We start from the raw sequence: 57671 nt of genomic DNA, 5'->3' as shown, positions 1-57671 counted from the left end.
AGACGATTGCCGAGTTGAAGCGCAAAGCGGTGATCTGATCGAGAAGGCGGCGAGACTCAGCGCATCGCCGTTAGCGAAGCCAGCCAGCCCCGCCCCTCGTCCCAATCGTCGAGACCGCTGTCGGCGTTGATGTGGCCGCGCGCGCCGATCCCGATCCAGCGGCTGCCCCACGCGTTCGCGCAGGTTTGTGAAAACGGCACGCCGCCATAAGGATCGTCGCTGCTCGCCACCACGATCGTCGCAAACGGCAGGCGGGTGAGCGGCACCGGCGCAAAGCCGCCCGCGTCCCTCGGGAAGTGCGCTTCGTCCGGATCGGGCACGGCGACCAGCAGCGCGCCGGCCACCTTCGCGAGCTGCGCCGCGCTTGCGTACTGCGAGGCCCAGAACGCCGTGGTCAGACAGCCGAGGCTGTGAGCGGCGAACACGACCGGCGCGTCCACGGCGTCAAGCGCGGCGGCCAGCGTACGGCACCAGGCGTCGCGTGAAGGGTGGTCCCAGTCCGGCATCTGCACGCGGACGACCGCGGGATCGAGCGCTTCCCAGCGCGTTTGCCAGTGGCCTGGGCCGGAGTCCAGATAGCCCGGCAGAACGAGTGTGGTTGGTTGGTGTTCGCTCATCGTGCTTCCCCGTGTTCGGCTTATCGCCCGCTCGCGGGATAGCGCGGCGGGCCGTCTACCGTATCACGCGTGCCACGCCGCCACCACGGGGATCGCTCGCGGGCTCGGGTGTCGTGCCGTCCACGCGGATCATCTGCACGTCGCCGTTGAACGCCTGCTGCTCGACCGTAAAGCCGAGCGCCTTCAATTGCGTGGCAAGCTCATCCGGCGCGGGACGGTACGGCTCGAAGTAGATCGTCTTTGGCGGCAGCAGCTGATGATGGAAACGCATCGCGGCGAGCGCGTCCGTCGGTGACATGTCGAAGTCGTACAGATTCGTCATCACCTGGAAGATCGTCGTCAGGATGCGAGAGCCGCCGGGCGTGCCGATCGCTAGCGCGATCTTGCCGTCCTTCAGCAGCAGCGTGGGCGTCATCGACGAAATCGGGCGGCGGCCCGGCGCGATCGCATCCGGCTCGGCATCGGCGGCGCCGGGTGTCGACGCCGCGCCCGTCGCGCCAGCGCCGGCTGGCTTGATCACGAAATCGTCCATCGCATCGTTCAGCAGGAACCCGCCGCCGTCCACCACGACGCCCGAGCCGAAATCGCCGTTCAGCGTGTAGGTGTTCGACACCGCGTTGCCCCATTTGTCGACCACCGAGAAATGCGTGGTTTGCGCCTTCTCCGTCGCCGCGCCGCCGTCGACACCGGGTTTCACCGTCGCGGCGGCCGGCGCTTCGTCGGCTTTGACTTCGGCCGCGCGCTGCGCGAGGTAGGCGTCGTCGATCAGCTTCGCGACCGGCACCGGCGATGCGTCCGGGTCGCCGATATGGCGCTGCCGGTCCGCGAACACGCGATCCTCGATCTGCGCGATCAGATGGATGTACGGCGCTGAATTCAACGCAAGGCCGTCGAACGCCGGCTGCAGATCGGCCCGCATCTTCAGCATCTGGATCAGCCCGAGGCCGCCCGAGCTCGGCGGCGGCGCGGTGATCACGCGGTAGCCGTGCCAGTCGGCCGCGAGCGGCTCGCGCCACAGAGCCTTGTACTGGCTCAGATCCTGGCTCGTGATCAGGCCGTGGCCGTACATCTGCGCGGCGATCATTTGAGCGGTGCGGCCCTCGTAAAACTCGCGGCCGCCGTCGCTCGCGATCCGCCCCAGCGTCTGCGCGAGTTCCGGTTGGCGCAGCATCGCGCCCGCCTTCAGGTTCGCGAAGTAGGCGTCGAAATTGGTTTTGCCGGCGAAACTCCTGGCGGCCGCGTCGCGTCGCTGCTGCAGCCGCGGGTCGACCTGAAAGCCGTCGGTCGCGTAATGGATCGCGGGCGCGAGCACCTGCTTCCATTTGAGCTTGCCGAAGCGCCGCTGCGCTTCCCACATGCCATCGACAGTGCCCGGCACGGCCGCCGCGCGATGCCCGACCGTGCTCATGCCCGGCGCCACGTTGCCCTTGTCGTCGAGGTACATGTCGCGGGTCGCCTGCTGCGGCGCGCGCTCGCGATAGTCGAGAAAATACGGCTTGCCGTCGACCAGCAGCGTCATGAAACCGCCGCCGCCGAGGTTGCCCGCATCGGGCCGCGTGACGGCGAGCGTGAAGGCCATCGCAACCGCGGCATCGACCGCATTGCCGCCTGCGGCGAAGATCTGCTGCGCGGTGTCAGCGCTGTAGCTATCCGGCGCGGCGACTGCCGACGCATCGAGCGCCGGCTTCGGCGCCGGTGTTTTCGCGGCGGCGGACAGCGGCGCGGCCACGTTCACGGCAAGCGCGGCAAACCAGGCCGAAGCGAGCACACGACGGTTACGGCAAGAAAATCGGGCGCTAGCCAAAGCGCGGGCAAAGGGCGCGCGAAACGCGCCGTGCGTCGGGACAGACATCCGAGAAAACTCCGGCAACGAGGCGAGCATGGCGCACGAGCAGCGGAGCCTCGTGCAGGAAGATGAAGGACAGCGTGGACGGCTCGGGCAAGCCCGCCCCGCGCGAAGGCCCAGCACAGGCGCGCGGGCCGCGCGCAGCAGCGCATCCTAAGTCGGCGCGTCGCGCGTCGCCAACCCGTTTTACCTCCTGTTACAGCCCCGCGCGCCGGCTTCCCTGACTCCGGCAGCCGCGCCAAACCCACTGCGCCGTTGGCTGCGCGCCGCAACCACCTGCCGCGAACGGGCTCGTCAGGTAGAATTGACGGCTACACGGGCGCATTGCGCGCCCCCACGGACTCTCATCTTCTCGCATGAATATCGAACGCAACGACGCGCCCGCGGCATCCAATTTCATCCGCAACATCATCGACGACGACAACCGCACCGGCAAATGGAGCCAGCGCGTCGAAACGCGCTTCCCGCCGGAGCCGAACGGCTATCTGCACATCGGTCACGCAAAGAGCATCTGCCTGAACTTCGGCGTCGCGCGCAGCTACGGCGGCGTGTGCCATCTGCGCTTCGACGACACCAATCCGGAGAAGGAAAGCGTCGAGTACGTCGAGTCGATCATCGACTCGGTGCGCTGGCTCGGCTTCGAATGGGAAAAGGACCGCACCGAGCATCTGTACTTCGCGAGCGACTACTACGACAAGCTGTACGAGTTCGCGGAGCTGCTGATCCAGCGCGGCAAGGCTTACGTGGATAGCCAGTCGGCCGAGGAAATCCGCGCGAACCGCGGCTCGGCCACCGAAGTCGGCACGCCGTCGCGCTTCCGCGAGCGTTCGGTCGCGGAAAACCTCGACCTGTTCCGCCGCATGAAGGCGGGCGAGTTCAAGGAAGGCGAGCACGTGCTGCGCGCGAAGATCGACATGTCGTCGCCGAACTTCAACATGCGCGACCCGGTCATCTACCGCATCCGCTTCGCGCATCACTACCGTACCGGCGACACCTGGTGCGTGTACCCGATGTACGACTACACGCACTGCATCTCGGACGCGCTCGAAAACATCACGCATTCGCTGTGCACGCTCGAGTTCGAAGATCACCGCCCACTGTACGACTGGATCCTGAACGAACTCGCCGAGGCCGGTGTCTTCGGGCGTCCGCTGCCGCAGCAAATCGAGTTTTCGCGCCTGAACCTGACCTATGCGATCACCAGCAAGCGCAAGCTGCTGCAACTCGTCAACGAAGGCCATGTGGAAGGCTGGGACGACCCACGCATGCCGACCATCGTCGGCGTGCGCCGGCGTGGCTTCACGCCCGAGTCGATCCAGCTGTTCTGCGAGCGCATCGGCGTGACCAAGGTCGACTCGTGGATCGACATGAGCGTGTTCGAAGGCGCGCTGCGCGACGATCTCGACGAGAAGGCGCCGCGCATCGCCGCCGTGCTCGATCCGGTCAAGCTGATCATCGACAACTTCCCCGAACGCCTCACCGAGCCGTGCCACGCACCGGTGCATCCGCATCATCCGGAACAGGGCCTGCGCGAGTTTCCGATTTCGCGCGAGCTGTGGATCGAGCGCGAGGACTTCACGCAGACGCCGCCGAAGGGCTACTTCCGCCTGTTCCCGGGCAACAAGGTGCGGCTGCGCTACGGCTACGTGATCGAATGCACGCACGCGGACAAGGACGAGAACGGCAATATCGTCGCGGTGCACTGCAACTACTTCCCGGACAGCAAATCGGGCACCGAAGGCGCGAACAATTACAAGGTCAAGGGCAACATCCACTGGGTCAGCGCGGCGGCCGCGTGCCCGGCCGAAGTGCGCATCTACGACCGGCTGTTCAAGGAACCGCAACCGGACGCCGGCGGCCGCGACTTCCTCGAAGCGCTGAATCCGGACTCGAAACGCGTGGTCCAGGCCTACCTCGAAACCGGCGCGCGCCATGCGCTGCCGGAGCAGCGCTACCAGTTCGAGCGCCACGGCTACTTCGTCGCCGACCGCGTCGATTCGAAGCCGGGTAAGCCCGTATTCAACCGCATCGTCAGTCTGCGCGACAGTTGGGGCAAGCCGGCCTGAGCCCGCGCCAGCGAGGGCCCGGCGTTGCGGGCCCATCCGGGTTGCCGGATGTTTCGATCGACACTCACTGCGCGCTCGCCTGAGCGCGCCGGTCCGGGAGGTCCGATGAAGGTTGCAGACCGCCACGGGGAAGGGTCTGAAAGCAGGGTTCGCGTCGCACGGAGCGCGTGCGGCTCACGCTTCCCGCGTCTGCTGCGCGGCATGCACAGCGTGCTGCTTACGCTGGCCGCCTGCGGCGTGCTCGCGTTCACCGGTCCCGCCCGCGCGGATGAACTGACCGGCACGCTGAGAAAGATCCACGACGACGGCGTCGTCGCGATCGGCGTGCGAGAGGCGTCGATCCCGTTCTCGTACTTCGACGGCAAGCGCACGGTCGGCTACTCGCAGGCGATCGCGATGCAGATCGTCGATGAAATCAGGAAAACGCTCGGCATGGCGCAACTGCGGGTTCACGAAATCACGGTAACGTCGTCGAACCGCACGCCGATGCTGCTGAACAACCAGATCGATCTCGAATGCGGCTCGACCACGCACACGGTCGAGCGCGAAAACGTCGCCGCGTTTTCAGACAGCTTTTTCCAGTACGCGGTGCGCATGATCACGCGCAGGAACAGCGGCATCACCGATTTCCCCGATCTGGCCGGCAAGCCGGTCGTGACGACCGCGGGCACGTCCGACGAGCGCCTGCTGCGCAGCCTCAACACCGACAAGCAGCTGAACATGCGCATCATGAGCGTGCGCGACCATCAGGAGGCCTTCAACGCGATGAAGGACGGTCACGCGGTGGCGTTCGTGATGGACGAGCCGATCGTCTACGGTTTCAAGGCGACCGACCCGCATCCCGACGATTTCATCGTGACGGGCACGCCGCTTGGCTACGAGGTTTATGCGTGCATGTTCCGCAAGGGCGACGAGCCGTTCCGCGCGCTCGTGAATCGCGTGATCGTGCGCTCGCAGACGTCCGGCGACGCCGAGCGTCTGTATCGGCAGTGGTTCACGCAGCCGATTCCGCCGCATGGCATCAACGTCAATTTCCCGCTGTCGGAGCAGAACCGCGCGTTGTTCGCGCATCCGAACGACCACGCGCTCGATTGAAGGCGGCGTGCGCCGTCTATAGCGACCGGTGCAACTCCGTGAGCGACAGCGTCGTCTCGAAGAGCCGCGTCAGACTACGGCTCGCATAGCGCGGCACCTCTTCGATCGACGCCCAGCGGTAATCATCCATTTCGGGGATCAGCGTGCCGTCCGAGCGGCGCGGAAACAGCGACGTGCAGGTGCACGTGCTCAGATCGAGCTCGCCGGCACCCGCGCGCGCCGCGAACAGATGCAGGTCCTTGTCGCGCCGGTAGACGAACAGGCCGAGATCCTTCAGCCGATCGGCCTCGAGCGCGATGCCGGTTTCCTCGACCATCTCGCGCAGCGCCGTCACGTGCGGCGCCTCGCCGGCCTCGCCCTGGCCTTTCGGGATGTCCCAGTGCGTCGTTTCGGTGGCGTGCGCGAGCAGCACGCGTCCGTCGGGATCGAGCAGCACGATCCCGCACGAGACGATTCGCGGGCTCATCGCGCAGCCTCACTGCATGCACCTCTCGCGCCGCGCTCACGCATGCTCAACGCTTCTGCAGCTGCCAGGCGCCACCTTCCTTGCAGAAGTTCGGACGCAGGTTCATCGATTGCCCTTTCGCATTGAGTACGACCCCGAGGGTGCGGCAGGTGCGTCCGCCGTCGGTCGAGGTGCTGTCCATCGAGATGGTCGCGTCGATCTTCACGCTATTGCCGGTGCCGTCGTTGACCCACGTGAAGCTCTCGCCGTCCTTCCTGTCATTGAGCGCGCTCATGACCGCATGCTTGATCGAGTCGTTGTCACGCTGTCTCATATAGGTGATCGGCGTGTCGCCCAGAAAGCCGAGGTTCGCGGCTTGCGCGCCGATCGCCGCACCGAGCAGGAGGCTCGCGGCACTGAGGTGGAACAGCACACGGGTTCGCGTCGACACGTAGAACTCTCCTCGAAGTGTGCACGGCGCGCACGGGCGCACGGCGGCTTTTGATCCTGACCTCAAAAGCATAGCATGCACACTTCGGCAGGCAGCGCGCCATCGACGCGGCCATCAACGCGCGGCGGCCGTCCCCTGCAGGCGGAACGTGTTGACGACGTCGCGCAGCATCTGCGCCTGCTCCTGCATCGACTGCGCGGCGGCCGCCGCCTGTTCGACCATCGCCGCGTTCTGCTGGGTGGTCTCGTCCATCTGCGCAATCGCGAGATTGACCTGCTCGATGCCGCGGCTCTGCTCGTCGGACGCGGCGGAAATCTCGCTGATGATGTCGGTCACGCGCTTCACCGCATCGACGAGCGACTCCATCGTGCCGCCCGCCTTCTCGACGAGCGTCTTGCCGCTGCCGACGCGCGCGACCGAATCCTCGATCAACGTCTTGATCTCCTTGGCCGCGTCGGCGCTGCGGCGCGCGAGGTTGCGCACCTCGCCCGCGACGACCGCGAAGCCGCGGCCCTCCTCGCCGGCGCGCGCGGCTTCGACGGCCGCGTTCAGCGCGAGGATGTTGGTCTGAAACGCGATGCTTTCGATCACGCCGATGATATCGACCACCCGCGCCGAGCTCGCCGCGATGCTCTGCATGTTCGCGACGACGTGCTGCACGGCCTCGCCGCCCTCGCCCGCGAGCTGCGACGCCGAGCGCGCCATGCGATTGGCCTGCAGCGCGTTGTCGGCGTTCTGCTTGACGGTCGCCGTCAGCTGCTCCATGCTCGCGGCCGTTTCGCCGAGCGACGACGCCTGCTGTTCCGTTCGCGCCGACAGATCGAGATTGCCCGCGGCGATCTCTTCGGCCGCGACCGTGATCGTTTCGGTGCCGCCGCGAATGCGCCGGATCGCGTCGGCGAGGCGGCTTTGCATGCGCTGCATCGCGAACAGCATGCTTTCCTGATCGTCGCCGGCCAGCGTGACCGGGCACGACAGATCGCCGTCGGCGATCGTCTGCGCGACGCTCGCCGCATAGGCGGGCTCGCCGCCGAGACTGCGCTTCACGTTGCGGATGATCAGCACGAGCGCGAGGGTGCTGAAGCTGCCGATCACGAGGATCGTCAGCAGATAGCGCAGCAGGTCGGCGCGGAACGCCGCGTCGATGTCGTTGACGTAGACACCCGAAATCAGAAACCAGTCCCACGCGGCAAAGCGCTTGACGAAGCTGATCTTCGGCACGCGCTCGTTGTTGCCGGCGAGGCGGCCCATGTAATCGACGAAGCCCTGCCCGTGCGCCTGCGCGACCTTGACCATTTCGACGAACAGCAGCTTGCCGTCGCTGTCCGCGTAGTGCGACACGTCCTTGTTGCGCAGATCGGCGAGCATCGGATGCATGATCACGACCGGCGTGGCAGTCGACACGATCATGTAGCCGCTGCCGGGGTAGCGCATCGCGGAGAGTCGCGCCAGCGCCTGCTGCCGCGCCTGTTCGGGCGTCAGCTCGTGCTGGTCGGCGCGCTGCGCGTAGTCGGCGACGATGCCGTACGCGCTTTCCACGACGTTCTGCACCGCCGACTTGCGCTCGGCCAGCATCGTCGCGCGCGACTGCCATGCGGCCCAGCCGCCGAGGCCGAGCAGGCCGAGCCACGTAATCAGCAGCGCGAGCCAGAGTTTGGTGTTGAGGCTAAGTCGGTTCACGCTGATTCCCCCATCGCGGCGCGTCACACGGTTCTGTTGAATTAACGGCGCCGCGCGCGATTTCCTGAGTCGGGAAACACCCGAAGCGAGCCGTACGAACACGCGACAACCTGGCAGCCACCGGGCGCGCAACATGGCACAAAAACAAAAAGGGTTACAGGCGCGAAACCTGTAACCCTTCGATGATTCTGGTACGGCAGGAGGGGCTCGAACCCCCGACCCTCGGCTTAGAAGGCCGATGCTCTATCCAGCTGAGCTACTGCCGTATGGATCGACATCTGCATGAAACCGGCACTCGCGGCGAGCCGCCCGATTTCCCACAAACTAAAATTCTAACTGAGCTGCAACTAACCGGGCCCGGATTATAACCGATCGCCCGGCGCGCTCAGACCGGCTGCGGATGCAGCATGAACCAGCCGAGGAACAGGATGCCCGCGATCGCGCAGTACGCGCCGAACGACGCGAGACGTCCGCGGCCTTCGAAATAGCGCATCAGGAAACGCACGCTCAGGTACGCTGCGATCGCGGTCAGCACGCCGCCGAGCACCGCGTCGGCAAGCTGGCTCGGCGCGTGAAGCAGCTTCGGCAGTTCGAGTACGCCAGCCGCGAAAATGATCGGCGTGCCGAGCAGGAACGAAAACTCGGCGGCTTTCTCGGTGGTGAGGCCGGCCGCATTGCCGGCGATCATCGTCAGGCCACTGCGCGAGAAGCCCGGAATCAGCGCGCCGATCTGCGCGAGGCCGACGAAGAAGGCCTGGCGGAACGTCAGCTTTTCCGGCGCCTGATGCGCGCGCGCGCGTTGCAGACGATCGCCGAACCACAGCAGCGCGCCATTCACGATCAACGCAATCGCGACGATCCGCAGATCATGAAAAAGCGCCTCGAGGCGCTTTTCCAGCACGAGACCGACGAGGCCCGCCGGAATCGTACCGATGATCAGCGCCCACATCATGTGACCGTCGTCGTTGCGGCGACCGCCGAGCGACGCGAAGAAACCGCGCACCAGCGCGTACCAGCGCGCGCGGAAGTACCACAGCAGCGCGAACGCGGTGCCGAGATGCAGGGCGACGAGGAACGGCAGCAGTTGCGGCGCATGCTTGTCGATATGCATGTCGAACAGGGCTGGCACGAGCAGCGTGTGGCCAAGGCTGCTCACCGGAAACAGTTCGGTAACGCCTTGCAGCACGCTCAGAAAAATGAGAAACGACAGGTTCACGCGGCGGTCCTTGTAAGCAAAGTGTCGGGAACTGCGCGCCGCACAAAAGGGGGAGCCGGCGCGTCAAAGGCGCACCGATTATGCCTGGCTACACACCCAGCGCCAAGCGGTTAGGCCACATTCGGAGAAATATTGACGCGCCGCGTCACAACTCGACACCGTTGTTACGCGAGAGCAAGAAAGCGGGCGGCGGATTCGTCGCGCGCGTGCTGCGAAAGCAGGGAATGAAACCAGCGGATCAGCGCTTGAGAGAGTGGAAGAAGTAATACGTGCTGGCGGTGAATATTCCGAATAAGCCCACCGCCATTGCCATTGCGAGATCCATGATGCCTCCTGAGCCGATTCGCCCGGGAGTCGGATGGACCGGACGCTCCGACGGATTATCAATAGGATTCGCCCTTTTCCGACACCCGCAATTTCCCGGGAAGGGTTTCCCCGTAGCGCAAAGCAGCGCAAAATCGCGGTTTCGCCGCGCGAGACGCAGTCGCAGCGAATGGCGCAAAACGCCGCTTCGATGCAGATGCAACGGCCGACCCACGCGGCCGCTTTGCACGACCCTCAACCTCTATCTGGCTAGCTATTGACCATGCCCCTCTCCCCGGAACAGGACATTCTCGAGATCGCCCAGGACGCCTCGGTGCTCCGTTTTTCGCCGCAAGCCGGCGGCCGTCTGCTGTCGTGGACGATCGACGGCGAAGAGGTGATTCACTGGCCCGAGCACGCCGACTGGAGCGTGCCCGCGCGGATTCGCGGCGGCAATCCGCTGCTGTTTCCATTTCTCGGCCGTCATCGCGTCGACGGCAAGATCGGCTATTGGCGTGACGCGCGGGGCACCGTGCGCGAGCTGCCGATGCACGGCTTCGCGCGCGACCTGCCGTTCGAGCCTCACGCCGACGTGCATGGCGCCGGCCTGCGGATGGTTCTGACCGACAGTGAAGCGACCCGCGGCTCCTATCCGTTCGGCTTCCGCTTCGGGGCCGCCTACGAGCTCATCGATCCGCGCACGCTCGACGTGACGCTGACCACCACCAATACCGGCGACGCGCGCCTGCCCTACTACGCCGGCCATCACTTCTACTTCACGCTGCCGCACACGCAGCGCGCGCAAACGACGCTCGAACTGCCGCGCACCGAGCGGTGCCGTCAGCTCGAGGACGGCTCGATCAGCCCCGCCGAGCCGGGCGAAGCGAGCTACACGCTCGACGAAGACCGGATCTACGATCGCTTCCATTGCCTGACCGGCACGCCCGATCGACCGGTGAGGGTCGAGGCGCCGGGCATCGATCGCGTGATCACGATCGATCTGCAGCGGCCCGGCTCGGTGCCCTGGTACGCGGTGACGACGTGGACTGAAACGCCGCAGTCGGACTTTTACTGCGTGGAGCCGTGGCTCGGGTTGCCCGATGCGATCCACAACGGCCGAGGTTTGCGCTGGCTCGAGCCGGGACAAACCGAAACGGCGGCACTGCGCATTACCGTCGAGAAGACCAGCTGATACGCCGGCGCCGGCGGCGAGCCGCTCGAAGCGGCCGCCCGCCACTTCGCCCCCCTCGCCGGGGGGCGCAACACAAAACCGTTAGAATCGAACGCTTTGTCTGTCTGTGCCGCGTGATCGGGATCAGCGCGCGGCAGTGCTTTGCGAGGTCCAATGCTGGAAACGACAAGAATCAAACGACTCGGCTGCGCGGCATTGCTCGCGCTGCTCGCCGCGTGCGGGTCGGCGCCGGTGGGACCGGGCTACTACCGGGTCGAACGGGGCGACACGCTGTCGAAAATCGCGCGCGGCAACCGGCAATCGGTGCAGAGCATCGCACGCTGGAACAACCTGACCAATCCCGACAGCATCGAGGTCGGCCAGGTGCTGCGCGTCGCGCCGCCAGGCGGCGCGGCGTCGACGAGCGGCGCGATCCGCAGCGGCGGTGGCGGTAGCAGCAGTGGCAGCGCGAGCGCGGCGGCCGCGCCGCGTCCTGCGCCCGCGGACACTGCGCCGGCGACCGCGCCCGCGCCGATCTCGCTGGTATGGCCGGCCGACGGCACGGTGTTCCGCCGTTTCGACGGCGGCAACTCGAAGGGTATCGATATTGCCGCGGCGGCCGGCACGCCCATCGTCGCGGCGGCGCCCGGCACCGTCGTCTATGCGGGCAACGGTCTGCGCGGCTACGGCAATCTGCTGATCCTCAAGCACAACGCCGACTATCTGACCGCTTACGCGCATAACCGCGCGCTGTTGGTGAAGGAAGGCGAATCGGTCAAGCGCGGCCAGAAAATCGCCGAAATGGGCGACACCGATACCGATCGCGTAATGCTGCATTTCGAACTGCGCTACCAGGGCCGTTCGATCGATCCGTCGAAACAACTGCCACCGCGCTAGGCGGCGGGCGCGGGAACCCGCCGTGCTATAAACGCTCAATTCGAAGCGGCGTGGCTGCGCGCCACGCCCTTCCGTTATCTGCAAGGAATCTGAAATGAAAAGCCCATTGGCGCGCGTCGCGACGGCTGCAACGATCAGTCTTGGCCTCCTGACGCTCGGCGGCCTCGGCGGCTGCTCGACCACGACCACGATGACCTATCTGCCGAGCGGCGACACCGGCTTCGCGATCAACTGCAGCGGCAGCGATGCCAGCACGAGCTGGGCCGAGTGCTACAAGCGCGCGGGCGAAACCTGCGGCAACTACGGGTACGACGTGGTTTCGAAAGACGTCGACAACGGCGCGACGTCGGGCGGCACGATCGGTGGGATTTTCGGCGCGAATGTGAAAAACCGTTCGATGGTGATCCGCTGCAAGCAGTAAAAGGCAGCGCGCCGTGCGGCACGCGCGGCCGCCGAGCGGCAGAGCGTCACCGCTTAGCGGCGTCGCCAGCGCCCAGAGCGCGGATCGATGCGCGCGGCGAAGCGCACCAGCAACGCGAGCGCGATTAGCCACACGCCGACAAAAATGATCACCCCGGTCATGAGTCTCGCGCCGAAAAAAATAATCCGCCATCATCGGCCGCACATGTGAATTCGCGGTGAAGATCGCTGCGGCAGGTTAAACATCCGCGTAAATCCATTAAAAAAAAGCCCGGCACGAGGCCGGGCTAACGGGGGTTCGGCGCATATCGGCAAAGGACCGGTTCACCATGCGCCAGAACGAAATCTAACAATCTGCATTTCCAAGCGCAATGTATTAATTTTGCGGCCAATGTTACAAGGCGTACGGATTCCGCAATCCGTGAATCGGAAATGTCGGAATCAGACCGGCTTAATGCGCCGCAGCGGGGATACTCCACACGCCAAATCATTCAAACCAGGAATGTCGGAGTATCGCACCGGCTAATGCTCCTGGGCTATCGGCGGAAAGTCCCGCCAAACCAGCAGAGGAAAGACGTCTGGCCGAATAACACTAACTCATTCGGCAATAACGCCGCTTTGGCTTGCGAATATTAACTTGGTGCGGAAACGCACGTAACGCATCGATTAGTCGCGGCAACTCTTCCGAATAAGCGCCGATACTTCTTCACAACAAATTCGCGAATAGTGAAATCTTTAACATTGACAATTCCGCCGACAATATTGAAACCGCATTCAAACTCGTTTCAGTTTTGAATATTCGGACGATTAATAGCCGGTGCTGATAGGCGGCACGCTTCGTGTGCCGCCGTCGTTGAATCCGCCGGCATCCAGGTTCAGAATCCGATTCAGTCCAAGCTGCGTAAAAGGCCGCCCGGCACGTTGCGCAAGGCCGCCACGCGGCCCGCCGGTCCTTGCCAATCGTTTATAGTGACGGCCCCGTCCGACCCTGTCCACGATGACTTCCAACGACGCCTCCCAAAGCCCCCTTTATGCGAAGCTGCTCGGCGAAACCGCCAAGATCGGCTGGAGCGAACTCGAACGTTTTTTTGCGCGCGGCATACTGCTGCACGTCGCGCGCGACCTCGATCTCGTGAGCGTCGCCGAGGCAATCGCCAACGACGACACCACCCGGGTCGCCCAATGGTTGTCCTCCGGCCTCGTCGTGCGCGTTCAGTCGGAGACGGCCGCCGATTTCGCCGCGCGCGACCCCGAGCTGTGGGCCGTCGTCGTCTCTCCTTGGGTGTGCGTGCAGGAGCGCTCTTGAACGACGCGAGGACGCCCGATGCCGGTATGCCCGATGCCGGTATGCCCCCCGCAGCGCCATCCGAAACCGCCGCACACCCAGCCAGCGCGCCCGCGCTGCCGGTGCGCTGGCATCGCCGGGTGCTCGCGCTCGCGTTGCCGATCGTCCTCGCGAATCTGACGCAACCGATCCTCGGCGCGGTCGACACCGCCGTCGCTGGTCATCTGGACAGTGCCTCTTACCTCGGCGGCGTCGCGCTCGGCGGGCTCTTCTTCAACTTCGTGTTCTGGGGCTTCGGCTTCCTGCGCATGGGCACGACCGGCCTCGTCGCGCAGGCGCACGGCGCGGGCCGCAGCGACGAGTTGCGCAACAACGTCGTGCGCGCACTGCTGATGGCGGCCGCGATCGGCGCACTGGTGCTGCTCGTGCAGCAACCGCTGATCGACTATGCGCTGCGGGCGATCGGCGGCAGCGACGCCGTGCAGCGGCACGCGCAGGTTTATTGCCACGCGCGCATCTGGGCCGCGCCGCTCGCGCTCGGCAACTACGTGATACTCGGCTGGCTGCTCGGCACGCAGCAGGTGCGGCTCGCATTGCTGTCGCAGGTCTTCATCAACAGCGTGAACATCGCCGCGGTGCTGCTGTACGTGTACGCGTTTCATTGGGGCGTGGCCGGCATCGGCGCGGCTACCGCGACCGCCGACGCGCTCGGCTTCGTGCTCGGGCTCGCCCTGCTATGGCACGGCAGGCCGCGCGGCCTGCCCGCGCTGAATCGCGCCGCCTTGTTCGACGCCGCCGCGCTGAAGCGGCTCGTCGTGCTCAATCGCGACATCTTCGTGCGCACGCTGTGCCTGCTGTCGTCGTTCGGCTGGTTCGCGCATCTCGGCGCGCGGCAAGGCGACGCGACGCTCGCCGCGAACGCATTGCTACTCAATTTCCAGACCTTCATGGCGTACGGGCTCGACGGTTTCGCGCACGCGGCCGAGGCGCTGGTCGGCGCGGCGATCGGTGCGCGCGATCGTCACGCGTTCGCGCAGGCGGTCAAGGTCACCGCGCTGTGGTCGGCGCTCGGCGCGCTCGGCTTCTCGTGCGTGTACTGGGGTGCGGGCGCGTGGATCATCGAGCGGCTGACCGATCAGGCCGCCGTGCGTGCCGCGGCCGAAACCTATCTGCCGTGGGCGGCGCTGTCGCCGGTCATTTCGGTGTGGGGCTTCCTGCTCGACGGCGTGTTCATCGGCGCGACGCGAACGCGCGAGCTGATGATGTCGATGACGGTGTCGCTTGCGGTGTTCGTGGCGGCGTCGTCGGCATTGCTCGCGTGGCACGGCAATCACGGGCTGTGGATCGCGCTGCTGATCTTCATGGCCACGCGTGGCGCAACGCTCGCGCGTTACCTGCCGGGCGTGTCGCGGGGCATTGCGGCTGCCTAGCGCGGTGCGCTGGACACCGTTGGCTATTCGGCGGACGACAGACCGTTACGGCTTGAAACAAGCGCATACATATCGCATAACGAGCGCGTCCTGGAATGCTCTCAGCCCGTGCTCTCCGCGCGAACCGTCGGCACGGGTCAGACGTGCCGGCGTGCCCGCGCCGGTGCTTCGCTTTCCCCGCCCTTTCCCGCTCGTTTTCACTTCAACGAGCGCTCACTGCGCGACGGGCGCGGGCACCATCGCGGGCGGCCGATCGTCGGTGGGCACGCCGTGGTAGTCGGCGGGATCATGTGGTGGGCTGCCGCGATGCGCGGACGGATTGTCCGCACAGCCGGCGACGCCGGCGCACAACAGCAAGGCAAGAGTCAGAACGCGGGTCATTTTGCAATCGTCTCCGGGACAAAGCGATGGCGGACGTCCGCCGGCGCGCCGAGAGTCTAACCGCAAAGCGCGTTCGGCGACGCCATCACACACCTTGTGCGTCGCTCGTTCCAATTGGTGAGATTTCGCCGGACCTGCGCTACCATGGGTTCATGGCTGAACCTACCGGGAGACTGCCATGGACGGTGAATCGATCGCGGGCCTGATCGGGCTCGCAATAGGCCTGATCGTGCTGGTGGCGTTGTCGATTTTCGAATCGCGGGCCTACCGGCGTGAACACGATGGCGAGGGCATGCTGCACCACTGGACGCATCAGCATCTACATATGCCGCATTGGAGGCGTCCAAGGCATTGATGCGGGTGATCTTCGACTCTGACCGAATGGCCTCTGGCCGCGGCACCGGCATGTCACGGTGCCTCAGTCGCGCGGTCCGCTCGATGACGCGTTGACCGGCGTTGCGGCGCCTGCGCGCATCGAGGTCCGCTGGACGTGCGCAACGCCTTTCCGGTTCTTTCGGCATACCTACATCGAACGACGACGCTTCCTGCGTCGCTCTCTCCTTCTGCGCTTTCGTCCAAGGCCTCACTGCATCGAGCTTAACGGGTGATGGGCACATGCCTTGCTGGTTCCGATCCAGCAACAGACGCGCGAACACGCGCGTCGATTGTCGCGGCGCGCGCGCGCCAAACCAGCGTGAAGATGCGGCCAGCGATTTCGCGGCCCCCTCAAAAAGGAGAACGCCATGACCGTCGGAACCATCCTGCTAATCGTGCTCATCCTGCTGCTGATCGGCGCGTTGCCAAGCTGGCCGTACAGCAGCGGCTGGGGCTATCGGCCAACTGGACTCGTCGGCGTCGTGCTGATCATCGTGATCGTTCTGCTGTTGATGGGGCGTATATAGCCCACCGCGAGGCCGGCGCGAGCCCGCTACGGTGAACGTCGTCGCCCGTGCGGTTGGGGCCGCCAAGGGATTGACGCTCCTGCCCGCACCCCCTATACTCCCGGATTCGTCGGAGCGTAGCGCAGCCTGGTAGCGCATCTGATTTGGGATCAGAGGGTCGAAGGTTCGAATCCTTTCGCTCCGACCAGTACCAGTAAGGGTTTGAGGCCATTCGGTCTCAAACCCTTTTTCTTTGGGGTAACGCAGGGGTAACTTCAGCCCTTTCACCGTCATCCGACGGCACTCACCCGAACGCATCTACCAGCACTAAACTCTTCGAACGCTTCGGTTGGGGTCGAAGCGACGCCACTCAACCGAGCGGAACTTCATCGAAAGAGCGGACGCTTGCAGGTGCGTGCGTAGCCCGCTCTCAAGTTTATGGGTCGTCCCATGTTTGGCTTTCGTTGCGATAGCTAGTTGCCTGATCGAGTAGATTTGTCTTAGAATGGTGCTATGTCAGCGACTAGGAGCATCCTCCGGTCTGAAGTCTGGCCTCTACCGGGTCTGCATTTACTTACGTGTGGGCGATTCCTTAGTGTTAAGGAGTCGCCCATTTCGTATGTGCTCCGCGTGCAAGCTCCGCTCTCTTCTCCGCCTCGGTTACCGTCTCACCCACCGCTCTAGCCCGGTCTCGGTGATGGATTCGCCTGATCAGTTTCGTGCTATGTTTCTATAAATTGACACGACTTAATACGCCACCGCAGCGTCTTCCGCTTACGGATCGTGCTTATCATAGTTAAAACGGAATGAACTTTTTAGGCGATTTTAATCAGAGATGACAAAGAAACCATTGCACGTGCTTTTTGACGCAATGTATCACAATAAGCAAAATTTTGAGGATTTTGCAGCGGGCCAAATTAGCCACCGCTTATCAAGCAAGACCGTCACGAATGAATCTGGTAAAACACGGCTCATATGCATTCCTGATAAAGTTCTGAGAAAGTATCACTCGTTTCTGAATTTATTCGTTTTCAATCGGCTTCCAATAAATGAGGAAGTTGTATTCTCCTACAGGAAAGGCACGAATGTCGCCGCCGCAGTGCGAAAGCATTCTGCGGGCAAGCATTTCTATCAGGCGGATATTTCGAATTTCTTTGGAAGCATTACCTCAGACATTGTCCGGCGCAGCATCCTGCGTGGCGAAGAACAGCTTCCCGTTGCGGACATGCATCGATATCTCGACAGAATAGTGGATCTGGTTACGGTCGAAGGTAGGCTGCCGCAGGGTTTTTCGACCTCCCCTGTAATAAGCAATACTGCGATGTTCCCATTTGACAAAGAGCTTGTTACTTACTGTTTGAAAAGGCAGCTTGTCTATACTCGCTACTCCGACGATATTACTATCTCGTCACAAGAGAAAGAACCGCTTCTTGATTTGGATCGCGTGATAGCCGATATTTTATGCGACTGCGCCTACCCGGAAATGAAACTGAACGAGAATAAAACAAAAATAAGTAGCAAGGGGAGAAAGGTAAAGATACTGGGTATGGTGATACTGCCCAATGGACAAGTTTCGCTTGACTCAAAAATCAAAAATCGCATCGAGACCTTGCTTTATCTGTATGTTAATAATCAACCCGGTCTGTCAGATATTACTAAAAGCGATCTCGGTGATAGTTTTGAGAAATTGTCAGGCCTTTTGAACTATGCAAATACGGTCGATGGAAACTACCTAGACAAGCTCCGGCGAAAGTATGGAGTCACCGTCGTCGATGTATTAATCCATCAACCCAAAAAGACGGGCGCGAAGAAGGCAAATTAACGATGGAGATCTTTCTTCAAATCGAAAATGTTCAGCACATTGTCAGTGCCTGTGTCGCAGTCCCGTTTGATGGAAACCAACTCTTTTGCATAGTCGGAAGAAATGGGGTTGGGAAGACGTCGATCGTCAAGGCTTTACGCAATCTTCATGTTTCCGACACGTATAAAATTACCTCAGATGAAGCCATCTTTTCAGAAAAAAGTCGCATCGTATATAGGTATAACCAACAGGACTTCGAGTTCACTTACGACTCAAAGATTCGCGGCCTCAATAGCAAATCAGTGATACCTTCCGCGATTCGAGAAGAGATTGAAGTCGAACTACCAATGCCCTACGGCGAACGATTTAACTACTTCCAAACGATAAGCAATCACGATGCAGAAATACGGCAAAATGTGGTGCTTGAAAATTACGCGAGGCCAGACGAGCTGATCGAGTTCTTATCGGACATCTATGGAAGCCGTAGATTCGAGAACCTCAGGGAGATTGATGTAAATGGACGAACCTATTATTGTCTTGTAAAGGATGACAGCCGGTACATTAGAGAAGACTATTTCAGTTCGGGTGAATATTTTGTCATCAGTCTTTACCGGAAGATCCGGAATAAACGGAAGCTGATTATCATCGATGAGATCGATATATCTTTAGATGCAGCGGCTCAGGTTCATCTCGTTCGAAATCTCAGAAGCTTTTGCCAAAAGTACAAAGTTAATATTGTATTTACAACACATTCGCTTGCGATGATGCGAATGCTGGAGCCGGAGGAGCTACTTTACGTTGAAAATAATGATGGCAACGTGGAACATCGCAACGCATCATACAATTACGTTAGAGGAAGGCTGTTTGGATTTTCGGGTTGGGATCGTTACATCCTCACCGAGGACCTAATGCTCAAGAAATTCCTTGAACATATTATTGCGAAGCGTCTTTCGGATACTTTTTTTACGTTCAAAATTATTCACGTCGGCGCAGCAGCCAACACCGTCGATCTGATGAAGCGTAATGCACACGAGCATTATTTTTCAGAGACGGACAAGGTACTTAGCATCCTTGATGGTGACCAAGTGAACGAAAAATACGTGAAGAACGTGAAAGAAGTCTTGTTTCTTCCGTTCGCCAGCGTTGAAAAAGAGGTTTTCATCGAATATGCTGCCGGCAACCTGAAGCCACTGCCAACGAATTGGAAGAGCAATGTTAGCAAAGCAGATGGAAAAGGATTATTTCTTGCCCTGCACAAGGCAAAACTTTATTCGACCGTCCAACTTTTCGAGCACTTGTGTCTCAAATACACGGTGGAGATCGAAAAATTGATCAACGATATTGATCGTTTTCTAAATCCTAGCGCCTTTGCCGGCCACGCTTCGAACTCGACCAACGAGCCCATGGAAGCGTTGCAGATGCCGGGCAACGTGTTCGACACGATCAGCCGTGCGTCTGAATATCTTGGGTCATTGTTCATAAACTTAAGCATATTTCTCAAAACGCGCGGAAGGCGGCCCTAGCAGTTCTAGGCCAGTAGCCCGCGCTCATCGGGAGGCGACACTAACTGGATGACTTCCAGTCTAGTTTCATGCAGAGAGGACACTTTATATCGGTTGTCCGTTGAACTCGTTGTCGAACCGGGGGCTGACTCCACGAAAACGAAAACGGGGACCCGATCCCCGAAATCGTTGCGAGGCATGAGATGCGACAGGGTCGCTCCGCTGAGAATGTTTGCGGAAGCCTCCTTTGGACTATCTACCTCGTCTGCACCGCCACAGACTCTATGGCGGTCTATATGCGGCAGCGGCAAACGCCCCTCGAATGACGGTCACTGCTGCAACCACTGCCGGGCAACAGCACACGCCGTGAAACGCAGACCCTTCATCCGCGTGTTGTATTGGGTCTGCCCCGGCGAGTATGAGGATGAAATGCTTGCATCGAAACGTCGAAGCTCGGTCGTGTCGTATTGCCGGTTATGTGATCGAGCACGCCGTTTTGCTGGAAGGCGTAGAACACGGTCCCTTGCGCTAGTTCGGGTCATCGATCAATCCGGCAATACCATCCACATCACTGCCCCCAACCATCGGACGAGGCGTGTCGTGAAGTCAACAACGAGCCGCCCTTGTAGCCGAATATTTGCATGCCTGTTGGCATAGCCTCTCCGTAAGGTGGTTGGACACGAGGCGGCGCAGCGCCGCCCCTTACGTCATTCCAGGTCAGTCGGCAGATATGGAATCGGGTTCGGTGCCCCATTCGGCATCCACCGATTCGCTTTCACGCCGGGCGGAATGCTCGGCACGCCTGCTGCCTCGACCTTCCGAATGAGCGCATCTCGATCAAATTTCCAGTCGGGCAGGCTACGATCATCGAATCCATCTCCGCGCAACGGGCGAAAGCGATTGCTGTCAAGCGCGGCCCATACTGCAAAGTTGCTGGTCGGCCAATCGCGCACGTCTTCAGCTTCGACGCTGAAGTGACTCGCAGCATCTTCGTAAGCCGCTGCCCGTCGCGCCCTTTCGCATACGAAGCGAATCGCCTCATCAATCAGATGGTTCTCGCTCTCCGTCACAGTCTTGAGCAGTCGCGCAACCGCTGCATCAATCTGTTCCGCCTCCACCACGGCGGCAATGCGGGCCTGTTCTAGCCGCTGTTTGATGAGCGGCAGCGCGGCTTGCGCGGCTTCGTCTTCTGTTCGGGCAACGGCAAGCGCCGCCTCTTTCTTCCTGATCTCGGCGTCGAGCCGAGTCGTGTCGGCAGGCCTCTCTTCAGCGAATGCAGTGCCGGCCTCTTTGCGCCGCTGCGCCTTCAATGCCGCGATCTCTTCCGCGATTCCCGCCGACTTGCCGATTGCGGCGCGAACACGTTCGAGGTCCGATTGCAGCTTGCGCACTGGCGCTGCCACTTTCATACGGCGTTTGCCGAGTTTCGCGATCTCGGCGTGAGTTTTCTCCGACAAATCCGCTACCGCTTCATTCGCCTTCGTCAGTTCGCTAATGGTTGCCGTCGAGCTAGCCATTGTGATTCTCCTTATGTCGGCCTTTCGGCCATCGGTTAAAGCGGCATTCACCGCAAAAGTACTTCCATTCAATTTGGGAGTTATTTCCTGATTCACTTCTATCGCTTGCCACTCACACGCATTAACGACGCGCGGCATTAACCAGCAGCGGCTTTGAAACGCTCTGTACGGGCTTGCCGCATGTCGGTTGATGGGCGGGTCCCATCTGAGGGGTGCGGGCCGCGCGGGAGGGCGGAGAGCCCCGGTGTCAGAAAATTTCTGGCGGCTTTCTAGGCACCGTTGGTCGATTTGCCGTTTGAGCGGACACTGCCCATAGGGCAATCCGGCAGTAACCGGCCTGACGACCTCAGGTCATGCTCGAAAAAACACCGAAAAATCGAGGCCGGGTGCACTTAATGCACTTATGACGCCGTTTCTATAACTTTTCCTATAGATTTTTCTCCTGTGCGCCTTTTTAAAAATGGGTAATAAGTGCATTAAGTGCACCTTGCCCCTCGAACTAATACACTCCGGGACACCGCGAGACACCGCGTCTATAAATCATCAAAACCGGAATCGGGATTAACCTTCGGGCCAATGCCGAGATGGACCCATCCTTCCTTACGTTTCGCCTTCCCGAAACCCATCGTGACTAGTCGATCCGTAAAAGCGCCGCGAGCGAGCAAAGCGCCAATCGGCCTGTCGAAAAACGCATGAAACGCGTCATGCGCCCTCGTGACGAGATACGACAAACCTCTGCCCGTCGAACACGCCTCATCGATCCAGATAGCCAGGGTGTCGTTCTCTTCGAGGTAATCGGCCTTCGCCTGCCGGACGATCTCCGGCGTGCGAAGCGCGTCTCTCTCCTTCGCCTCTATAGAACGATGAAGCTTCAGCCAGCCTTCGACAAACCAGCGCAGAATCGCGGAGCCCTCTTCGCGCACGAGCCGCGCGTCGAGGCCGTATTCCCGTTCGTGCTCTTCGAACATCCTGTTAAACGGGATCGGCTCCATGCGGCGCTGCCACCCGTCGCTCAGATCGTTCGTCCTCGGCTTGTAGTTGCCGCAGATCAACACCTTGTGTGTCGGCTCGAACTGGAACTGTTCACCATACATCGGGCGTCCGTTAATCGGCGCATTCGATGTCAGTTCCTTAACCCGCGCATCCGCCCATACGTCATTCGTGCCTACTTCGTTCGCCACCGCCAGCCGGACGCCGGGAAGTCGAGCGATACCCCGCTCGATCTCGTTGTTGTTATTGCCTCCCTTCGTGAGCAGCGCGGATTGGATCGTTATCGCGTAATCGCCCATTAGCATCTGCATGACGTTGGCAAGCATCGTTTTCCCGTTCGCGCCGCGCCCGAAAAAGAAGAACAGTTTTTCGAGGTCAACACTTCCTGTCAGGATGTATCCGCCGGCCCGCTGGAAGTACTCAATCATTTCCTGATTGCCTTCGAAGATCGCATCGAGCGTCTTCAGGAATAGCGCCGGACTGCCTGCATCCGCTTCGTAAGCAACCGCCACCTGTCGCGAGATCAGCATGAATGCTTTCGCTTCGAGCAGACCGCCCGTCCGCAAATCGACAACACCGTTCGGCGCACCGAGCAGCATCGCGTCTCCGTCAAACTCGCCCGGATTCGCCACGCTCATTCCCGACTCGCTCGATGCCATGTCAAGCAGCGCCCTGATCCGGCCCGCGCTGCCGTAGACCACGCCGGCCTGCTTGAGCTTCGCCTTTTTCTCCGGGTTGCCGTGGTCTTTCATCAACGCTCTGAACGCTGCGGTATAGCGCACAGTGGCGAGTTTCTTGCCTGCCTTGAACTCTTCGCCCTTTTCACAGATCGCCCATCGAGCGCCACACCACCGATACCATTTTTTCGACGCGTGGCAATAAAGAAACTGATCGCGGTACTTCTTAGCGAAAGCGATGCCGTTCGAAACATCGCCCCCTGTATCCGGCCCGTCGTTCTCATCTTCATCGTCAGCCTTGGAAGTAACTTCCAGATCGGGTGGCGTCCATCCGTTCTCCTTCGCCGCGTGCACTACCGTGCCAAGCGTTACTGCGCCGTCTGCCTTAAACCCGCGCCAAGTGCGCTCCTGATCGGCAGCATCGAACTTGCTCGACCCTTCGGACCAGTCGTCCCACATTTCGCGCCCCGCGTCGCTACCTTCGAAGTAGTGATGCAGCGCCGCGCCGACTTTGATCCATGTGTCGCGCTCGTCGGCAGGAATGAACGCCAGCATTCCCTTGACCCGCTCCACCGCTTCGGGCGAGCCGTCCCATCTGCCGCGAATGGCAAGGCCCCAATCGTCCCCATCGACCAGCGCAGCCGTTTTGGAAGTTACTTCACCCTTCGTGACGTAACGCCACGCGGGCAGATCGGCCAGAAGAAATCTGTTCGATATGTCGCGCCCCTTCGCCCATTCGTACCGCTTGCCGGATGGATGAATCGAGGGAGGCAGAATCGCATACTTGTTACCGCTCTGTAGATCGACCCCTTTGCCGAGTGTCTTCGGCAACTTCACGGCTTCAGGTTCGAGAAAGAAAAGGTGCCTGCCGCCGCCCCCGGTCAGCGTCTCAACGTCTGTCGCTGTCGGACCATGCAGCCGCTCCAACTCCGCGAAAGTCTCATTGCCGCCGTTACGCGGATCAATATCGATCACGGCGAGTCCCGATTTGCCGACATGGCATCCGATATTTGCAGCGGGATACAGCTTCCACCATTCACGTATCGTCTGCGTGTCGCGCGTGGCCTTGTGCTGCCACTGTTCAATGAGGGGGGTTTTCCCCTTGGGATGAACCGGGAACACGGACAGACCCTCCGCCGCAGCTTCGAGGGCGGCATTTAGCATCGTGCTATGCTGGTTCGGTCTGAGTTGTCCCTTGGTCCGCCCTGCGTCCCGCTCGGCGGGCTTTCTTTTTTGCTCCGCGTTGCTCATGCTGTCGCTCCCCTCTTTACGCACAATGCCTTGATGTATCGCGCAACATCCGTGCGCCTGTAGCGAACCCCGCGCTCCCCCACTCGAACGAACGGGATACGCGCCTGGCCCCGCCGTCTCTCCTTCGCCAGTGTCTTCGGATGGATGCCCAGCATTGCCGCGACTTCCGTCTCCATCAGAAAAACTGGATCGGGCAATGCGGCCTTGCGCTGTTGCTCTCTCTCTGCCGCTGCCTTCGCTCGCTTCTCACGCGCATAGATTGCCTGCCGTGAGGTCGAAGGAGTCTGACTGACGAGGCAGTTATTCGAATCGTAAATTCGCATATCAGTGCCTCCCGTCCGCACAGAAAGCCCTTCGGCTTTTTCGCCTGCTTAGATATTCCCGCTTTTTCTCCGCCGCCCGCCGATCCTCATCCCTGAGTACCTTTCTTCTTTGAGATATTTCTAGCTTTACTTTTTTGCGTTGAGCCGGGTTCTTTCGCTCCAACACGCGTTGAATCGAAGCCAGATCGTCGGCGTTGAACCGTTTGCTAGTTCCTGTCATTGCCGCCCCCTTTGCGCGCCTTCGTGCATGCATGCGCGAACTCCGCAAGGTCGATATGGTGATTGGCAATCCCGCGCGACTTCAGCACCGCACTGGTTGTGCTGCATATGCGTTCAACGTCGAACCCTGCGGGGAAAGTCAGCCATGCCCGATGGGCGAAGTCTTCGATCAGGGACGCTTTTTCTTCGTCCGTGATCGTTCGTCCGTTGAGGTCGTTAGAGAGATGCATGTCGGCCCCCGTTACAGATCGGTAACGAGGTTTGAGGCAATGAAAGCCTCGATATCACTGAGGCGATAGCGGACAAGGCGTCCGACTTTTACATAGGGGAGCGGGTAGCGCTTCGTGGCGCGCCAGTTAGCGAGAGTGTTCGGGGATACGCCAAGCGCCACGGCCGTTTTTACATCGTCCAGTAGCTCGCCCATCGTCATGCGCGGAGTCGCGGCTTGTTCGGTCTTCTTCATGGTCCATACCTCTTCAGGGATTCCCGCATCGCGCGGAGTGCGCTGCGGGGTATGGACACACTTTGCCGAGTATCTTGAAACGGAAACAGATGAAAGGGTTTTACCCCTTTTCAGCGTCGCTGGGTCTGCCTCTCGTCTCTGCCCAATCGGGCGTTAGATGCGTATCGAATATTTTTGCCGAGCTTTTTTTGAGGTCGAACTCCCTTTCTAGGATCTCCATGCGCTGAGGCTTTTTCATCCAGGTATCCTTGTCGGTAGGATTAGCGTTACCCCATAGCCGCCGATACATAGCAGGCACTCTGCCGAACGCTCCCCGCAGCGCTTGGAAGCTGCCCCCATCGCTTCCGGCAGGCGTCGCGGATTCAGCATCGCGCGGTGGCAAGTAGGCATGCTTGCTTGCGTCCTGATAAGCCCGATCAAGCCACTCCGGGCGAAGGTTTCGGGATAGCGCCCACTCGATCCACTCGCGCGGCGAGAGTGTCTTTACCGTGCCGATTCGTTCGGCCCGATCAGTCTCCGCCTGGAAGAATTTAAGAGCAGCAAGTATGTTATCGGCGTTGCGCGTCGCCCGGTCGCGCCAGCATCCGGGCATCAGCACGAACGAATCCTCTTGCCACCCGTGCCGGGGGTGCGGGTCACTCGATTCGTGCCCGTCGGGATCAAGTCCCGCAAGGCGGTAAGCCGCTTCGCAGGCGGTCCACATCGGCATCTCAAGGCATGAATCCTCGAATTCGTAAGCGTCGGTCATTTCACACCCCGTTGCTTGAACGGCAGCACGTCTGCCGCATCGCCTACCGCCGCCATCATTGCGGACGTGGCGCGCGTCACGCTCTCTCGAACCGGATCAAGGTTCAGGCGCGCATAGATTGCCGTCGCCGTCACGGTGCGATGGTTGAGGCTCTTACCAATCACGGCGAGACTCGCCCCCGCTGCCGCCTGCCAGCTTCCCAGCGTTCGCCGTAGATCATGAATGCGCAAATCGGGGATGCGCGCCCCTTCCGTGCGCAATTTCATCAACTCGGCTTGCGCCCGCGCCCGCGTCAGACTGCGTGCGATGGACTCGCCGTCTTTTCCCTCGAACATGCCGCCCGCCGCCTCGATACGCGCGATCAGTTGTGTCAGTTCGTCCCGGTCAAAGATACGGAGCCATCCGCTTTTCGGCTCAACCATATGTCCGCGCTTGCCGTCGCCGGGGAAGACGAATTCCGACTTCGACCCTTCGCGCCGCTCAACAAGAATTTGCAACGCTTCAGGCGATAGCGCCACCGTCTGCGGGTCGTCATTCTTCGTCCGTTCGATTCTCCACTCGGCACGCTCAAACGACACGTCTGTCCACTGCATCGCCGCCACGTTGCTACGGCGTGCGCCAGTCAGCAGCGCCACCAAGAAGAAATCACGCATCGTGCCGTTCGGTTCCTGCGAGAGAGAGGCGAAGAAGCGCGGTAGCTCATCGGACTGGATGAACCGGTCCCGCGAGCGCTCCTTGTTGGGTTTGATGCCTGTCGCCGGGTTCGCCTCTGCGTATTCCCACTCAATCGCCTTGCCGAACACGCTTGAAATGAGCGATAGCACGCGGTTAGCTGTCGTGGCGTGGCCTTCCTTCGTAATCCCTTCGTGAATCGCCCGGATATCTCGGCGCTCAACCTTCGATAGTTTTTTGCGACCAATCGGCGCTTCGAGATAGTCTTCGAACCGTTGCACGTCTTCACGCCAAGTCCGCTTATTCGCCTGAGCGTGGCGGCGCTTGTATTCATCGAACATTTGCGCAAAGGTCAGTTCGCCCTTGAGCGCACGCCGTACTTCAGCCGGATTGTCGCCACTCGCTACCGTCGAAAGCACGTCTGTCGCCTTGCGCCGCGCCTGTTCAACGGTCAGATCGGGAAATCGGCCAAGCGTGAAGCGTTCGAGCTTGCCGCCCTTGATCCGCTTCAGCACGCAGAATGATTTGACGCCGGTCGGCGTGACACGCAGTAGCAGGCCATTAACGCTCGCGCGCCCGCCCCCGTCTGCATACTCAGCACGCGTTGCCGGGGTAGGCAATGCGCCAATGCTTTCTTTCGTGAAGTTGATTGTCTGAGCCATGCTCGCCTCTCTGGGGTAACGCTGGGGTAACAGCAGGGTAACTTTTCGAGGGTATTTCCCGGTATTTTCAAGTTACCCTGCAACCGTCATTGTATCAGCAAAGCATTACTGGGTATGGCTTTACATCAATTGCGGTATCAGAGGGTATATTGCAACTTTAGGATTTGGGATCAGAGGGTCGTAGGTTCGAATCCTATCGCTCCGACCACGAAAAGCAGGTCGAAACCCGCGAAGCCTCCGGCTTCGCGGGTTTTTGCTTTTTTGGCTCGCGTTCACGTGGACGCCGACAGCCGACCCGTCAGGCACTCGCCTTGCAAATCATCACCCGCGCATGCGACAGTGCTTGGGGCAGGTACCTCGCCGCGAAGACGCGCAAGCCCGCCGCAACGCCATCCCAAGCCGCTCAAAAAGGAGACTCCCATGGACCTGATCCTCTGGCGTCACGCCGAAGCAGAAGATGTCGCCGCGAGCGATCTCTCCCGCGCGCTCACCACGCGCGGCCGCAAGCAGGCGCAGAACGCCGCGAAATGGCTGCGCGCCCGTTTGCCCGACGACGCGGTCATACTCGCGAGCCCCGCCGTGCGCACCATCCAGACCGCCGAGACGTTGAGCGACCAGTACCGCATCGTGCGCGAACTCGCGCCGAACGCGAGCGCGAACGACGTCCTGGAAGCGGCCGGCTGGCCCGGCGGCATCGCGCAAACCGTGGTGATCGTCGGCCATCAACCGACGCTCGGCCACGTCGCCGCGCAACTGCTCGGCGACAGCCGCGCGAGCTGGCCACTGAAAAAAGCCGGCATCTGGTGGATCGAGAGCCGCGAGCGCAACGGCGAAGATGAGGCGGTGTTGCGCGCCGCCATCAGCCCCGATCTGATCTAAGCGCGCGTGTCGCGCGACACCTCCGACATTACAGGCACCCACGCGAGGGCTTACGGGCAGTCATCCAATCGTCACGGCTTTGCCATGCGAGCGTCACCGCGCGTTACTACATTGGCGAAAAAAGAAAATCCTCACTCTTTTCGACCAGGACAGCCAATGCGAGAACTGCCGACGCCCACCCTGCCCTTCGCCTCGCTTTTCGAACCGCGCCGTCTGCCGCGCGCCGAGGAAACGGTCACCGCGCAGCATCGCCTGCAAGTGTCGTGGGCGCGTACCGACGAAGAGCTGCGTGAAGCGCAGCGTCTACGCTATCGCGTCTTCGCCGACGAAATGGGCGCACGCCTCAGCGGCCCCGCGGGCCTCGACGTCGACGCCTTCGATTCGTACTGCGACCATTTGCTGGTACGCGATCTCGACACGTTGAAAGTAGTCGGCACGTATCGCGCTCTGCCGCCGCATCAGGCCGCGCGCATCGGCCGTCTATATGCGGAAAGCGAGTTCGACGTGTCGCGTCTCACGCATCTGCGCGCGAAGATGGTCGAGGTCGGCCGCTCGTGCGTGCATCCGGACTATCGCAGCGGCTCGGTGATCATGTCGCTATGGGCTGGGCTCGCCGCGTACATGAAGCACAACGGCTACGAGACGATGCTCGGCTGCGCGAGCGTCGCGATGGCCGACGGCGGCCACTATGCGGCGAACCTGTATTGCTCGCTGCGCGACAACGCGCTGACCGCGCCCGAATATCGCGCGTTCCCGCATACGCCGCTGCCGGTCGACGAACTGCAGACGGGTGCCGCCGTCGCGCCGCCCCCGCTCGTGAAGGGCTACTTGCGTCTCGGCGCGAAGATTTGCGGCGCACCGGCGTGGGACCCCGACTTCAATACCGCGGATTTCCTGACGCTGTTCCGTCTGTCCGATATCAACGCGCGCTATGCGCGGCACTTCCTCGGCGATGCGTTGCCGCAATAAGCTGCGCCGAGATACGAAAAAGCCCTGCATTTGCAGGGCTTTTTTTGTTCGTGCACACGCCGCGAATCGACGCGTGCGTCGATTCGCATCGCGTCAATCGTCCGTATAAACGACACGGTACGGAATCCCGACTTTCTCCCACTCCGCCGCCTCCTGGATCAGGCTGTAATCCGTCAACGGATTGTTGGCGACCCACTCGTTCGGCAAACGCACCTCGTAACCGCCGTTCGCCTGAGCAACCGTGATGCCCGGCAGGCCGACGTCCGCGCGTCGACGGCACAGCAACGCCGCGAGCCGCAGACAGAACAGCAGCGGCCATTCGACCTCGCGCGTCTGCGACAGCTTGCCGAGCTTGCCCGCGTGGCCGAGCACGAGCGCGGCGAGGCGCGCCTGGTCGGTACGCGAAAAGCCCGGCATGTCGGCATTGCTCGCGATATAAGCCGAGTGTTTGTGATACGCGCTATGCGAGATCGACAGCCCGATTTCGTGTAGCGACGCCGCCCAGCCGATGAACATGCGGTTTTCCGCGCGGCGTTCCTCGTCCGGTTCGACGAACTGGTCGTAGAAGCTCGTCGACAGATCGCCGATGCGCCCCGCCTGTGGTCGATCGACGCCATAGCGGCGCATGAAGCCCTCGACCGTCACCGTACGCATGTCCTCGTGCTGCGAACGGCCGAGCAGGTCGTACATGACGCCGAGGCGCAGCGCGCCGTCGGTGGTGTCGACATAGTCGACGCCCAGTTCGTCGAACACCGCGATCATGATCGACAGCCCGCCCGCGAGCACCGGCACGCGGTCGCTCTTCAGCGCAATCAGTTTCAGCCGGTTGACGTTTTCGGCCTTGATCAGCGCGCGCTTGAGCCGCTCGAGGCCGCCGCGCGAAATGCCGTGGGTGACGCCCGCATCGTTGAAATTGTTCGCCTCGACCAGTTCGGCGAGCGCGCGCGCGGTGCCCGACGAGCCGATCGCCTGCTCCCAGCCGGTCTTCTTGTATTCGGCGGAAATGATCTGGATTTCGCGGCGCGCGGCGAGCTCGGCCTGGCGCATCGTGTACTCGTCGACGTTGCCGGCCGGGAAAAACGCGCGGCTATGGCTCACGCAGCCGATATACAAACTCTCCATCATCATCGGCGTGTAGTGCGAGCCGATGATGAATTCCGTCGAGCCACCGCCAATATCGACGACGAGCCGCTTGCCCGCGCTCGCCGGCACCGAGTGCGCGGCGCCCGCATAAATCAGGCGCGCTTCCTCGCGCCCGGCGATCACCTCGATCGGAAAACCGAGCGCGGCCTGCGCTTCGCCGAGAAATTCGCGCGCATTCTTCGCGATGCGCAGCGTATTGGTCGCGACCGCGCGCACGTGGTCCGGATGAAAATCGCGCAACCGCTCGCCGAAGCGCTTCAGCGCATCCCAGCCACGCACCTGCGATGCGCGATCGAGCATCTTGTCGCTCGATAGCCCGGCCGCGAGCCGCACCGGCTCGCGCAAGGCGTCGACCTGATAGATCTGGCTGCCCGCGTCGGTTTCCTCGACCCGGCCCACGATGAGCCGGAAGCTGTTCGAACCGAGATCGACGGCGGCGAGGAGATGAGGAAGATTGACCATCGGGTAAGCGTACTCCATGCGCGCGAGCGCCGCGGCTGCGGCCGAGGGCGTGACGGCGGACTCCGGCAGCGCCACGCGCCTGCCCGGCGCCTTCGGCGCATGGTGCGCGTCGCGGCCAGCCGCACTGTTCAAAGACGCCATTCTAAGCGTAGCAGCCTTCACGGTGTCACCTCGCGGCGCAGGGAGTTCGGTATCGTCGCATAGGTAGCGCGTCATATTGACGACAGACGACGATTACGGCATAAAATGTTAAAAACATCGCCGATGTCATCAGGACGTCATCAAACCGTGAGAATTTCCGAGCGTCTTTCCGTCTCCATTTCAGATATTCCAATCCCGCCGCCGATGTCCGTCCGCTATCCCCTATTGAATCGCGAGCTGGGCATTCTGGGTTTCAACGAGCGTGTGTTGGCGCAAGCCGCCGATCCCGCCGTCCCCTTGCTCGAACGTCTCCGCTTTATCTGCATCACCAGTAGCAACCTCGACGAATTCTTCGAAGTCCGCATGGCCGGGCTTCAGGAACAGATGGGCGACAACCCCGGCGCATTGTCGCCCGACGGCATGTCGCTGCTTCACATGTACGACCTCGTGGTCGAACGTGCGCAGAAGCTCGTGCATCGCCAGTACACGATGCTGCACGACACGGTGCTCACCGCGCTCGAACAGGAAGGCATCTATTTCCACGGCAACGAAGCCTGGAGCGACGCGCAGACCGAATGGGCGCGCAACTACTTCTTCAACGAACTACTGCCGGTGCTCACGCCGATCGGTCTCGACCCCGCGCATCCGTTTCCGCGCGTGCTGAACAAGAGCCTGAACTTCGTCGTCGAGCTCGAGGGCAAGGACGCGTTCGGCCGTCAGGCGATGATGGGCATCGTGCAGGCGCCGCGCGCGCTGCCGCGACTCGTGCGTATGCCGCAGGAGCTGTCGGGTTATCCGCATGGCTTCGTGCTGCTGAGCTCGCTGCTCCAACACTTTGTCGGCGAGCTGTTTCCGAATCTCTTCGTGCGCAGCTGCAATCAGTTTCGCATCACGCGCAACAGCGAGCTGTTCGTCGACGAAGACGAAATCACCAATCTGCGCGTCGCGTTGCAGGGCGAACTGCCGGCGCGGCATCTGGGCAATGCGGTGCGGCTCGAAGTGTCGGCGGAAACGCCCTCGCATGTGGTGCGGCGCCTGCTCGACGAAAGCGGTCTGTCGAACAAGGACTGCTACTACGTGAACGGCCCCGTCAATCTGGTGCGGCTGATGCAGCTGCCCGAGATGGTCGACCGGCCCGATCTGAAGTTCGTGCCGCACATTCCGTCGACGCCGAGGCAGATCGCCAACAGCGCGAGCATGTTCGACGTGATCGATCAGGGCGACGTGCTGCTGCATCATCCGTACGAGAGCTTCCAGCCGGTGCTCGAGCTGCTGTTGCAGGCGGCCAAGGACCCGAACGTGGTCGCGATCAAGCAGACCATCTATCGGACCGGCACCGACTCGCCGCTGATGGATGCGCTGATGCAGGCCGCGCGCAACGGCAAGGAAGTCACGGTGGTCGTCGAGCTGCTCGCGCGCTTCGACGAGGAAACCAACATCAACTGGGCCTCGCAGCTCGAAGCGGTCGGCGCGCACGTGGTCTACGGCGTAGTCGGCCACAAGTGCCACGCGAAAATGATGCTGATCGTGCGACGCGTGTCGGCGGGTGGCAAGTCGAGCCTGAAGCGCTACGTGCACCTCGGCACGGGCAACTATCACCCGCGCACCGCGCGCCTCTATACCGATTTCGGTCTGATGACCGCCGATCAGAAGATCTGCGAGGACGTGCACCATGTGTTCCAGCAGCTCACCGGCATCGGCGGCGAGCTGAAGCTGCACGAGCTGTGGCAGTCGCCGTTCACGCTGCATCCGAAGCTCGTCGACGCGATCCGCAAGGAAGCCGAGCATGCGCGCGCGGGCAAGAAGGCGCGCATCGTCGCGAAGATGAACGCGCTGCTCGAGCCGACGGTGATCGCCGAGCTGTACGAAGCATCGCAGGCCGGCGTGAAGATCGATCTGATCGTGCGCGGCGTGTGCTCGCTGCAGCCGGGCGTGCAAGGGCTCTCCGAGAACATCACGGTGCGCTCGATCGTCGGGCGCTTTCTCGAACACCATCGCATCTACTACTTCTACGACGGCGGCAAGGAACAGGTCTATCTGTCGAGCGCCGACTGGATGGATCGCAATCTGTTCCGGCGCGTCGAAGTCGCATTCCCGGTCAACAACCGGCGACTGAAGCGGCGCGTGATCGCGGAAGGGCTGTCGGCGTTTCTCGGCGACAACCAGTCGGCCTGGTTGATGCAGAGCGACGGTCACTATCGCCGGCGCCGGCCGGGCAAGGCGTCGCGCAATGCTCAGATGAGTCTGCTCGGCAAGTTCTGTTCGTAGTCGTCCGCGTTTCGGGTGACTGCCGCGCTCAAACCTGTGCGGTTTGACAGCGCGCCGTCCGATACACCGGAAAGCGCACCGTGAACGTGCTGCCGCGCCCTTCTTCGCTCTTCACGTCGAGTTGCGCATCGTGCCGTTGCAGTACGTGCTTGACGATAGCGAGACCGAGCCCGGTGCCGCCCGTGTCGCGCGAACGGCTGCGATCGACGCGATAGAAGCGCTCGGTGAGCCGCGGGATATCGGCGGCCGGAATGCCGAGGCCGCTATCGGCGACCGAGAACACCGCATGGCCACCCTGCGCACGCCAGTTAACCTTGATCGAGCCGCCGTCCGGCGTGTAGCGGATCGCGTTCGTCACCAGATTGCCGAATGCGCTGAAAATCTCGGTTTCGACGCCGGTGACGGTCAGCGCTTCGTCGGCATCGAAGACGATCTTGTGATGATCGCTGGAGAGGCTCTGCGCGTCGTCATGCAGATGCCGCAACACCGCGCGCATGTCGATCATCTGATCGCTCGGTGGCTTGTTATCGCCTTCGAGCGTCGCGAGCACGAGCAGATCGCTGACGATATGACGCATGCGCGACGCCTGCTGCTCCATCAGCTCGAGATAACGCGCGCGCTCGGCTTCGCCCAACGGCAGCTCGCGCATCGTCTCGAGAAAGCCGGACAACACGGTGAGCGGCGTTTTCAATTCGTGCGACACGTTGGCGACGAAGTCACGCCGCATCGCGTCGGTGCGCTCGAGCTCGGTGATGTCCTGCGACAGCACGAGCTTGCGATTGTCGCCGTAAGGAAACACCTGCACCGACAGCACGTTCTGGCGCTTGTCGCCCATGCCGCGCATGATCAGCATTTCCTCGTACCGATGCGAATTCAGATAGCGCACGAAATCCGGATGACGCACCAGATGCGTGATGTGCTGACGCAGATCGCGCTTCGCATCGAGCCCAAAGTGGCTTTCGGAAATCGCGTTGCACCACTCGATCTGATCATGATCGTCGAGCATCGCGACACCGTTAGGCGACGCCTGGATCGCCTGGATGAAACGCGAATGCTGCTGCTCGACCTGGCGCACCTGGGCATGCCAGCGCTTCGCGAGCTTGTGCAGACGGTAATAGATTTCGCCCCAGATGCCGGGGGCGCTCGGCACTTCGCCGTACACCGGCGCGTCGAGCAGACGCCACAGACGCTGCTTGTGGAAGGTACTGAAGACGCTCTGTGCGAGCAGCAGGACGATGGCGAGAGCGAGCCCTGCCTTGACGTTCAGCAGTGCGCCGACCACCGCGCACAGAACAGCAAGCAGCACGACCGACACGATGGAGCGCGCCCAGATGATGTTCATGGTCTAGCGATCGAAGAGAAAATACAGCGCAGGAGGGAGGTACGGCGACACAGCGCCGTGCAATGCAGCGCGCCGACGACGGCTATCAGGCGCTCTTCGCCAGCCGGTAACCGCTGCCGCGTACCGTTTCAATCATAGCATCGCACCCGGCCGGCTTGAGTGCCGCGCGCAGACGCTTGATATGCACGTCGACGGTCCGCTCTTCGACGAACACGTGATCGCCCCACACCTGATCGAGCAGTTGCGTGCGGCTATGCACGCGCTCCGGGTGAGTCATGAAGAAGTGCAGCAGACGGAATTCGGTCGGGCCGAGATCGAGCTTGATCTCGCTGCCTTCCGCATGCGCGGCGACGCGGTGCGTGGCCGGATCGAGCTTCAGGCCGTTGATTGCGACCACGTCTTCGGTCAGCTGCGGCGCGCGGCGGCGCAGCACCGCCTTGATGCGCGCCATCAGTTCCTTCGGCGAGAACGGCTTCGTCACGTAGTCGTCGGCGCCGATCTCGAGGCCGAGCACCTTGTCCTGCTCGTCGCCTCGCGCGGTCAGCATGATGATCGGGATATGCTTCGTACGCTCGTTGTTGCGCAGATCGCGCGCGAACGAAATACCCGATTTACCCGGCAACATCCAGTCGAGCAGCACGAGATCGGGCAGTACGTCGCTGATCAGGTTGTGCGCCTGCTCCGCGTTGTACGCGCGAATCGGGCAGTGCCCGGCGTGTTGAAGATTGACCGAAATCAGTTCGGAAATGGCGGGCTCATCTTCAATGACGAGAATGCTGCTGGGCATCGGCACCTCTGTTCCTTATCTCTGGATTAGCTGAGCGCTTCGCGTTCGAGCGTGTCGCGCGACTGGTGCCGCACGTCGGTACCCTTGACGATGTAGATGATGAATTCCGCGATGTTCTTCGCGTGGTCGCCGATCCGCTCGATTGCCTTCGCGATGAACAGGAAGTCGAGGCCCACCGAGATCGAACGCGGATCTTCCGTCATATACGAAATCAGCTTGCGCACGAACGCGCGGAATTCCTCGTCGATCGCCTTGTCGTCGCGCACGATCTGCGCGGCGGCGACCGTGTCCAGACGCGCGAACGCGTCCAGCGCACGGCGCAGGATCGACACGGCCATTTCGCCCGACAGCTTGATCTCGGCGATGTTGATGGTGCGCGATGCGCCGTCTTCCATCAGACGCTTGGTGCGCTTCGCGATCTTTTCGGCTTCGTCGCCGGCGCGCTCGAGGTTCGTGATGGTCTTCGAGATCGCGATCAGCAAGCGCAGATCGCGCGCGGCCGGCTGACGGCGCGCGATGATGTTGCTGCACTCTTCGTCGATCTCGACTTCCATCTTGTTCAGACGGTCTTCGGCGACGATCACCTGCTCGGCGATGTCGAGGTCGAATTCGTTGAGCGCCTGCATCGCGTTGACGATCTGCGATTCGACGAGACCGCCCATTTCGAGCACCTTCGACGAAACGAGGTTCAGGTCGGCGTCGAACTGGCTGGACAGATGTTTATCGGACATGTCGTACTCCGTTGTATTGCCCGGCGGATTAGCCGAAGCGGCCGGTGATGTAGTCCTCGGTTTCCTTGCGGACCGGCTTGATGAAGATCTTTTCGGTGTCGCCGAATTCGATCAGTTCGCCGAGGTACATATAGGCAGTGTAGTCCGAACAGCGGGCCGCCTGCTGCATGTTGTGCGTGACGATCACCACCGTGTAGTCGCTCTTGAGTTCAGCGATCAGCTCTTCGATACGGCCCGTCGAAATCGGGTCGAGCGCCGAGCAGGGCTCGTCGAGCAGCAGCACTTCGGGGCGAATTGCAATACCGCGCGCGATGCACAGACGCTGCTGCTGGCCGCCCGACAAACCGTAGCCGCTCTGGCCGAGCTTGTCCTTCACTTCGTTCCACAGCGCCGCCTTGGTCAGCGCCCATTCGACGCGGTCGTCCATTTCCGAGCGCGACAGCTTCTCGAACATCTTCACGCCGAACGCGATGTTGTCGTAGATCGACATCGGGAACGGCGTCGGCTTCTGGAACACCATGCCGATGCGCGCGCGCAGCAGCGAAATGTCCTGGCGCACGGTCAGCAGGTTTTCGCCGTCCATCACGATTTCGCCTTCCGCGCGCTGCTCCGGGTAGAGCGCGTACATCTTGTTGAAGGTACGCAGCAGCGTGGACTTGCCGCAGCCCGACGGGCCGATGAACGCGGTCACCTTGCCTTCGGGAATCTGCAGATTGATGTTCTTCAGCGCGTGATACTTGCCGTAGAAGAAGTTGAGGTCCTTGACCTCGATCTTCGGATGCGACGGCGTTTGTGCGTGAGTGCTGCTTTCGGGGTCGGAGCCCGCGGGCGCGGCGTGCCCGATCGGATTGAGTTGGGTTTCTGCCATGTTCATCGGATTCACTCCGCCCTTACTTGTTCGAGAAGATCGCGCGCGCGAGGATGTTCAGTCCCAGCACCGCGAGCGTGATCAGGAAGACGCCGGCCCACGCGAGAGATTGCCACTGCGCGAACGGGCTCATCGCAAACTTGTAGATCGTGACCGGCAGGTTCGCGACCGGCTGGCCCATATCGACCGAGAAGAACTGGTTCGACAACGCGGTGAAGAGGAGCGGCGCGGTTTCGCCGGCAATCCGCGCGACCCCGAGCAGCACACCGGTGACGACGCCCGCGATCGACGCCTTCAGCGTGATCGACAGCACCATCTTCCACTTCGGCGTGCCGAGCGCGAACGCGGCTTCACGCATCGCGCTCGGCACGAGTTTCAGCATGTTTTCGGTCGTGCGGATCACGATCGGAATCTGCAGCAACGCGAGCGCGAACGCGCCGGCCCAGCCGCTGAAGTGGCCCATCTTCGCGACGACGAGCGCGTAGACGAACAGACCGATCACGATCGACGGCGCCGACAACAGGATGTCGTTGATGAAGCGCGTGAGGTTCGCGAGCCAGCCCTTCTGGCCGTATTCGGCGAGATAGACGCCCGCCATGATGCCGATCGGCGTGCCGACGAGCGTTGCGAGCCCTACCAGCATCACGCTGCCGACGATCGCGTTGGCGAGACCGCCGCCGTCGGTGTTCGGCGGCGGCGTCGACTGCGTGAACAGCTCGACCGACAGACCGCCGATACCGAGACGCAGCGTCGTATAGAGAATCCACACGAGCCACAGGAGACCGAACGCCATCGCCGCGAGCGACATCGTCAGCGCGAGCGCGTTCGTCATGCGACGGCGTCCTTGCAGGCGCACGCGCATCGTTTCGAGCGTCGCGGGGTCCTTCAGACCCGGTATGTTCAGGGACGGCCCGCTCATTTCGCGCCCTCCCCTTTCTCAAGACGCAGCAGCATGATTTTCGAAATCGCCAGCACGATGAATGTAATCACGAACAGGATCAGGCCGAGTTCCATTAGCGCCGACGTATGCAGGCCCGGCTCCGCTTCCGCGAACTCATTGGCGAGCGCCGAGGTGATGCTGTTGCCCGGCGAAAACAGCGAAATATTGTCGAGCAGGTTGGTGTTGCCGATTACGAACGTGACCGCCATCGTCTCACCCAGCGCGCGGCCGAGACCGAGCATGACGCCGCCGATCACACCGCTCTTCGTGAACGGCAGCACGATCTTCCACATCACTTCCCACGTCGTGCAGCCGATACCGTACGCCGATTCCTTCAGCAGCACCGGCGTGACTTCGAACACGTCGCGCATCACCGCTGCGATGTACGGGATGATCATGATCGCAAGGATCACGCCCGCGCACAGAATGCCGATGCCGATCGGCGGACCGGCGAACAGCGCGCCGACGATCGGAATGCCGCCGAGCACCGCGCCTAGCGGCTTCTGGAACCACACCGCGAAGATCGGCGCGAACACGAGCAGACCCCACATGCCGTACACGATCGACGGAATCGCGGCGAGCAGCTCGATCGCGATGCCGAGCGGCCGGCGCAGCCACGCGGGCGACAGTTCGGTCAGAAACAGCGCGATACCGAAGCTGACGGGCACCGCGATGAGCAGAGCGATGATCGACGTCGCGAGAGTGCCGTAGATCGGCACGAGCGCGCCAAATTGCTTGCTGGGTGGATCCCACACCGCCGTCCACAGGAACGCGAGACCGAACTCGCGAATCGACGGCATCGAGGCGACGATCAGCGACACGATGATGCCGCCGAGCAGCAGCAGCGTGACGATGGCGGAAAGGCGTGCGAGGCCGCCGAAGATCACATCGCCCGAGCGGCCAGGCGCTTTCTGCTGCGACGCGCTGCCAGGCGGAGTGGCCCGGCTCGTGCCGGACCCTAAATGAATATCGGACATGAGAGCCTGAGGGACCTGTTTCCAGTTGCCGGACGACACATGTCGGGCGGTCGGTGATGCATGCGGCGCATGCCGCGTGAAAGTCACAGGCCGTCCTCGCACGAGGACGGCCGGGGTGCTACAGGGCGCGGCCCAGATCGACCGCGCCAGCTTACGCCTGTTACTCGTCGAGCGTCTTGCCTGCCGAATCCTTGATCTTCTGCTTCCACTGCGTGCGGATTTCCGAGACGACCGACTGCGGCAGCGAGATGTAGTCCAGATCGTTCGCAGCCTGGCCGCCGTTCTTGAACGCCCAGTCGAAGAACTTCAGCGTTTCCGCGCCTTGCGGTGCCTTGTCCTGCGTCGTGTGCAGCAGCACGAACGTCGCGCCGACGATCGGCCATGCGTTCTTGCCCGGCTCGTTCGTCAGAATCTGATAGAACGACTTCGACCAGTCGGCGCCAGCCGCCGCTGCCTTGAACGTGTCGGTCTCCGGCTGAACCACCGCGCCGGATTCGTTCTTCATCGCGACGTAGTTCATGTGGTTCTGCTTGGCGTACGCCCATTCGACGTAACCGATCGCGCCCGGCAGACGCTGCACGAAAGCCGCGACGCCGTCGTTGCCCTTGCCGCCCGTGCCGGTCGGCCAGTTGACCGTCGCACCCTCACCGACCTTCGTCTTCCATTCCGGGTTGACCTTCGACAGGTAGTTCGTCCAGATGAAGCTGGTGCCCGAACCGTCGGCGCGGCGCACCACGGCGATGTCCAGATCCGGCAGCTTGACCTTCGGGTTCAGCGCGACGATTGCCGGGTCGTTCCACTTCTTGATCTTGCCCAGGTAGATGTCACCGAGCACTTCACCCGACAGCACCAGCTCGCCCGGCTTGACGCCCGGCACGTTGACTGCCGGCACCACGCCGCCGACCACCGTCGGGAACTGGAAGAGGCCTGCCTTCGCGAGTTCGTCGTCCTTCAGCGGAGCGTCCGACCCTGCGAAATCGACGGTCTTCGCCTCGATCTGCTTGATGCCGCCCGACGAACCGATGCCTTGGTAGTTAACCTTGCCGCCGCCGGTCTTCTGATAAGCGTCGGCCCACTTCGAGTAAATCGGTGCCGCGAACGTGCTGCCCGCGCCGGTGATGTCTGCGGCTTGCGCTGCGATTGCGAAGAGCGCGCCAGCGACGCCAGCGAACACGGTTTGCATCAATTTCATGAGACCTCCAAGGGGGTGTGAGCGTGTGGTGTGAGCGTGAAACTCGAACACCGCGAAGCTTAGGGTCTCTTTATGACAAAAACGTGACTGATAATGAATCAGATGTGACAGTAATATTACCCCGTGAAAGGTGCCGAAGCCGCCGAATTGCCGCTGTGCCGATGCCCGTTGCATCGCATTTTTCATGGTAGACAAAAAAAGATGGGGCGCGAACGTTTGCGCTGCGCGGGGAGGTCGTTTTTGTGCGGGATGTGCCGTCCTTTTGGCGGCTGCGGAGTGGGATTCGATGGGGTGAGGAATGAGCCTTCGTTGGGTGTGAAAGCCCGGCCACCCAGTTTATGGAGCCCGCTGAATCTTCTGCTTGCGACGCTCAGGCAGGCGGCAAGCGGTCGCCACCGCCCGCCTTCGACTCGGGAATCGATCAGGCCGTCGCTACCCGCACGGCTTCGGCAATCGCTTCAGAATGCTCGAGCGCGTCCGCAACGTTCTGCGCCTCCACCATCACGCGCAGTACCGGCTCGGTGCCCGACGCGCGAATTAGCACGCGGCCGCGGCCGTCGAGCGCGCCTTCGGCCACCTTGATCGCACTGCGGATCGTCTCGCTGCCCTTCCAGTCCGAGCCGGGCTTCATGCGTACGTTGATCAGCTTCTGCGGAAACAGGGTGACACCGTCGAGCAGATCCGCGAGCGATTTGCCGCTGCGCTGCATCGCCGCCAGCACGAGCAGAGCGGACACGATGCCGTCGCCGGTCGAATGGCGATCGAGTGACAGAATGTGGCCCGAACCTTCGGCGCCGAGCTGCCAGCCGTGCTCGCGAAGCTGTTCGAGCACATAGCGGTCGCCGACCGCGGCGCGCACGAACTTGACGCCGGCATTCTGCAGCGCGACCTCCACGGCCATGTTGGTCATCAGCGTGCCGACCGCTCCTTCCACGTGGCCGGCGGTCGCCATACGGTCCTTGACCAGCACGTACAACAGCTCATCGCCGTTGAAAAGGCGGCCGGACTCGTCGACGACCTGCAGACGGTCGGCGTCGCCATCGAGCGCGATACCGAGGTCCGCGTGGTTCGCGCGCACCGCGCGAACCAGCGCATCCGGCGCGGTCGCGCCGACGCCGTCGTTGATATTGAAGCCGTTCGGCGAGACGCCGATCGGGATCACTTCCGCGCCGAGCTCATGGAACACGTGCGGCGCGACGTCGTACGCGGCGCCATGCGCGCAATCGACGACGAGCTTCATGCCGCGCAGGTCGTACGCGGCCGGGAATGTGCTCTTGCAGAACTCGATGTAGCGGCCACCTGCGTCATCGAGACGGCGCGCTTTGCCCAGTTGCTCGGAGGCCGCGCACGCGAGCGGCAGTTCGAGCTGCTCCTCGATCTGCGCCTCGACGTCGTCCGGCAGCTTGTTGCCGTCGGCCGAGAAGAACTTGATGCCGTTGTCGTAGTACGGGTTGTGCGATGCGCTGATCACGACACCCGCGCCAAGCCGCAGTGCGCGCGTCAGATAGGCGATGCCGGGTGTCGGCATCGGGCCGGCCAGCATCACGTCGACGCCGGCGGCCGAGAAGCCCGATTCGAGCGCGGCTTCGAGCATGTAGCCCGACACCCGCGTGTCCTTGCCGATCAGCACGGTCGGACGGGTGCCTGTTTTCGCCCATTGATCGGCGCCCGCGAGCACCTTGCCGGCCGCATAGCCGAGCCGCAACACGAATTCCGGCGTGATCGGGCCTTCGCCGACCTTGCCTCGAATGCCGTCCGTTCCGAAGTAACGACGTGCCATGTTTGTTCTCCCTGTCCGTGGCTGCGGGTTCAACCGTGCGCGCGGCTCTGCTTGTCCGCGTCGCGCAGGGTTGCCCATACTTTCAATGCATCGACTGTTTGCGCGACGTCGTGTACGCGCAGAATCGCGGCGCCCCGTTCGGCCGCGCACACCGCCGCGGCGATGCTGCCGGCCACGCGCTCCGGCGCCGGCCGCCCCGTCACCGCGCCAACCATCGACTTGCGCGACATGCCCGCAAGAATCGGATACGGCGAAGCGGCGCGCGGAGCCGTGTCGCGCAGATGCGCGAGCAGCGCGTAGTTATGCTCGACGACGACCTTGCCGAAGCCGAAACCCGGATCGACGCTGATACGCTCGCGCGCAATCCCCGCCTGCTGCAACGTCGCGACACGCTCCTCGAGGAAGTGGCGCACTTCGCCGACGACGTCGTCATAGTGCGGCTCGCCCAGCTGCATGGTCTGCGGCTCACCTAGCATATGCATGACACAAAGGCCGCAGTCGCTGTCGCGCACCGCGTCGATCGCGCCGGGCATGCGGAAGCCCCAGATGTCGTTGATCAGGTCGGCGCCCGCGTTCAACGCATGACGCATCACTTCCGGCTTGTACGTATCAACCGACAATGGCACGTTCGCGCCACGCAGTTGCTCGACGAGCGGCAACACGCGCTCCAGCTCTTCGTCGAGCGGCACCGGCGGCGCGCCAGGACGCGTCGATTCCCCGCCGATATCGATGATGTCCGCGCCCTCGAGCATCATGCGCTCGGCCTGGCGCAGCGCATCGCCGCGCGTCGCGAACTTGCCGCCATCGGAAAAGGAATCGGGAGTGACGTTCAGGATGCCCATGACCAACGGGCGTTCGAACGTCAGCTTGAAGCGGCCACACTGCAGCGGCTCTGGAAGGGGTGCGGAAGAGGAATCGACTTTCGACACGTAGCAATGCTTCACTTGGAACGGATAAATGCAAAACGGGCCGGTGTGTAGCACACCGGCCCGCACTTTCTACTGGCTGCCGATCAGGCCGGCGCGGTTGCGCTGCCCGGCTTGACTTCGGTGCCCGGGCTGCCGCCCGACGAGGCGTCGCTTGCCGACGGCGGCGAGCTCTTCGGCGAACGCGGCGGACGGCCTGCCATGATGTCGTTGATCTGATCGGCGTCGATCGTCTCCCACTCCATCAGTGCGGCGGTCATCGCCTCGACCTTGTCGCGGTTCTCTTCGAGCAGGCGCCGTGCGAGATTGTACTGCTCGTCCAGCACATGACGGATTTCCGCGTCGACCTTCTGCTGCGTCGCTTCCGAAATGGTCCGCGTGAAGCCTCGGCCGAACGGCGAAGCGTCGTTCTCGTCGTCGACATAGACCATCGGTCCGAGCGCATCCGTCATGCCGAAGCGGGCAACCATTGCGCGAGCCGTCTGCGTCGCCTTGTTGAAGTCGTCCGACGCACCGGTGCTGATCAGGTTCAGGAACAGCTCTTCCGCGACGCGGCCACCGAACAGGATGGCAAGACGGTCGAGCAGATATTCCTTCGAGTACGTTTCGTTGTCATGCTCCGGCAACTGCCATGTGACGCCCAGCGCACGGCCGCGCGGAATGATCGTGACCTTGTGCACCGGATCGGCCTTCGGCAACAGCTTCGCGATCACCGCATGACCCGATTCGTGATACGCGGTAGCACGCTTCGATTCTTCGCGGATCACAGCCGACTTGCGCTCCGGACCCATGAAGATCTTGTCCTTCGCGTCCTCGAAGTCCGTCATTTCGACGATGCGCTTGCCGCGGCGCGCCGCGAACAGTGCTGCTTCGTTGACGAGGTTTGCGAGATCTGCGCCCGAGAAACCCGGCGTGCCGCGCGCGATCACTGCCGCATCGACGTCGTTCGAGATCGGCACCTTGCGCAGGTGCACCTTCATGATGTGCTCGCGGCCGCGAATATCGGGCAGACCCACGTACACCTGACGGTCGAAACGGCCCGGACGCAACAGCGCCTTGTCGAGCACATCCGAACGGTTCGTCGCGGCGATCACGATGACGCCCGAGTTCGCCTCGAAACCGTCCATTTCGACGAGCATCTGGTTCAGCGTCTGTTCGCGCTCGTCGTTACCGCCGCCCATGCCGGCGCCTCGATGACGGCCGACCGCGTCGATTTCGTCGATGAACACGATACACGGCGCGTGCTTCTTGGCCTGCTCGAACATGTCGCGCACGCGGGCCGCGCCGACGCCGACGAACATTTCCACGAAATCTGAACCTGAAATGCTGAAGAACGGCACCTTCGCCTCGCCGGCGATGGCGCGCGCGAGCAGCGTCTTACCGGTTCCCGGCGGGCCAACGAGCAGCACGCCGCGCGGAATACGACCACCGAGCTTCTGGAATTTCTGCGGATCGCGCAGGAAGTCGACGAGTTCCGACACTTCTTCCTTGGCTTCGTCGCAACCGGCGACGTCGGTGAAATTGATTGCGTTGTTGTTCTCGTCGATCAGCCGCGCGCGCGACTTGCCAAACGAGAAGGCCCCGCCTTTGCCGCCCCCCTGCATCTGTCGCATCATGTAAAACCAGAAACCGATGATCAGGATCGTCGGTCCGAGGTAATACAGCACGGACATCAGTGCATTGGGTTCGTCGTCAGCCTTGCCGCTCACCTGTACGCCATACTTCATCAGATCGCCGACCATCCAGATGTCGCCGGGCGACACGATCTGGTACTTCTGGCCGTCTGCTGGAGTGACCGTGAGGTTCCGCCCCTGGACAATGACGTTCTTGACTTTGCCGTTCTTCGCGTCGTCCATGAACTGCGAATAGGAAACGCCTTCCTGGACACGGGGCTTGTCGAACTGCTTGAACACCGTAAACAGCACCAGTGCGATCACCAGCCACACTGCTGCTTTCGAAAACATATTGTTGTTCAAAGCACCACTCCTTCACTTAGACGGGCGCCTACATTTGCCTTGCGGCACCACGAAAGCATTCTAATCCAGTCCGCAGCCCCCTGCCATAACGTTTCACTACCACGGAAATAGGGTAGCGGGCCGGCTTGACGCCCGTCTCCGGACGCATCGGGCTCATTATTGGCAGAGATGGAACCGGCTCGCCGCATCCCTATGCGGGACGCTTCAGATGCTTACCCAAAATAAATGTTTCTGACGATTTATCCCGCGACGCCTTCGGCTTGCGGGCCGCCACCACCTTGAATTGGCGTTTGAACTTTTCGACAATCTGACTGTATCCGCTGCCGTGAAAGCATTTGACTAAAAGGGCACCATCCGGCTTCAGGTGATTTTGCGCGAATTCGAGCGCGAGATCGCATAAATGCTCGATCCGCGCCGCATCCGCGATCGCCACGCCCGACAGGTTGGGCGCCATATCCGAAATTACAAGGTCTACCTGGCGCGCACCGACCAATTCTTCGAGCTGGACCAGCACCGAGTCTTCGCGGAAATCGCCCTGGATGAAGTGCACGTCGGCCACCGGCTCCATTGGCAGAATGTCCAAAGCGATGATCGTGCCGTCGATGCCACCTTCGCGCTCCGCGTTGCGCTGCGAGCCGCCCGCGAGCTTGTTGCGCACGTACTGGCTCCAGCTGCCCGGCGAGGAACCGAGATCGACGATCACCTGCCCGGGACGGATCAGCTTGTCCTGCTCGTCGATTTCCTTGAGCTTGTAGGCCGCGCGGGCGCGATAACCTTCCCGCTGCGCCATTTTGACGTACGGATCGTTGATGTGGTCGTGCAGCCACGCGGTATTGAACTTGTTTTTTGCCATTAAAGATTTAACTATTGCTGCGTCGGGTCGCGCTTTAGGGGATAATACGCGGTTAATTCGCGCGGCCCCCGCCAGACTGGCGGCGATCCGCGATTCTGTTGTTCTGACGCGCGCCCTGCTGAATCGAGTGGCCCGAATCGCTCGGCGATCGGACGCAAACGCAGGAGCCGCCATTTTAGTCGAGTCTTCCACTTTCCATGCCAGCCCTCAAAGTCTCTTCCGACCAACGCGCCGAGTTGCGCTCCCAGGCACATGCGCTCAAACCGGTCGTGCTCGTCGGCGCCGAAGGCTTGACCGACGCTGTGCTCGCCGAAATCAAGGTGCACCTCGCCGCGCATCAACTGATCAAAATTCGCGTGTTCGGCGATGAGCGCGAGGAGCGCATCGCTATCTACGAAGAAATCTGCGACGCGCTGAACGCTGCACCGATCCAGCATATCGGCAAGCTGCTCGTGATCTGGAAGCCAGAATCGGCACAGCCGGCGGCAAAAGCGAAGCGCGGCGCGTTGCCGAGCGCCCGCGAAGCGGCAGCCGAAGAAGCCCGGCCGGCCAAGGGACGCGCACCCCGCATCGTCAAGGTCGCCAAGCCGACCGACGTGCCGATGCGCAAGCCGCGAGCGAAAGCGGTGCTGGTGCGCGGCAATGAACGCGTGACGCAGGGCGGCAACATCAAGCGCGCGAAGAAGCGTCAAACCAGCGCAAAGCGTTCGCATCAGTCGAAGTAAGAGAACACGCGCCCAAGGTGCGGACCGACTCCGCACTGCGCATTGGCGGCCTTGAGCGCGAGGCCCGAAGCAGCGCGAATAAACCGTAGTTGGACACCGGAATCGCGACGATTCGTCGCAATGTGAGGTTCATCGCGGGCATCGGCATCGACCCGGCGGCCATGGCACGCGCACCGTCACACCATCAGCCACCCGCGAGCTTCAGCCCGCCACCTTGCCCGTGACGCCGCGCGCGCCCTCTTCCTCGGCCGCGGCACCAACAGGCGCCGGCAGCAGCCAAACGAGCGCAACCCCTAGCAGGCTCTCGATCAGGTAGAACAGACTGGACACGCCATGCAGGATGCCGAAGCGCGTCGCATAAACGGAATGCCCGATGTCGCTGCCCGCCTCGAGCGCCGCCACGCGCATCGCGTTCATGAACGGCTGCAACGCGAAATAGCCAACCAGCACGCATACGAGCATACCGGCGAGCAGCCAGCGCAAGCGGCGATATGCGCCACTCCCGCGCCGCACGAGCAAATTGGCGAGACCGAGCAGCAAAATGCCGCACACGACGCCAATCACACCCTGAATACGAAACAGCTGCGCGGCGACGGCGCCCGCCGTCATCCGGTCGAGCGTCGTGAACAGCACGGGCGCAACCGCATAGCCGATAGTCAACAGACTACCGACCCACACCACCGTCAACAGGCGGAAAAAACGATGCGGCATCAAAGACACCGGCGCCACCCTCAGATGTAGCTGACCGCGATGATTTCGTATTCGCGCACGCCGCCCGGTGCTTGCACCGACGCGACGTCGCCTTCCGACTTGCCGATCAGCGCACGCGCGATCGGCGAGCTGATCGAGATCAGGCCGTGGTCGATGTCCGCTTCGTCGTCGCCGACGATCTGGTATTTGACCGACGCACCCGACTCGAGGTCTTCGAGCTCGAGCGTCGCGCCGAACACCACGCGGCCGTCCGCTTCCACTTGCGACGGATCGATCACCTGCGCGCCCGCGAGCTTCGACTCGATTTCGGCGATACGGCCTTCGATGAAGCCCTGCTTTTCCTTCGCAGCGTCGTATTCCGCGTTTTCCGACAGATCGCCCTGGGCGCGCGCTTCCGCGATCGAGTTGATCACGGCCGGACGTTCAACCGATTTCAGGCGCTGCAATTCATCGCGCAGCATGTCTGCGCCGCGCTTCGTCAATGGAATAGTGCTCATAAACAACTCTGGAGGCAAAAAACGGCCATAAAAAAAATCACCGCGGTTAAGTGCATTCCGCGAAAGCCGCCGCCCGTGGACAAACCCAGGCCGCAGCACCTGCGGAACGCCGCTTAACCGCGGCACTTACATCTTGGACAGCTAGTCGAAGCCTTAGTTTAGGCGAGCATGGAGTCCTTGTAAATCATAGACTTCCAGGTTCTTCAGATAACGAAGACCCTCCACCGCCGCGCGCGCGCCCGACATCGTCGTGTAGTAGGTGACCTTGTTCGCCTGCGCGCTCATGCGGATCGAACGCGAATCGGCGATCGCCGCGCGCGTTTCGTCGACGGTCGTGAAAACGAGCGCGATCTCGCCGTTCTTGATCATGTCGACGATGTGCGGACGGCCGTCCTTCACCTTGTTGACGACCTTGACTGGCACGCCGGCCGCTTCGATCGCGGCAGCCGTGCCCTTGGTCGCGACGATCGGGTAGCCGAGCTCGTGCAGCATGCGCGCGACTTCGACTGCCTTCGGTTTGTCGGCGTCCATCACGGTCAGCAGCACCGTGCCCGATTCGGGCAGACGCGAACCCGCCGCGAGCTGCGACTTGAACAGAGCCTCGCCGAACGTCTGGCCGACGCCCATCACTTCGCCGGTCGAACGCATTTCAGGTCCGAGCACCGGGTCGACCGCGGGGAACTTGACGAACGGGAACACCGCTTCCTTCACGCTGAAGTACGGCGGCTCGACTTCCTTCGTCACGCCTTGCGCGGCGAGCTTCTGGCCGACCATCGCGCGCGCTGCGATCTTCGCGAGCGGCAGGCTGGTCGCCTTCGACACGTACGGCACCGTGCGCGACGCGCGCGGGTTCACTTCGAGCACGTAGATGACGTCGTCCTTCGAGCCGTCAGCCTGCGGTACCTGCTGGATCGCGAACTGCACGTTCATCAGGCCGACCACGTTCAGCGCCTTCGCCATCGCAGCGGTCTGGCTCTTCAGTTCGGCGACGGTCGCCTTCGATAGCGAATACGGCGGCAGCGAGCAGGCCGAGTCGCCCGAGTGCACGCCCGCCTGTTCGATGTGCTCCATCACGCCGCCGATGAACACGGCATCGCCATCGGAAATGCAATCCACGTCGCATTCGATCGCGTCGTTCAGGAAGCGGTCGAGCAGCACCGGCGAGTCGTTCGACACCTTCACCGCCTCGCGCATATAGCGCTCGAGATCTCGCGGCTCGTGGACGATTTCCATCGCGCGGCCGCCCAGCACGTACGACGGACGCACGACGAGCGGATAGCCGATTTCGTCGGCGAGCTTCAGTGCTTCGTCTTCGGCGCGCGCGGTGCGGTTCGGCGGCTGGCGCAGACCGAGGTCCTGCAGCAGCTTCTGGAAGCGCTCGCGGTCTTCGGCCGCGTCGATCATGTCCGGCGACGTACCGATGATCGGCACACCGTTCGCCTCGAGGTCGAGCGCGAGCTTCAGCGGCGTCTGGCCGCCGTACTGCACGATCACGCCGACCGGCTTTTCCTTGTCGACGATTTCGAGCACGTCTTCGAGCGTCAGCGATTCGAAGTACAGACGGTCGGAGGTGTCGTAGTCGGTCGACACGGTTTCCGGGTTGCAGTTGACCATGATCGTTTCATAGCCGTCCTCGCGCATCGCGAGCGCGGCATGCACGCAGCAGTAGTCGAACTCGATACCCTGGCCGATCCGGTTCGGGCCGCCGCCCAGCACCATGATCTTCCTGTTGCTGGTCGGATTCGCTTCGCACTCTTCCTCGTAGGTCGAGTACATGTACGCGGTCCTGGTTGCGAACTCGGCCGCGCAGGTGTCGACGCGCTTATACACCGGACGCACGTTCAACTCGATACGACGCGCGCGCACGTCCGCCGGCTTCGCGCCGAGCAGCTTGGCCAGACGACGATCCGAGAAGCCGCTCTGTTTCAGATACTTCAGCTCCTCCTTCGTCAGGCTCGCCAGCGTGCGGCCTGCCAGCGCATTTTCCTTCAGCACGATCTGTTCGATCTGTGCGAGGAACCACGGGTCGATCGCGGTCTCCTCGAAGATCTCTTGCGCGCTCATGCCCACACGGAACGCGTCGCCAACATACCAGATGCGATCCGGACCAGCTTCGCCGATCTCGCGGATGATCTCGTCGCGATTGGCGGTCTTTTCATCGAGACCATCGACGCCGACTTCGAGGCCGCGCAGCGCTTTCTGGAACGACTCCTGGAACGTGCGGCCGATCGCCATCACTTCGCCGACCGACTTCATCTGCGTGGTCAGGCGCGAATCGGCTTCACGGAATTTCTCGAACGCGAAACGCGGGATCTTCGTGACGACGTAGTCGATCGTCGGTTCGAACGATGCCGGGGTCTGGCCGCCGGTGATTTCGTTCTTGAGTTCATCCAGCGTGTAGCCGACCGCCAGCTTCGCCGCGACCTTCGCGATCGGGAAGCCGGTTGCCTTCGACGCCAGCGCCGACGAGCGCGACACGCGCGGGTTCATTTCGATCACGATCATGCGGCCGTCTTTCGGATTGATCGAGAACTGCACGTTCGAGCCGCCCGTGTCGACGCCGATCTCGCGCAGCACCGCGAGCGACGCGTTACGCAGGATCTGGTATTCCTTGTCGGTCAGCGTCTGCGCCGGAGCGACCGTGATCGAGTCGCCGGTGTGGATGCCCATCGGGTCGAGGTTTTCGATCGAGCAGACGATGATGCAGTTATCCGCCTTGTCGCGGACCACTTCCATTTCGTACTCTTTCCAGCCGAGCAGCGACTCTTCGATCAGCAGCTCGCGCGTCGGCGACAGATCGAGCCCACGCTTGCAGATCTCTTCGAACTCGTCGCGGTTGTACGCGATGCCGCCGCCCGAGCCGCCCAGCGTGAACGACGGACGGATCACGACCGGATAGCCGCCGCTGCCAGTTTCCACGGCGATCTTCGCCTGCACCTGCAGCGCTTCTTCCATCGAATGCGCGGTGCCCGACTTGGCCGAACCGAGGCCGATCCTGGTCATCGCGTCCTTGAACTTCTGGCGGTCTTCCGCTTTGTCGATCGCTTCCGGCGATGCGCCGATCAGCTCGACCTCGTACTTCGCCAGCACGCCGTGCGCGTGCAGGTCGAGCGCGCAGTTCAGCGCGGTCTGGCCGCCCATCGTCGGCAGGATCGCGTCCGGGCGCTCCTTCGCGATGATGCGCTCGACCACTTCCCACGTGATCGGCTCGATATAGGTCACGTCGGCCGTGTTCGGGTCGGTCATGATCGTCGCCGGATTGCTGTTGACGAGAATGACCTTGTAGCCTTCCTCACGCAGCGCCTTGCATGCCTGCGCGCCCGAATAATCGAACTCGCACGCCTGACCGATGATGATCGGACCCGCGCCGATGATGAGGATGCTCTTGATGTCTGTCCGCTTGGGCATAACGCTCTCGCTAATGTATTCCTGAATTCTTTCCGTCGGCGCGCCGTTTTCACGTTGCGCGCGCTGTTTCGCGGCATGCCCGCCGCGTAGCGCCGCGGGCTGCGGCGGCGGCCGCCGCGAGCCGCTTCCGGCTGGCCTCTGCGGCCGGCCTGTACTACTTCAAGCCGCTGCGCTCTTGCCGTTCTTGTGCGCGTCCATCAACGCGGTGAAGCGGTCGAACAGGTAGGCGATGTCGTTCGGACCGGGCGATGCTTCCGGGTGGCCCTGGAAGCAGAACGCCGGCTTGTCGGTCAGCGCGAAGCCCTGCAGCGTGCCGTCGAACAGCGACACGTGGGTCACGCGCGCGTTGGCGGGCAGCGTGTCGGCATCGACCGCGAAACCATGGTTCTGCGACGTGATCACCACGCGGCCGTCTTCGAGATCCTTGACCGGATGGTTCGCGCCGTGATGGCCGGTCTTCATCTTCATCGTCTTCGCGCCGACCGCGAGGCCCATGATCTGGTGGCCCAGGCAGATGCCGAAGGTCGGAATGCCGCGCTCGATGAACTCCCTGGTCGCCGCGATCGCGTAGTCGCACGGCTCAGGGTCGCCCGGGCCGTTCGACAGGAACACGCCGTCGGGGTTGAGCGCGAGCGCGTCAGCGGCGCTCGCTTGCGCCGGCAGCACGGTGACATGGCAGCCGCGCTCGGCCAGCATGCGCAGGATGTTCTGCTTGACGCCGTAGTCGAATGCGACCACGCGGTACGTCGGCGCTTTCTGCTCGCCGTAGCCCGTGCCCAGACGCCATTCGGTTTTGGTCCACTCGTAGGTTTCCTGGCTCGACACGACCTTCGCGAGGTCCATGCCGGCGAGGCCCGGGAACGAGCGCGCGAGTTCGATGGCCTTCGCTTCGTCGTCGGAACCAGCGAGGATCGCGCCGTTTTGCGCGCCCTTGTCGCGCAGGAGGCGGGTCAGCTTGCGAGTGTCGATGCCGGCGATGGCCACCACGCCTTCGTCCTGCAGATATTGCGGGAGCGTGCCCTCCATGCGGAAGTTCGACGCGAGAACCGGCAGATCACGGATGATCAGGCCGGCGGCATGGACTTTCGTCGCTTCGACGTCTTCGGCGTTCACGCCGACGTTGCCGATATGCGGGTACGTGAGGGTCACGATCTGGCGCGCGTAGCTCGGGTCAGTCAGGATTTCCTGATAGCCGGTGATGGCAGTGTTGAACACGACTTCACCGATGGTATGCCCGGGGGCGCCGATCGAATAACCACGAAAGACCGTGCCGTCGGCGAGCGCGAGTAGAGCGGGAGAAAATGACGGCAACACGGGAGACTCCTTGGGGGAACACCCTGTTGCCACCTGTCTATCCGATTGCAAGCCGCAGCGAAACACATCGTGGATGCGCGCGCAGACTCGCTCGCGAGCTGCCGGTGACGCTGCAAGGGGCGCGATGGGTCCATTGTGTGGACGACTCGGCTGGGTGTGGAGCCCTTCTTGCTTCGCCAATGGCGCGCGGCGGATGAACGGTATGGGGGAGGTAGGCGCTAGGGTGCGGGTGGATAAGCTCAAACCTTCAAATTATAGCCTGAGTCCACTGTTCCCTCCAAATGGGAGATAGGACGAGGCGTTGAGGCGACGTGCCTGGGCGGACCTTCAAAGCCTTGCCGGGCCGCGTCGCCAGGTACTTGCCACGCCTGTCTATGCGGTTCTGTCGAGACACCACTATTGACGGGGACCGAACCGCCGTGGCGGCCCCTCCGGGTCCGACGCAAGGCCTGGCGCGGCCGTTCAGGCCTCCTGTTCCGCGCGCATCTCGCCCGAACGGACAAGCTGCCGACCCGGCAACACGTACCAGATCGCACTCAGCACCTGCAGCGCGACGAGGATTTCCCATGCGCTCAGATGCGCGAGCGCCGGGTAATGCCCGCCGCTCGCCGGCCAGTGCGACAGCACCGCGCCAACGCCGATCTGGAAACCGAAGATCAGCAGAAAAATAATTAGCGTCAGCGTCGTGTTGACCCGGCCTATCATCTGCGGCGGGAAATGCCGCGCCATCACCGCGTAGCTCAGAATCCCGGTGCCGCCGAAGATGCCGTAGGCGGCCCACAACAGGCTCGCCGGCAACGGCGCGTTAAACATGATGAGCATCTGCGTCAGCACATATAGCGCCATGCCGATGCCGCAGAACGCGTACAGCGAGAGGCCGCGCCGCTCGAGACTACGCGCCGCCGCGCCGAAACCGACGCAGCCGGCCATCATCGCGAAGCCGAGAATCGACACGAGCGCCGCCGCCTGGTGCGGCTCGAAGCCTTGTACGTCGCGCAGCCATGCTCCGACCCACAACGACTGCATCGCGTAGAAGACGCCTTGCGTAACGACCGAGAACGACGCGATTTTCCAGAAAGCCGCGCTGCGCAGGATGTGCCACGTACCCTTGAACTGCGCGACGATGCTCGCCTGGCGATGCGTTTCGCACACGTCCGGAGCGAGCGTCCATTGCGCGAGCGCAACCGCTACCGTCAGCACACCGAGTCCGACGCAAACCGGGCGCCAGCTGGAAAAACCGAGCACCCACGTGAGCGGCGAACCGACCATCACGCCGCCGAAACCGCCGATCGCCATCACAAGCCCGTTCATCAATGGCAAACGCGCCACCGGAAAATGCTGCGCGAGCGCCTTGAACGCGGCGCCGAGGCACACCGACACGCCAACGCCGATCAGCAGCCGCCCGACCATCATCATGCCGAGGCTGTGCGCGGCGCCGAATACCCAGATGCCGAGCGCGGCAAAAAGCAACGTGACGGAGGTCACCCGACGCGCGCCGAAGTGATCGAGCAGCACGCCAGCGGGGATCTGCGCGCCCGCGAAACCGAGGAAATACAGACTCGTCAGGACACCCAGATCGGCGGCTGACAGACCGAGATCGCGCGTGATGAACGGCGCGAAACCAAGATTGACGCCGCGAAACACGTAAGAGACGAAGTAGCCGGCGGAAAAAAGCAGAAAGACGCGCAGTTGGGTCGACGACATAAATCAGGAAGTAAACCTGGAAATGACCTCAAGAACCTCTCCCGAGGTTCGGACGGATCAGGACGGACCGGCACCCCGCGGCCAACGCGGCCGAAGCACGAACAATAAAGTAAATACCGCAAACGCGCAGGAATCGTCCGCGAAATGAAAAACGCCGTCACCCTGAGGTGACGGCGTTGGATGAACACGGTACGTGATCGGAGCGCAATCCATGCGCTGCCCCCGCAACGCATGTGGTCACTACCGTGAGAGCCGCTATTGGTCTATTTACCCTTCTTCTTCGCGTTGGCCACGGTCTTCGGGCGGCTCTCAGCCGCGGCCTTCGACGCCTTGCCGGGCTCCGAGGCCGAGACCTTCTCGACCTTGCCCTTGCTGGCAACGGGCGCCGCCGGCTTGTTACCCTTGCCGCCCGGCTCGGAGACCTTGACGACGGCGGAGTGGCCGCGCCCTTTCTTCTTATCGTAGCGCGATTCACCGTGTGTGTCTGCGACGTGGACGCCAATCTTCTGCACACTGCCGCCTTGCACGTCGGCGGCGATCTTTTCCGGACCCGGCTCGCTGGGTACCGGCTTGCCGACCGGCACGTGCAGCACGATCACCTGGCCGCGCGAAACCTGATCGCGATGCGTCCTGTTCCACGCCTTCAGCTGACCGACCGACACGCCGTAGCGCACCGCGATGGCCGCCATCGACTGATTGCGACGCACGCGGATCAGCATCTTGCGCGTGTCGGGTACGTCGGGTTCCATCGCGAGCACCGCGCTTTCGGCGACGTCGGCGCTGATGTCCTCGTCGTCGTCCGAGCCGCGCGGCACGACGATCGTCGAGCCCGGCTTCAGGCGCATACCGACCGGAATCTTGTTCACTTCCATCAGCGTGTCGGGGTCGACGCCGATCTTCTGTGCGATCGCCGCGGGCGTCGCGCGTGCATCGACAGTGTAGGTGGTCCAGGACGACAGCGAGCCCGAGTACGTTTTCAGATTGCGCTCGAACGCGGACGCGTTGTCGAAAGGCAACAGAATCTGCGGCTGCGTCGCGCCGAGAATCACCGGCTTCCTGAACGACGGGTTCAGCGAACGGAACTCGTCCGTCGACATGTTGGCGAGCCGCGCGGCGACGTCGACGTCGATGTCGTGCGAGGTCGTGACCGTCACGAAGTACGGGTGGTTCGGAATAGACGGCAGGGTGAGCCCGTACATCTGCGGGTTCATCACGAGGTTCTTGACCGCTTGCAGCTTCGGCACGTAGTTGCGCGTTTCGTTCGGCAGACGCAGGCTCATGTAGTCGGTCGGCAGACCCGCCGCCTCGTTGCGCGCGATCGCGCGCTGCACGTTGCCCTCGCCCCAGTTATACGCAGCGAGCGCGAGTTGCCAGTCGCCGAACATGTCGTGCAGGTTCGACAGGTAGTCGAGCGCAGCACTGGTCGACGCAAGCACGTCGCGGCGCTCGTCCTGCCACATGTTCTGCTTCAGGTTGTAGGTCCGGCCCGTGCCCGGCATGAACTGCCACATACCCGCAGCCTTGGCGACCGACAAAGCCTGCGGGCTATATGCAGACTCGATGAACGGCAGGAGCGCGAGCTCGGTCGGCATATGGCGCGACTCAAGTTCCTCGACGATGTGATACAGGTATTTCTGCGAGCGCTCGGTCATGCGCTGCACGTAATCGGGACGCTGCAGATACCAGTTCAGCTGCATGTCGACGAGGTCGCTCTGCAGGTCCGGCATCTGGAAGCCACGGCGAATGCGGCCCCACAGATCGGCGTCCTGGCTCGTCAACTGATTGACGGAGCTCTGGTCGACGTTGATGGTTTCTTTAGCGGTGGCGTTCTTGCGAAGGGCGTCGGCTACGGCCTGCTGGCTGGCGGGGTTAGTGGCGGTATTCGTCGTCGGTCCCTGACTCGCGCACGCGGCGAGTGTCAGGACCAATAACGCACTTAAGATAAATCGCATGAACGTCTCGGTTTCCACAAGGGCTGGAATTTGCAGCCGATAGTACGAAACGTCAACGTTTCCGTCAATTGGAAAATCAAGAAAAAAATCAACCAAATCTGGGGCTTGGCGAATTTTTCCGATTCATCGCGTGAAGAACCGCCGAATGCGCTCCGGATCAACGGAAGCGGTTCTTCCATTCGCGCATCAATGTGAAGGCCTTCAGCCGGTCAGACACCGTTTCGTGCAATCGTGCTTCGAGGTTCGACTGGATCGCCGGCTCGCCTGCGCGCAGGAACGGATTGACCGCGCGCTCGTGCGCGATCGTGGTCGGCAGCGTCGGCTGGTGGCGGGCGCGCAACTCGTTCGCCTTGTCGCGCCACGCCTGCAGTTCGGCATTGTGCGGCTCGCAAGCGAGCGCGAAGCGAATGTTCGACAGCGTGTATTCGTGTGCGCAATGCACTTCGGTTGCGCCGGGCAGCGCGGCGAGCGCATCGAGCGAATTCAGCATCTGCTGCGGCGTGCCTTCGAAAAGGCGCCCGCAACCGCACGCGAACAGTGTGTCGCCGCAAAACACGTGCGGCGTGCCGCGCGTATCGGCCGCCTGGAAATAGGCGATGTGTCCGCTCGTGTGACCGGGCACGTCGAGCACGCTGAATTCAAGTGCGGGTACAGCGATCGTCACGTGATCGCCACTTTTGAGACGATGTGTCAGGTGCGCGATCGCTTCGCCGGCGGGGCCGTAGACCGGCACGTCCTGGCCGTTCAGCAGATCGGCCACCCCGCCGACGTGGTCTTGATGATGGTGCGTGAGTAAAATAGCGCTCAGCCGCCAGCCTCGTTGGGCCAGACAGGCGCGCACAGGGGCGGCTTCGCCCGGATCGACGACGACCGCGTGGTGTCCGTCGGCAATGACCCAGATGTAATTGTCTTCAAACGCCGGGACCGGTACGTACTCGAGCGCATTCATAGGCGACGCATTTTTAATATGACTGACCGAGCGATTATAGACTGGCCCGCCTGGACCGATTCGCCGCCAGGCCGCTACGTGCTCGACTGGGAGCAAACCCAGCTCGATCGCGTGGTGTCGGACGTGTTCGGCTATCATGCGCTGCAACTCGGCCTGCCGCAGCTCGATGCGTTGCGCGAGAACCGCATGCCGTGCCGCGGCCTCGTGCTCGACGCGGCGAGCGGCGCGAGCGCGCCGTACACGTATCCGCGCTGGGCACGTCGTGGCAGCGTGAGCGGCATCAGCAGCGCGGGCAACGCTGGCGACGCTGGCGACGACAACCCCTCGAACGCCGCGCGAGGCGCCCCTGGTCTGCACGCGCCGGCCGGGCGCAGCGCGGTCTGGTGCGACCTGCTCGATCTGCCGTTCGAAGCGCAAAGCGTCGACCTGCTCGTGATGCCGCATACGCTCGAATTCACCAGCGACCCGCATCGGTTGTTGCGCGAAGCCGAACGCGTGCTGGTGCCTGAAGGCCAACTGATCATCCTCGGCTTCAACTCGTTGTCGCTGTGGGGAGTACGGCAGTCGATCGGCAAGATGACAGGCCGCCCGTTCGTGCCCTCCGCCGTCGATCTGATCGCGTTCACGCGCCTGAAGGACTGGATCAAGCTGCTCGGCTTCGACCTTGAACGCGGGCGCTTCGGCTGCTATCGTCCGCCGCTCGCGAGCGATCAATGGCTCGCGCGTTACGGCTTCATGGAAGCCGCCGGCGACCGCTGGTGGCCGATTTTCGGCGCCACCTACATGATCAAGGCGATCAAACGCGTGCGCGGCATGCGTCTCGTCGGGCCGCTCAAAGTGAAAAAGCCCGTGCTCGCGGCAGGCCTCGCGCCCGCCGCCACCCCGAACACACGAAACCACACCGAATGACTCCAGATCACATCGACATCTATACCGACGGCGCCTGCAAGGGCAATCCCGGCCCTGGCGGCTGGGGCGCGTTGCTGCGCTTCGGCAGCCAGGAAAAAGAACTGTTCGGCGGCGAGGCCAACACGACCAACAATCGCATGGAGCTGATGGGCGTGATTTCCGCGCTCGAGGCGTTGAAGCGCCCGTGCAAGGCGATCGTGCACACCGACTCGCAGTACGTACAGAAAGGCATCAGCGAGTGGATTCACGGCTGGAAGAA

At 62.3% G+C, this 57671-nt stretch carries 51 protein-coding genes and 2 tRNA genes (2 of these 53 cut by a window edge); 19 read left to right on the top strand and 34 right to left on the bottom strand.

Annotation, left to right across the window (positions count from 1 at the left end; all coding sequences use genetic code 11):
- Positions 1 to 38, top strand: the end of a protein-coding gene (locus F6X40_RS12220) for a CaiB/BaiF CoA transferase family protein (protein WP_187628023.1). 1183 nt of this gene lie to the left of the window's left edge; 38 of the gene's 1221 nt are visible here — the last part of the coding sequence; its start codon lies off the left edge, out of view; it ends in the stop codon at positions 36 to 38.
- 18 nt (positions 39 to 56) lie between these two features.
- On the opposite strand, the gene F6X40_RS12215 is transcribed toward F6X40_RS12220, so the two are convergent.
- Positions 57 to 617 (bottom strand): RBBP9/YdeN family alpha/beta hydrolase, encoded by a 561-nt coding sequence (locus F6X40_RS12215; protein WP_184061461.1) that lies wholly within the window; start codon positions 615 to 617, stop codon positions 57 to 59.
- 55 nt (positions 618 to 672) lie between these two features.
- The gene (gene ggt, locus F6X40_RS12210; protein WP_187628022.1) at positions 673 to 2469 is read right to left on the bottom strand and encodes a gamma-glutamyltransferase; all 1797 of its coding nucleotides are present in this window, start codon (positions 2467 to 2469) and stop codon (positions 673 to 675) included.
- 350 nt (positions 2470 to 2819) lie between these two features.
- Here ggt and F6X40_RS12205 point away from each other — a divergent pair, with 350 nt between their 5' ends.
- Positions 2820 to 4529, top strand: a complete 1710-nt coding sequence (locus F6X40_RS12205; RefSeq protein WP_187628021.1) for a glutamine--tRNA ligase/YqeY domain fusion protein — start codon at positions 2820 to 2822, stop codon at positions 4527 to 4529.
- 105 nt (positions 4530 to 4634) lie between these two features.
- The gene (locus tag F6X40_RS12200; protein WP_410452410.1) at positions 4635 to 5624 is read left to right on the top strand and encodes a transporter substrate-binding domain-containing protein; all 990 of its coding nucleotides are present in this window, start codon (positions 4635 to 4637) and stop codon (positions 5622 to 5624) included.
- Positions 5625 to 5640: 16 nt separating this feature from the next.
- Here F6X40_RS12200 and F6X40_RS12195 read toward each other — a convergent pair whose 3' ends face one another.
- From F6X40_RS12195 to F6X40_RS12175, 5 genes are all read right to left on the bottom strand, one after another.
- Positions 5641 to 6090 (bottom strand): NUDIX hydrolase, encoded by a 450-nt coding sequence (locus F6X40_RS12195; protein ID WP_184047748.1) that lies wholly within the window; start codon positions 6088 to 6090, stop codon positions 5641 to 5643.
- 46 nt (positions 6091 to 6136) lie between these two features.
- Positions 6137 to 6520, bottom strand: coding sequence for a hypothetical protein (locus F6X40_RS12190; RefSeq protein ID WP_187628020.1), 384 nt, complete (start codon positions 6518 to 6520; stop codon positions 6137 to 6139).
- 114 nt (positions 6521 to 6634) lie between these two features.
- A complete protein-coding gene (locus F6X40_RS12185) occupies positions 6635 to 8200 on the bottom strand; it encodes a methyl-accepting chemotaxis protein (protein WP_187628019.1) in 1566 nt (521 codons plus the stop codon).
- A gap of 189 nt (positions 8201 to 8389) precedes the next feature.
- Positions 8390 to 8466: transfer RNA gene (locus F6X40_RS12180), tRNA-Arg, on the bottom strand.
- Positions 8467 to 8585: 119 nt separating this feature from the next.
- Positions 8586 to 9416 carry an undecaprenyl-diphosphate phosphatase gene (locus F6X40_RS12175; RefSeq protein WP_184071686.1) on the bottom strand — a complete coding sequence of 277 codons (831 nt, stop codon included), beginning with the start codon at positions 9414 to 9416 and terminating at the stop codon, positions 8586 to 8588.
- Positions 9417 to 10002: 586 nt separating this feature from the next.
- Here F6X40_RS12175 and F6X40_RS12170 point away from each other — a divergent pair.
- From F6X40_RS12170 to F6X40_RS12150, 5 genes are all read left to right on the top strand, one after another.
- On the top strand, positions 10003 to 10911 hold the full coding sequence (locus F6X40_RS12170; RefSeq protein ID WP_187628018.1) for an aldose epimerase: 909 nt from the start codon (positions 10003 to 10005) through the stop codon (positions 10909 to 10911).
- 153 nt (positions 10912 to 11064) lie between these two features.
- Positions 11065 to 11787, top strand: coding sequence for a peptidoglycan DD-metalloendopeptidase family protein (locus F6X40_RS12165; RefSeq protein ID WP_187628017.1), 723 nt, complete (start codon positions 11065 to 11067; stop codon positions 11785 to 11787).
- A gap of 94 nt (positions 11788 to 11881) precedes the next feature.
- Positions 11882 to 12208, top strand: a complete 327-nt coding sequence (locus F6X40_RS12160; RefSeq protein ID WP_018433468.1) for a hypothetical protein — start codon at positions 11882 to 11884, stop codon at positions 12206 to 12208.
- 996 nt (positions 12209 to 13204) lie between these two features.
- Positions 13205 to 13513 (top strand): DUF2288 domain-containing protein, encoded by a 309-nt coding sequence (locus tag F6X40_RS12155; RefSeq protein WP_090801091.1) that lies wholly within the window; start codon positions 13205 to 13207, stop codon positions 13511 to 13513.
- 26 nt (positions 13514 to 13539) lie between these two features.
- Positions 13540 to 14922: an MATE family efflux transporter gene (locus F6X40_RS12150; protein ID WP_410452413.1), complete on the top strand. Its 1383-nt coding sequence runs from the start codon at positions 13540 to 13542 to the stop codon at positions 14920 to 14922.
- A gap of 213 nt (positions 14923 to 15135) precedes the next feature.
- Here F6X40_RS12150 and F6X40_RS12145 read toward each other — a convergent pair whose 3' ends face one another.
- Complete coding sequence (locus F6X40_RS12145) at positions 15136 to 15303, bottom strand: hypothetical protein (RefSeq protein ID WP_167368601.1); 168 nt, start codon at positions 15301 to 15303, stop codon at positions 15136 to 15138.
- Positions 15304 to 15481: 178 nt separating this feature from the next.
- Here F6X40_RS12145 and F6X40_RS12140 point away from each other — a divergent pair, with 178 nt between their 5' ends.
- From F6X40_RS12140 to F6X40_RS12120, 5 genes are all read left to right on the top strand, one after another.
- Positions 15482 to 15658, top strand: a complete 177-nt coding sequence (locus tag F6X40_RS12140; RefSeq protein ID WP_018421224.1) for a hypothetical protein — start codon at positions 15482 to 15484, stop codon at positions 15656 to 15658.
- Positions 15659 to 16046: 388 nt separating this feature from the next.
- The gene (locus F6X40_RS12135; RefSeq protein ID WP_090801093.1) at positions 16047 to 16205 is read left to right on the top strand and encodes a DUF3309 family protein; all 159 of its coding nucleotides are present in this window, start codon (positions 16047 to 16049) and stop codon (positions 16203 to 16205) included.
- Positions 16206 to 16315: 110 nt separating this feature from the next.
- A tRNA-Pro gene (locus F6X40_RS12130) sits at positions 16316 to 16392 on the top strand.
- A gap of 627 nt (positions 16393 to 17019) precedes the next feature.
- The gene (locus F6X40_RS12125; protein WP_187628016.1) at positions 17020 to 18006 is read left to right on the top strand and encodes a reverse transcriptase domain-containing protein; all 987 of its coding nucleotides are present in this window, start codon (positions 17020 to 17022) and stop codon (positions 18004 to 18006) included.
- Positions 18007 to 18008: 2 nt separating this feature from the next.
- The gene (locus F6X40_RS12120; protein WP_187628015.1) at positions 18009 to 19508 is read left to right on the top strand and encodes an ATP-dependent nuclease; all 1500 of its coding nucleotides are present in this window, start codon (positions 18009 to 18011) and stop codon (positions 19506 to 19508) included.
- Between the two features lie 686 nt (positions 19509 to 20194).
- Here F6X40_RS12120 and F6X40_RS12115 read toward each other — a convergent pair.
- From F6X40_RS12115 to F6X40_RS12085, 7 genes are all read right to left on the bottom strand, one after another.
- Positions 20195 to 21004: a hypothetical protein gene (locus F6X40_RS12115; RefSeq protein WP_187628014.1), complete on the bottom strand. Its 810-nt coding sequence runs from the start codon at positions 21002 to 21004 to the stop codon at positions 20195 to 20197.
- 533 nt (positions 21005 to 21537) lie between these two features.
- Entirely contained in the window at positions 21538 to 23922 is a 2385-nt protein-coding gene (locus tag F6X40_RS12110; protein WP_187628013.1) for a phage/plasmid primase, P4 family, read from the bottom strand.
- A complete protein-coding gene (locus tag F6X40_RS43495; protein ID WP_410452412.1) occupies positions 23919 to 24098 on the bottom strand; it encodes a helix-turn-helix domain-containing protein in 180 nt (59 codons plus the stop codon). Before F6X40_RS43495 ends, F6X40_RS12110 begins: the two co-directional genes overlap by 4 nt.
- Before the next feature lie 353 nt (positions 24099 to 24451).
- Positions 24452 to 24694: a hypothetical protein gene (locus F6X40_RS12100; protein ID WP_187628011.1), complete on the bottom strand. Its 243-nt coding sequence runs from the start codon at positions 24692 to 24694 to the stop codon at positions 24452 to 24454.
- An 11-nt stretch (positions 24695 to 24705) separates the two neighbouring features.
- Positions 24706 to 24927 (bottom strand): helix-turn-helix domain-containing protein, encoded by a 222-nt coding sequence (locus tag F6X40_RS12095; protein WP_262421439.1) that lies wholly within the window; start codon positions 24925 to 24927, stop codon positions 24706 to 24708.
- Positions 24928 to 25027: 100 nt separating this feature from the next.
- The gene (locus tag F6X40_RS12090) at positions 25028 to 25675 is read right to left on the bottom strand and encodes a hypothetical protein (RefSeq protein WP_187628010.1); all 648 of its coding nucleotides are present in this window, start codon (positions 25673 to 25675) and stop codon (positions 25028 to 25030) included.
- Entirely contained in the window at positions 25672 to 27009 is a 1338-nt protein-coding gene (locus tag F6X40_RS12085; protein WP_187628009.1) for a tyrosine-type recombinase/integrase, read from the bottom strand. The genes F6X40_RS12090 and F6X40_RS12085 overlap by 4 nt, the downstream gene beginning before the upstream one ends.
- Before the next feature lie 420 nt (positions 27010 to 27429).
- Between F6X40_RS12085 and F6X40_RS12080 the strand changes: the two genes are divergently transcribed.
- On the top strand, positions 27430 to 27888 hold the full coding sequence (locus tag F6X40_RS12080) for a SixA phosphatase family protein (protein WP_187628008.1): 459 nt from the start codon (positions 27430 to 27432) through the stop codon (positions 27886 to 27888).
- Between the two features lie 156 nt (positions 27889 to 28044).
- Positions 28045 to 28857 carry a GNAT family N-acetyltransferase gene (locus tag F6X40_RS12075; protein WP_187628007.1) on the top strand — a complete coding sequence of 271 codons (813 nt, stop codon included), beginning with the start codon at positions 28045 to 28047 and terminating at the stop codon, positions 28855 to 28857.
- Positions 28858 to 28950: 93 nt separating this feature from the next.
- Here F6X40_RS12075 and ppx read toward each other — a convergent pair whose 3' ends face one another.
- Complete coding sequence (gene ppx / locus F6X40_RS12070) at positions 28951 to 30603, bottom strand: exopolyphosphatase (protein WP_187628006.1); 1653 nt, start codon at positions 30601 to 30603, stop codon at positions 28951 to 28953.
- Between the two features lie 204 nt (positions 30604 to 30807).
- Here ppx and ppk1 point away from each other — a divergent pair, with 204 nt between their 5' ends.
- The gene (gene ppk1, locus F6X40_RS12065; protein WP_184071676.1) at positions 30808 to 32871 is read left to right on the top strand and encodes a polyphosphate kinase 1; all 2064 of its coding nucleotides are present in this window, start codon (positions 30808 to 30810) and stop codon (positions 32869 to 32871) included.
- A 28-nt stretch (positions 32872 to 32899) separates the two neighbouring features.
- Here the strand turns inward: ppk1 and phoR are convergent, their stop codons facing one another.
- The 11 genes from phoR to F6X40_RS12010 all read right to left on the bottom strand — a co-directional run bounded on the left by phoR (position 32900) and on the right by F6X40_RS12010 (position 45243).
- Positions 32900 to 34213 (bottom strand): phosphate regulon sensor histidine kinase PhoR, encoded by a 1314-nt coding sequence (gene phoR, locus F6X40_RS12060; RefSeq protein ID WP_184071674.1) that lies wholly within the window; start codon positions 34211 to 34213, stop codon positions 32900 to 32902.
- Positions 34214 to 34298: 85 nt separating this feature from the next.
- Positions 34299 to 35000, bottom strand: a complete 702-nt coding sequence (gene phoB / locus F6X40_RS12055) for a phosphate regulon transcriptional regulator PhoB (RefSeq protein WP_008922879.1) — start codon at positions 34998 to 35000, stop codon at positions 34299 to 34301.
- 26 nt (positions 35001 to 35026) lie between these two features.
- Positions 35027 to 35731, bottom strand: a complete 705-nt coding sequence (gene phoU, locus F6X40_RS12050) for a phosphate signaling complex protein PhoU (protein WP_184028343.1) — start codon at positions 35729 to 35731, stop codon at positions 35027 to 35029.
- A gap of 28 nt (positions 35732 to 35759) precedes the next feature.
- A complete protein-coding gene (pstB, locus tag F6X40_RS12045) occupies positions 35760 to 36605 on the bottom strand; it encodes a phosphate ABC transporter ATP-binding protein PstB (protein WP_187628005.1) in 846 nt (281 codons plus the stop codon).
- A 16-nt stretch (positions 36606 to 36621) separates the two neighbouring features.
- Positions 36622 to 37518, bottom strand: a complete 897-nt coding sequence (gene pstA / locus F6X40_RS12040) for a phosphate ABC transporter permease PstA (protein ID WP_184071670.1) — start codon at positions 37516 to 37518, stop codon at positions 36622 to 36624.
- The gene (gene pstC, locus F6X40_RS12035) at positions 37515 to 38516 is read right to left on the bottom strand and encodes a phosphate ABC transporter permease PstC (RefSeq protein ID WP_184071668.1); all 1002 of its coding nucleotides are present in this window, start codon (positions 38514 to 38516) and stop codon (positions 37515 to 37517) included. Before pstC ends, pstA begins: the two co-directional genes overlap by 4 nt.
- Before the next feature lie 160 nt (positions 38517 to 38676).
- Positions 38677 to 39708, bottom strand: a complete 1032-nt coding sequence (pstS, locus tag F6X40_RS12030; RefSeq protein ID WP_187628004.1) for a phosphate ABC transporter substrate-binding protein PstS — start codon at positions 39706 to 39708, stop codon at positions 38677 to 38679.
- Positions 39709 to 40129: 421 nt separating this feature from the next.
- Complete coding sequence (gene glmM / locus F6X40_RS12025) at positions 40130 to 41488, bottom strand: phosphoglucosamine mutase (protein WP_187628003.1); 1359 nt, start codon at positions 41486 to 41488, stop codon at positions 40130 to 40132.
- A gap of 29 nt (positions 41489 to 41517) precedes the next feature.
- Positions 41518 to 42330, bottom strand: a complete 813-nt coding sequence (gene folP / locus F6X40_RS12020; RefSeq protein WP_184061489.1) for a dihydropteroate synthase — start codon at positions 42328 to 42330, stop codon at positions 41518 to 41520.
- Positions 42331 to 42500: 170 nt separating this feature from the next.
- The gene (gene ftsH / locus F6X40_RS12015; protein WP_018421239.1) at positions 42501 to 44390 is read right to left on the bottom strand and encodes an ATP-dependent zinc metalloprotease FtsH; all 1890 of its coding nucleotides are present in this window, start codon (positions 44388 to 44390) and stop codon (positions 42501 to 42503) included.
- A 190-nt stretch (positions 44391 to 44580) separates the two neighbouring features.
- Positions 44581 to 45243, bottom strand: a complete 663-nt coding sequence (locus F6X40_RS12010) for an RlmE family RNA methyltransferase (RefSeq protein ID WP_184028328.1) — start codon at positions 45241 to 45243, stop codon at positions 44581 to 44583.
- Between the two features lie 197 nt (positions 45244 to 45440).
- Between F6X40_RS12010 and F6X40_RS12005 the strand changes: the two genes are divergently transcribed.
- Positions 45441 to 45968 (top strand): YhbY family RNA-binding protein, encoded by a 528-nt coding sequence (locus tag F6X40_RS12005; RefSeq protein ID WP_187628002.1) that lies wholly within the window; start codon positions 45441 to 45443, stop codon positions 45966 to 45968.
- Between the two features lie 201 nt (positions 45969 to 46169).
- Here F6X40_RS12005 and F6X40_RS12000 read toward each other — a convergent pair whose 3' ends face one another.
- The 7 genes from F6X40_RS12000 to gloB all read right to left on the bottom strand — a co-directional run bounded on the left by F6X40_RS12000 (position 46170) and on the right by gloB (position 56503).
- Entirely contained in the window at positions 46170 to 46679 is a 510-nt protein-coding gene (locus F6X40_RS12000) for a DUF4149 domain-containing protein (protein ID WP_026225946.1), read from the bottom strand.
- 20 nt (positions 46680 to 46699) lie between these two features.
- A complete protein-coding gene (gene greA, locus F6X40_RS11995; RefSeq protein WP_026225947.1) occupies positions 46700 to 47176 on the bottom strand; it encodes a transcription elongation factor GreA in 477 nt (158 codons plus the stop codon).
- A gap of 153 nt (positions 47177 to 47329) precedes the next feature.
- A complete protein-coding gene (gene carB, locus F6X40_RS11990; RefSeq protein WP_184071661.1) occupies positions 47330 to 50584 on the bottom strand; it encodes a carbamoyl-phosphate synthase large subunit in 3255 nt (1084 codons plus the stop codon).
- Positions 50585 to 50743: 159 nt separating this feature from the next.
- Positions 50744 to 51898: a glutamine-hydrolyzing carbamoyl-phosphate synthase small subunit gene (gene carA, locus F6X40_RS11985; RefSeq protein ID WP_187628001.1), complete on the bottom strand. Its 1155-nt coding sequence runs from the start codon at positions 51896 to 51898 to the stop codon at positions 50744 to 50746.
- Between the two features lie 462 nt (positions 51899 to 52360).
- Positions 52361 to 53602, bottom strand: a complete 1242-nt coding sequence (locus F6X40_RS11980; protein ID WP_187628000.1) for an MFS transporter — start codon at positions 53600 to 53602, stop codon at positions 52361 to 52363.
- Positions 53603 to 53865: 263 nt separating this feature from the next.
- Positions 53866 to 55554, bottom strand: coding sequence for a transglycosylase SLT domain-containing protein (locus F6X40_RS11975; RefSeq protein ID WP_187627999.1), 1689 nt, complete (start codon positions 55552 to 55554; stop codon positions 53866 to 53868).
- A gap of 157 nt (positions 55555 to 55711) precedes the next feature.
- Positions 55712 to 56503, bottom strand: coding sequence for a hydroxyacylglutathione hydrolase (gloB, locus tag F6X40_RS11970; RefSeq protein WP_187627998.1), 792 nt, complete (start codon positions 56501 to 56503; stop codon positions 55712 to 55714).
- Between the two features lie 18 nt (positions 56504 to 56521).
- Here gloB and F6X40_RS11965 point away from each other — a divergent pair, with 18 nt between their 5' ends.
- Together F6X40_RS11965 and rnhA are read left to right on the top strand one after the other, a co-directional pair.
- The gene (locus tag F6X40_RS11965; RefSeq protein ID WP_187627997.1) at positions 56522 to 57412 is read left to right on the top strand and encodes a class I SAM-dependent methyltransferase; all 891 of its coding nucleotides are present in this window, start codon (positions 56522 to 56524) and stop codon (positions 57410 to 57412) included.
- Positions 57409 to 57671 carry the 5' portion of a ribonuclease HI gene (rnhA, locus tag F6X40_RS11960; protein WP_184028269.1) on the top strand. Its footprint extends 184 nt past the window's final position, so the window shows 263 of its 447 coding nt (coding positions 1-263); its start codon is at positions 57409 to 57411; its stop codon lies off the right edge, out of view. Before F6X40_RS11965 ends, rnhA begins: the two co-directional genes overlap by 4 nt.

The organism is Paraburkholderia sp. UCT31, from assembly GCF_014397655.1.
GTDB lineage: Bacteria > Pseudomonadota > Gammaproteobacteria > Burkholderiales > Burkholderiaceae > Paraburkholderia > Paraburkholderia tuberum.
Note: the sequence above shows the minus strand (reverse complement) of the source record. Positions and strands in the feature narration are given on the sequence as shown.

What these genes read in the sequence shown, in the direction of transcription:
- F6X40_RS12215 (WP_184061461.1), bottom strand. Translation starts at nt 617, where the DNA reads ATGAGCGAACACCAACCAACCACACTCGTTCTGCCGGGCTATCTGGAC.
- ggt (WP_187628022.1), bottom strand. Translation starts at nt 2,469, where the DNA reads ATGTCTGTCCCGACGCACGGCGCGTTTCGCGCGCCCTTTGCCCGCGCT.
- F6X40_RS12205 (WP_187628021.1), top strand. Translation starts at nt 2,820, where the DNA reads ATGAATATCGAACGCAACGACGCGCCCGCGGCATCCAATTTCATCCGC.
- F6X40_RS12200 (WP_410452410.1), top strand. Translation starts at nt 4,635, where the DNA reads ATGAAGGTTGCAGACCGCCACGGGGAAGGGTCTGAAAGCAGGGTTCGC.
- F6X40_RS12195 (WP_184047748.1), bottom strand. Translation starts at nt 6,090, where the DNA reads ATGAGCCCGCGAATCGTCTCGTGCGGGATCGTGCTGCTCGATCCCGAC.
- F6X40_RS12170 (WP_187628018.1), top strand. Translation starts at nt 10,003, where the DNA reads ATGCCCCTCTCCCCGGAACAGGACATTCTCGAGATCGCCCAGGACGCC.
- F6X40_RS12165 (WP_187628017.1), top strand. Translation starts at nt 11,065, where the DNA reads ATGCTGGAAACGACAAGAATCAAACGACTCGGCTGCGCGGCATTGCTC.
- F6X40_RS12160 (WP_018433468.1), top strand. Translation starts at nt 11,882, where the DNA reads ATGAAAAGCCCATTGGCGCGCGTCGCGACGGCTGCAACGATCAGTCTT.
- F6X40_RS12155 (WP_090801091.1), top strand. Translation starts at nt 13,205, where the DNA reads ATGACTTCCAACGACGCCTCCCAAAGCCCCCTTTATGCGAAGCTGCTC.
- F6X40_RS12150 (WP_410452413.1), top strand. Translation starts at nt 13,540, where the DNA reads ATGCCCGATGCCGGTATGCCCCCCGCAGCGCCATCCGAAACCGCCGCA.
- F6X40_RS12145 (WP_167368601.1), bottom strand. Translation starts at nt 15,303, where the DNA reads ATGACCCGCGTTCTGACTCTTGCCTTGCTGTTGTGCGCCGGCGTCGCC.
- F6X40_RS12140 (WP_018421224.1), top strand. Translation starts at nt 15,482, where the DNA reads ATGGACGGTGAATCGATCGCGGGCCTGATCGGGCTCGCAATAGGCCTG.
- F6X40_RS12135 (WP_090801093.1), top strand. Translation starts at nt 16,047, where the DNA reads ATGACCGTCGGAACCATCCTGCTAATCGTGCTCATCCTGCTGCTGATC.
- F6X40_RS12125 (WP_187628016.1), top strand. Translation starts at nt 17,020, where the DNA reads ATGACAAAGAAACCATTGCACGTGCTTTTTGACGCAATGTATCACAAT.
- F6X40_RS12120 (WP_187628015.1), top strand. Translation starts at nt 18,009, where the DNA reads ATGGAGATCTTTCTTCAAATCGAAAATGTTCAGCACATTGTCAGTGCC.
- F6X40_RS12115 (WP_187628014.1), bottom strand. Translation starts at nt 21,004, where the DNA reads ATGGCTAGCTCGACGGCAACCATTAGCGAACTGACGAAGGCGAATGAA.
- F6X40_RS12110 (WP_187628013.1), bottom strand. Translation starts at nt 23,922, where the DNA reads ATGAGCAACGCGGAGCAAAAAAGAAAGCCCGCCGAGCGGGACGCAGGG.
- F6X40_RS43495 (WP_410452412.1), bottom strand. Translation starts at nt 24,098, where the DNA reads ATGGAGACGGAAGTCGCGGCAATGCTGGGCATCCATCCGAAGACACTG.
- F6X40_RS12100 (WP_187628011.1), bottom strand. Translation starts at nt 24,694, where the DNA reads ATGCATCTCTCTAACGACCTCAACGGACGAACGATCACGGACGAAGAA.
- F6X40_RS12095 (WP_262421439.1), bottom strand. Translation starts at nt 24,927, where the DNA reads ATGAAGAAGACCGAACAAGCCGCGACTCCGCGCATGACGATGGGCGAG.
- F6X40_RS12090 (WP_187628010.1), bottom strand. Translation starts at nt 25,675, where the DNA reads ATGACCGACGCTTACGAATTCGAGGATTCATGCCTTGAGATGCCGATG.
- F6X40_RS12085 (WP_187628009.1), bottom strand. Translation starts at nt 27,009, where the DNA reads ATGGCTCAGACAATCAACTTCACGAAAGAAAGCATTGGCGCATTGCCT.
- F6X40_RS12080 (WP_187628008.1), top strand. Translation starts at nt 27,430, where the DNA reads ATGGACCTGATCCTCTGGCGTCACGCCGAAGCAGAAGATGTCGCCGCG.
- F6X40_RS12075 (WP_187628007.1), top strand. Translation starts at nt 28,045, where the DNA reads ATGCGAGAACTGCCGACGCCCACCCTGCCCTTCGCCTCGCTTTTCGAA.
- ppx (WP_187628006.1), bottom strand. Translation starts at nt 30,603, where the DNA reads ATGGCGTCTTTGAACAGTGCGGCTGGCCGCGACGCGCACCATGCGCCG.
- ppk1 (WP_184071676.1), top strand. Translation starts at nt 30,808, where the DNA reads ATGTCCGTCCGCTATCCCCTATTGAATCGCGAGCTGGGCATTCTGGGT.
- phoR (WP_184071674.1), bottom strand. Translation starts at nt 34,213, where the DNA reads ATGAACATCATCTGGGCGCGCTCCATCGTGTCGGTCGTGCTGCTTGCT.
- phoB (WP_008922879.1), bottom strand. Translation starts at nt 35,000, where the DNA reads ATGCCCAGCAGCATTCTCGTCATTGAAGATGAGCCCGCCATTTCCGAA.
- phoU (WP_184028343.1), bottom strand. Translation starts at nt 35,731, where the DNA reads ATGTCCGATAAACATCTGTCCAGCCAGTTCGACGCCGACCTGAACCTC.
- pstB (WP_187628005.1), bottom strand. Translation starts at nt 36,605, where the DNA reads ATGAACATGGCAGAAACCCAACTCAATCCGATCGGGCACGCCGCGCCC.
- pstA (WP_184071670.1), bottom strand. Translation starts at nt 37,518, where the DNA reads ATGAGCGGGCCGTCCCTGAACATACCGGGTCTGAAGGACCCCGCGACG.
- pstC (WP_184071668.1), bottom strand. Translation starts at nt 38,516, where the DNA reads ATGTCCGATATTCATTTAGGGTCCGGCACGAGCCGGGCCACTCCGCCT.
- pstS (WP_187628004.1), bottom strand. Translation starts at nt 39,708, where the DNA reads ATGAAATTGATGCAAACCGTGTTCGCTGGCGTCGCTGGCGCGCTCTTC.
- glmM (WP_187628003.1), bottom strand. Translation starts at nt 41,488, where the DNA reads ATGGCACGTCGTTACTTCGGAACGGACGGCATTCGAGGCAAGGTCGGC.
- folP (WP_184061489.1), bottom strand. Translation starts at nt 42,330, where the DNA reads ATGGGCATCCTGAACGTCACTCCCGATTCCTTTTCCGATGGCGGCAAG.
- F6X40_RS12010 (WP_184028328.1), bottom strand. Translation starts at nt 45,243, where the DNA reads ATGGCAAAAAACAAGTTCAATACCGCGTGGCTGCACGACCACATCAAC.
- F6X40_RS12005 (WP_187628002.1), top strand. Translation starts at nt 45,441, where the DNA reads ATGCCAGCCCTCAAAGTCTCTTCCGACCAACGCGCCGAGTTGCGCTCC.
- F6X40_RS12000 (WP_026225946.1), bottom strand. Translation starts at nt 46,679, where the DNA reads ATGCCGCATCGTTTTTTCCGCCTGTTGACGGTGGTGTGGGTCGGTAGT.
- greA (WP_026225947.1), bottom strand. Translation starts at nt 47,176, where the DNA reads ATGAGCACTATTCCATTGACGAAGCGCGGCGCAGACATGCTGCGCGAT.
- carB (WP_184071661.1), bottom strand. Translation starts at nt 50,584, where the DNA reads ATGCCCAAGCGGACAGACATCAAGAGCATCCTCATCATCGGCGCGGGT.
- F6X40_RS11980 (WP_187628000.1), bottom strand. Translation starts at nt 53,602, where the DNA reads ATGTCGTCGACCCAACTGCGCGTCTTTCTGCTTTTTTCCGCCGGCTAC.
- F6X40_RS11975 (WP_187627999.1), bottom strand. Translation starts at nt 55,554, where the DNA reads ATGCGATTTATCTTAAGTGCGTTATTGGTCCTGACACTCGCCGCGTGC.
- gloB (WP_187627998.1), bottom strand. Translation starts at nt 56,503, where the DNA reads ATGAATGCGCTCGAGTACGTACCGGTCCCGGCGTTTGAAGACAATTAC.
- F6X40_RS11965 (WP_187627997.1), top strand. Translation starts at nt 56,522, where the DNA reads ATGACTGACCGAGCGATTATAGACTGGCCCGCCTGGACCGATTCGCCG.